Source organism: Paenibacillus endoradicis (genome assembly GCF_024721975.1).
Map to the genome: position 1 here is coordinate 346,029 of NZ_JANQBB010000007.1, position 44,380 is coordinate 390,408.

Genomic DNA, 44,380 nt, shown 5'->3' on the forward strand with positions numbered 1-44,380 from the left:
TGATGCAAGATACTCGTCTGTTAATTATTGTGCTTAATACATTCGTTATTGCGCTATTGTCAGCAGCGATATCAACAATTATTGGTGTATTTGGTGCCATTGCGATTCATTTTATGCGTAGCAAATCTAAGCAAACTTTGCTTACACTTAACAATGTCTTGATTGTTAGTCCGGATGTTATTATTGGTGCATCGTTTTTAATTCTGTTTACTATTGTGGGCGTGAAACTTGGATTTGTATCGGTATTGCTATCTCATATTGCATTCAGCATTCCGATTGTTGTTATTATGGTATTGCCTAAGCTTCAAGAGATGAACAATTCATTGATTGATGCTGCGCGTGACCTAGGAGCGAGTACATGGCATGTTATCGCACGTGTTGTAATGCCGTTCATTAAGTCAGGTATTTTTGCAGGATTCTTTATGGCATTAACTTATTCCTTGGATGATTTTGCAGTTACATTCTTCGTAACGGGTAATGGCTATTCTACATTAGCAGTAGAAATCTATTCTCGCGCTAGACAAGGGGTATCTCTTTCCATTAACGCTCTTTCAACACTTATATTCTTATTTACGGTATTACTGGTTATTGGATATTACTTCATTAACCAACGTAATAGTCGATTAGAAGATAAGGGGGCAAAACAATGAAACAAATAACAAGAATGTTTATTCTCGTTTTTGTTGTCTGCTTCGGCTTAATTTATCTCGTTGATTATATGAATAAGAGTGAAGGATACTCTGGAGATAATACATTAACGATATATAATTGGGGAGATTACATCGATCCTGAGTTGATTAAACGCTTTGAATCAGAAACAGGCATTAAAGTTATCTACCAAACCTTCGATTCGAATGAAGCAATGATGACGAAAATCAAGCAAGGTGGTACAACCTTTGATATAAGTATTCCATCGGAATATGCCATTGATAAGATGAAGGCAGAAGGATTATTACTGCCAATTGATCATAATAAATTACCTAATTTGAAAAATATAGATCCTAATTTTCTCGGTCTAGCCTTTGACCCTGATAATAAATATTCTATTCCTTATTTCTGGGGGACCGTAGGTATCGTCTATAATCCAGATTTAGTAGGTGATCTTACATTCGAAAGCTGGAATGATCTTTGGGATGAGCAGTTAAAAAACAATGTGTTTCTGCTTGATGGCGCCCGTGAAGTTATTGGTATGGGCTTGAATTCGTTAGGTTATTCCTTGAATGACACCAATGAAGAACATTTACAAGAAGCACTTAAGAAGTTATCGCTACTTACGCCTAATGTAAAAGCGATTGTCGGTGATGAGATCAAGATGTTAATGGCTAATGAAGAAGCCGCAGCAGCATTAGTATGGTCTGGAGATGCTCGAGAAATAATGGATGAAAATGAAGATCTCGATTATATTGTTCCGAGTGAGGGTTCTAACCTATGGTTCGATAACATCGTTATTCCTTCAACTGCCCGTAATATTGAAGGTGCACATCAATTCATTAATTTCATGCTTGATCCAGAAGTAGCGGCGCAAAATGCAGATTATGTAGGGTATTCTACTCCAAACGATGCCGCACTTGAGTTATTAGATGAGGAAGTTTCAGGTGATGAGCGCTTCTATCCAGATGAAGAACTGACTTCTCGATTGGAGGTCTATAAAAATCTTGGACCGAGAATGTTGAGTCATTATAATGAGTTGTTCCTGGAGTTCAAGATGCACCGCAAGTAGAGCGGTAGTTCAAAACAATCACTTGTGATCGCGATGAGTAGCTTCGTAGCAAAGTCGACGTCGAAGTTGCCATTCATCGGTTGTTTCAGTGCTCACGTACCAATAACGTACGTTGTGCGCTTCACTTCCCTAGCTTCATGGCATCTTCTTGGCGCTGACAAGCAACTGTTATGAACTTTTATTGGAAGAGGTAGTTCAAAACAGTCACTTGTGATCGCGATGAGTAGCTTCGTAGCATAGTCGATGTCGAAGTTGCCATTCATCGGTTGTTTCAGTGCTCACGTACCAATAAGGTACGTTGTGCGCTTCACTTCCCTAGCTTCATGGCATCTACTTGGCGCTGACAAGCAACTGTTATGAACTTTTATAGGAAGAGGTAGTTCAAAACAGTCACTTGTGATCGCGATGAGTAGCTTCGTAGCAAAGTCGACGTCGAAGTTGCCATTCATCGGTTGTTTCAGTGCTCACGTACCAATAACGTACGTTGTGCGCTTCACTTCCCTAGCTTCATGGCATCTACTTGGCGCTGACAAGCAACTGTTTTGAACTTTTATTTAAGTAGAAAAATGCAAATTTGAAAAGAGTGCTTTTCCAACATTAGTTAACCGCTAATAAGGAAAGTGCTTTTTTTATATGAAAAATATTGAATTTAATAAATTTGCACTTTTTGTACAGTGCTTTTTGATGGCTCTTGAATGTGAATAAATTGTGAACAATATGATCGTAAGTCGAGATGTAAATGGCACTATTGTATATAAAGTATCGATAGGTTTAGCATGAAAGGTAGTCCAACAATCTAAAAACTAACGTTAGTTGATATTTAATTTTATAAATACCTGCCATTAATTCAAATGAAAAAGTAATAATAATGAAAGTTTAATATGAAAACCATTACTTAATTGGCTTATGTGAAGTAATCTGTTGTAAGTCATAAACTTTAATTACACCATAATGTAAGGTAAGTTAACAATGTAATATTATCAAAAAAGTTTGCACTATATGCACACATTATTCTTCCCAAAATATAAATATAGGAGTATGATGTAACAAACGACACAATCAGGTGGTCGAATTCTATTATAAGGGGCAGATCTATTATGACAGTATCAGTTATTCAGGAAACTCTAAATCCATATGAGATTGCACAACAACAAGTTGATGCAGCGGCAGCATTACTTAATTTGCCGGAGCATATTTCGAATGTATTGAAACGCCCTATGCGTGTTCTTACAGTTAACTTCCCAATTAAAATGGATGATGGTTCTGTTCGTGTGTTTGAAGGATACCGTTCTCAACATAATGATGCAATTGGTCCTACTAAAGGTGGAATTCGCTTCCATCCAGATGTGACTTTGGACGAAGTAAAAGCACTTTCTATGTGGATGAGCTTTAAATGTGGTGTAGTTGGCCTTCCTTACGGTGGTGGTAAAGGTGGAGTTATTTGTAACCCACGTGAGCATAGTAAAGGTGAACTAGAAAGAATTAGCCGTGGTTTCATGGAAGCAATTGCTGCTTTCGTTGGCCCACATAAAGATATCCCTGCTCCAGACGTTTACACTAACGCTCAAACTATGGGCTGGATGATGGATACTTACAGCAAACTTGCTGGTGTAAACTCTCCTGGTGTAATTACTGGTAAACCGCTTATTCTTGGTGGTTCTAAAGGTCGTAATGAAGCAACTGCTCAAGGTTGTGTATATACAATTCTTGCATCTCTTGAAGATATGGGTAAAACTGCTAGTGAAGCTACAGTTGCTATTCAAGGTTTCGGTAATGCTGGTCGTATTGCAGCTCGTCTTCTTGATGAAGCTGGTTGTAAAGTAGTAGCAGTAAGTGACTCTAAAGGTGGTATCTACGATCCTAATGGACTAGATCTTGCTAAAGTTGGAGAACTTAAAGATAATGCTTCTATTCTAGATTATGGTAAAGAATTCCATATTTCTAATGAAGCTTTGCTTGAACTTGATGTAACTGTTCTTATCCCTGCAGCTCTTGAAAATGTAATTACTTCTGCAAATGCAGCAGCTATTAAAGCAACAATTGTAGCTGAAGCAGCTAATGGACCTACTACTCCTGAAGCAGACCGTGTTCTTACAGAAAAAGGAATTATTGTTATTCCTGACGTGCTTGCTAATGCAGGTGGCGTAACTGTTTCTTACTTCGAGTGGGTACAAAACTTGATGAATTATTACTGGAGCGAAGAAGAAGTACTTGAAAAACTAGAAGTAATTATGATTAACTCATATAAGGAAGTACGCGATCTAGCGAAAGAGTACAATGTAAACCTTCGTAAAGCTGCATACATGATCGCAATTAAACGCATCTCTGCTGCAATGGAAGCAAGAGGCTGGGTTTAAGCTTCTAGAATCAAACTTTAAATTAAGAAAGGTGAGTTTTCAATATGACTAAGCGGATTCGCGTTGGAATCGTAGGATACGGCAATCTTGGCCGTGGAGTTGAATTATCCATCGCGCAAAATCCGGATATGCAAGTGGATGCAATTTTCACTCGAAGAGATCCTGCAACTATTTCTTCTAACACAAAAGCATATTCGATCGAGGATGCAACAAACTTTGTAAATGACATTGATGTCATGATTCTATGTGGAGGTTCTGCTACAGATCTTCCTGAACAAGGACCGCAATTTGCGAAAATGTTCAACGTAGTTGACAGCTTTGACACTCATGCTAAAATTCCAGCTTACTTCGATGAAGTAAATGCTTCTGCTATTGAAGGTGGTAAAGTAGCCGTTATTTCAACAGGCTGGGACCCAGGTCTATTCTCTTTGAACAGATTATTGTTTGAATCCATCTTACCTGTAGGTAATGGATATACTTTCTGGGGTAAAGGGGTAAGCCAAGGTCACTCTGATGCGATTCGTCGTGTTGCTGGCGTGAAAAACGGTAAACAATACACTATTCCAGTTGAAGATGCGGTACAACGTGTACGTAACGGGGAAAACCCTGAGTTTTCCACTCGTGAAAAACATCTTCGTGAATGCTATGTAGTGGCTGAAGAAGGTGCGGATCTTGAGCGCATCAGAGAAGAAATAGTTTCTATGCCTAACTACTTCTCAGATTATGATACAATCGTTAACTTTATCTCTGAAGAAGAATTAGAAGCTAATCACTCTGCTATGCCTCATGGTGGACTTGTACTGAGAAGTGGTACAACTGGTGAAAATACTACGCAAATTATGGAGTTTGGTTTGAATTTGGAGAGTAATCCAGAATTCACTTCAAGCGTTCTAGTTGCTTACGCACGTGCAGCTTACAAGCTTGCAAATGAAGGACAAAAAGGTGCTAAGACAGTATTCGATATTCCTTTCGGTTACTTGTCTCCGAAATCAGCTGCCGAACTTCGTAAAGAATTATTGTAATGAGACTGGTCATGATACTGCAGGGTAATCATGACCATGTTTTTACAGAGGGTTTGTACTATCTGTATAGTTATTTGCATTCGCTTATGTCGTATTGAGAATTAATCTTATAAAGTTATATAAATAATACTTCTGGAATAGCTATTTCATTTCATTAACGTTACAATAATGGCTATGAAATATCGATGACAGGAGTGGCTAACGATGAACGGAAATCAACTAGCATCTTATATTGATCATACATTGCTCAAAGCTGATGCTACTGAGCAAAATATAATTCAATTATGTACAGAAGCGAAACAATATCATTTTGCAACAGTATGTATACATCCCTGCTGGGTAAAGCTTGCAGCAGAGCAATTACAAGATGAACGTGATGTAGGTATTACAACGGTAATAGGATTTCCACTGGGAGCAAATGCATCATCAATTAAGGCGTTAGAAGCACAGCAGGCTGTAGCGGATGGCGCGACTGAAGTTGATATGGTACTCAATGTCGGTTACTTAAAAAGTAGGTTTTTAAGTGCAGTCAAATCGGATATTGAGGCAGTTGTAAATGCCTCGGGTACTTCTGCAATTGTGAAGGTAATTCTAGAAACGAGTTTGCTTACGAATGAAGAAATTGTGATTGCATGTCAGCTTGCTGTAGAAGCAGGTGCGCAATATGTGAAGACTTCTACTGGTTTCAGCTCAGGAGGTGCAACGACGGAGCATATTGCTCTAATGAGGCATACTGTAGGTGAGCGGGTAGGGGTAAAAGCTTCAGGTGGTATTCGTGATTACGATACAACAGTAGCAATGATAAAAGCAGGAGCATCTCGAATTGGTGCTAGTGCAGGCATAACTATTGTGAACAAAGCGGAATCTGCTGCTAGTGATTACTAGTGTAAATGAAAAGGCTAATCCCTTAATTATCTTACGATAACTAAGGGATTAGCCTTTTTTGTGTTTATATTTACTTAGTCCTGATCGATACAGCCCCATTTACACCTGGACTGTACATTTCTTTGTTGATAGCTAGTAATACTGTAATAGTAATCGTCTCATTGTCTAAAGGTAAACGAAGTGGTACTTCCAAATCCATTGACCATGGGAAATCTTGTTTAAGGACAAGTTTTTCATTGATATAGATTTCGGCGTTCCCACAGATAGAATGGAACCATAAATAAGGATCTTGCTCATGTTGAACAAAGGACATTGGAATACGATTGCGATAAATAACATAGCCGTCTATTCCTTTTAATGTTTCTCTTGCCCCGAAGCTTACATCAACCTTTTCCCAGCTGTTCATATCAGTACTCTCTATTTCCATGTTAGGGTCAGGACGGTGCGCATATGGTGTTTGAGAGACGGTCCATTCGTTAATATATCGTTCACTTACGGATGGTATATGAGAATACTCATCAGTAGCAACGATAGGAATAGGAAGCAGTAATGTTTCTAATCCATCACTTTCAAATTGTAATGAAATTGGTGTAGTGCCAGCTGTGCTTTGAACAATTAATTGCATACAACCGTTAAACAGATAACGCTCATTACTAATATCGGATTCGTGACTGTTTGGATTACCATTACCTGAGCCTAATATTTTGCCATCACCTTGAATAGAGAAGGAGAGTAGACGATTGTCAGTTGGAACGAAATTATTGTCTTTATCTACCGCATAAATATTAACGACTGTAGCGTCTTTACCATTGCTAAGGAGCTCTTGCTTTTGTAGCTCGGCTTTAAGAGTTACAGCTTCCCCTGTAGTTTTCACTTCAGTTACTTTAACAACCTGCTGATTGCGATATCCCTCGGCCCTTAGAACGCCTGGTTCATAAGGAACTTCCCACATCAATTGTTCGTAAATATCTACCGCTTGACGGCTTACTAATTTACCATTGATATATAGAGCAACCTCATCGCAATTAGTATGAGCCATTACTTCTATCGGTTGTCCTTCTTTACCTTGCCAGTTCCAATGAGGGAGAATATGCAAAATTGGCTCGTCTAACCAAAATGCTTGATACAAGTAATAGGCATCTTTAGGGAAGCCGCAAGTATCCATAATACCAAAGTGTGTACTTACGCTTGGCCATTCATAAGGAGTTGGTTCTCCGCGATAATCGAAGCCAGTCCAGACGAAAGTACCCATAACGTAATCTCTGGTATTGATCGTTTTCCAAGATTCGCGGACAGTGTTACCCCAGTTTGCTCGTTCACGATCATAGCTGTCAAACTCTTGCTTTGAAGTATCACTTTCATAGCAGTTACGAGTTGAAAAGGCACTAACCGTTTCTGAACCGATCATTGGTTGCTTCGGATGCTTCTCTTTGAATTTATCGTAAGCGCCATTCATATAGTTAAAGCCTGTAATATCTGAAATATCTGCTACGCCATGATCCTCCATTACACCGCCATGCATAGCTCCTAGTACAGGACGAGTTGGATCTAATTGTTGTACAGCTTTCTTCATGCGCTGGAACATTTTTCTACCGATAGGTGTTCCTTGAAGCGGCTCCTCATTAAATAAACTATAGAAAATAACGGATGGATGGTTACGATCTCTAGTAACCATATTTTCGACTTGTAGTATTCCTTCACGAGAACTATCAAAATTTCTATTCTCATCCATTACGAGCATTCCTAAGCGGTCACAAACCTCTAATAATTCTGGAGTTGGATTGTGATGTGCACAACGATATGCATTACTACCCATATCCTTTAAGCGCTTAATACGATACTCCTGAAGAGCATCTGGTAAAGCTACTCCAACCCCAGCATGATCCTGATGATTGCAAGTTCCTTTTAACTTTAGCTGGCGTTCATTGAGATAGAAGCCCTTATCTGGACAAATGCGAATCGTACGATAACCAAAAGTCGTCTTTACACGATCGATAATCTGACCATTATATTCGATAATTGAGTGTAGTTCGTATAAATGTGGAGCATCTACATCCCAAAGTGCAGGAACTTGAACAGGGATTTGTGTATTAATAGATTTTGCTTCTCCAGCTTCTAGTATATCTGAATAGCTATCCTCAGCTACTAACAGCTTTTTATCATTATAGATTTGAGAAATAAGCTTGTATTCTTTACGCCCCGTAGCCTCGTTACTGAGCTTTGTCTCAATATGTGTATGCCACTGCTTTTCGTCTTGTTTTTCTGGGCGAACCCATACACCACGATGATCAATATGTAATGGAGCTGTTTTCGTTAGCCACACATGGCGATAAATACCTGCACCCTCATACCACCAGCCTTCTGAAATAGAAGCATCCACTTTCACAACTAGTAGGTTCGGACGATCACCATAGAAAGCTCGATCAGTAATATCTACCGCGAAACTTGTATATCCACAGTAGTTTCTTTCTAATATACTACCATTCAAGTAAATCGTAGCATGAGTAGCAATACCATCAAATTCGAGTAAAAGCTGTTTTCCTTCATCTTCAGTTGAAAGTTTGAATTTTTTACGATACCAGCCTGTACCTCTTTGCTTATATCCAAAGTCAGCAATACCGTGCTCACGGTCAAAGGGCAATTGATAGGACCAATCATGAGGTAGTTGCACAGTATCCCATGCATTATCATTCCATTCAATGCTAGCTGCACCTTTTAATCCACCTGCTTTTGCATTTCCATATATCGCATCATGAGATGTTTCATCATCACGTTGTAGTTCTCCTAAATGGAAAAGCCAATCCTTATCCATACTTAATCTTTCACGCATAACAATCATCCTCTCAAAAAAATATAGTTTCATTGTAAGAAAAATAAAGTGTTAATCGTTAGCACAAAAGCGGATATAAAATAGTACAAAATGAATATGGTGAGTAAAAATGAGTTGCGATGAAGCAGTATATCAACAATATTAATAATAATTCCTATTATTATTAGGCTGTTCAATAGATGACTCAATGTATATGCTATAAATATAAATAAGTATAATCATATAAAATGAAGATTTAAGGAGAATAGCTATGCTTCCTTTTCGTTTGTTTCAGAATCATTCCAATCAGAGTTATCCTTTATCTTTATACAGTTGTGGGTTACATGAGCAAACTTATCAGAATCGTCCTATTGGTTATCCGACGCTACAATGCTTTATAAATTATGAAGGAGCAGGTGTATTTCATTTTGCTGGACAACAAAGTGTTGTTTTGGAGGCGGGGCAAGCTTTACTTGTTCCAGGAAAGCTAGCTCATGAGTATTACCCTGAGCAGGATAGCACATGGATAGTAGGGTATATGGGTATAAATGGATATTTAGTGGAGTCAATAATTAGTTCTAGTGGGATTCCGATACTATCACCAATACTAATGGACAATAATCAATTACAAGAATCAAGTAATATACTTTACAAAATGTGGCATAGTCATTATGATGATGAACAGAATGCTAATCGTTATATTTCTGTACAGCTGTACGAATATCTCATTGTACTGTCTAATATTGTTGCAAAGAAAGAGAACTCCTCTTCTATCGTTCATTCAACACCATCAACACATGCCTTACAACGAGCAGTTCATCTAATGCAGCAGCATTACAATGAAAACATAAGAATTGCAAATATTGCTTATGCTGTTGGGTATTCAGTGCAACACTTTCAACGTCTCTTTAGAGAAATGTATGGTGTAAATCCACTTACTTATTTGCAAAGATTACGATTGGAGCAGGCCATATTATTACTCGAATCGAAGGAGAATAATCATTTAACGATTCAAGAAATTTCAAATCTAGTAGGTATGGATACTAATTATTTTATACGTTTATTCAAGAGAGAGCACGGGATTACTCCAGCTCAATACAGACTGCGGTACCATCAATATAGCTAGATGATACAAATGTTAAGTGATAAGATGCTAATAACTTAGGTGAGGGTGCAGCAGGATGAGGCAAAAGTTTGGGCTGAATAGTATCATCGTGAAGATGATTGTTATTTATTCAATTCCTTTTATTCTATTTTCATTAGTATTAATTCGACTGAATCATAATTCGACGGAACGAATACAGAATGAATTTATTACACAGATGGAGTTTACCTTTAATCAGGCTAGCGATGAATTAGAAACCAAGTTAGCTGTTCCTTATGACTTGAATGATGTGGTCGTGAAAAATATTAAGTTACTAGAATTTATGGATGATCCGTACCTTGACGATCAATCTGAATTTTTAAGTTATTATTTGGACGGGATCGTACCTATTGTAAAATATGCTACAGCATTTACCGAATCGGATGACTACACGATAAGAGTGTTTATGAAAAATGAAAATATACCTGAGTCATGGCCTTACTTTCTTCATCTTAGGCAGCAGGAACAACATCCTAGTATACAAAGTTTTTTGAACGATGAGACAAAGTCTTACATATGGCTAGCTCCAGATGAAGTTCCCAATTCACCAAGTCAGTTGAGCATGAATCGTAATGTCTACACGCTAGTTAGCAAATTATATTCATCTACCAGAAACCTATTAGGAATTGTGACGATAATGATTGCGGAAGATTATTTACTTCAATCTAATGATCATGTGAATGAAAATGAAAACGTTCAGTTTTTATTAAACGATACAGGCATCATTCATGCAACGACAAGCGTGAATAATGAAGAGCAATTTTCTATTATAGCGCCGCATCTGAAAGATGAACAAGGACATTTTATTGATGATCAGCATCTATATTTTTATAAGCAATTGAAAGAGCTCGATCAATATTTTGTGTTAAAGTCATCACTTCATCAGTTGAACACTTCGACTAAAAATAGTGTTGTGAATCAAGTACTGATTATGCTCGCAAGCTTAATATTGTTAATTATAACTTGCTTAGTTATGGTTAAGATGATTTTCTTAAGACTTAATCGGATGATCTCTGTTATGAAAAAGGTAATGTCTGGAGATATTAATAGGCGCATTCCCGATACAAATCGTGATGAATTAGGTCAGATCGCACAAGATTTTAATAACTTAATCGATATGAATAATGAACTTATACATAATGTAGTTATGAAGGAACGTCTAAGAAAAGAAGCGCAAATTCAAGCATTGCAGTATCAAATCAATCCTCATTTTATATACAATACACTTGATATTTTTCGAATGCGCTTTATTAAAGAGAAAATGTTCGACATTGCTGATTCGCTTGCAGATTTCGGGAAAATATTGAGATATAACTTAAGTGAGCAAACGCATCAATCTACATTAGGTGAAGAGATTGAGCTTATTAAAAAATATATGAGTTTGCAAAAAATTAGTACAAGCCAACGTATTTCACTGCAGGTAAAGATGGACGATACATTGAAGACCTACCCAGTAATCAAGTTTCTATTACAGCCAATTGTTGAGAATAGTATTAAGTATGGCAAGCTTAAGGCTCAAGAACAATTGGAAGTAAATATTACAATAGAGATTCAAAAACATGAGTTATGGATTCAAGTTGAGGATAATGGTAATGGGATGTCAGAGCAAAAACTAGAGGCGCTGAACCAACAATTCCAATTACCACTTCAGCCAGAAGGTGTTAAGAGAAGTAGTTCTATTGGATTGCAAAATATTAATAGTCGCCTACGTCTTTATTATGGGGATGTCTATTATTTGACAGTACAGAGCAAACAGCATGAGTATACGAAGATATTAATAAAAATTCCCTACGAGTGAAAGGAATTACAACAATGTATAAACTATTAATCGTAGATGACGAGGAAGTTGTTAGAGAGGGACTTAAAGATATTATATTGTACCTGAATTTGGAGCAGATTAGTGAAATTGAAACTGCAAATGATGGAATCGATGCAATAGAGATACTGCAAAGTTATGAGCCTCACATTATTTTAACAGATCTTAACATGCCGCATTTGGGTGGGATATCATTTATTGAAAAGCTTATGGCGTTAGAACTAGGCTGTAAATTAGTAGTCATTAGTGGATACGATGAGTTTCATCTTGTTAAAGAAAGCTTTAAGTTAGGGGTTACCGATTATTTATTAAAGCCAGTTCATACGGATGAGCTACGAGAGGCATTATGTAAAATGATGGCTAGTCTTGAGTACGAGCTAGAACAGCAGAATCAAGGATCGACTGAGAAAAATCTTTCTTGGATCGATAAAATTAGTCGAGAAATAAATAGTGTGATAGGCAATGTAGAGGCAACAGCGACAACATATGAAGAAGTATTTGTAAGATTACAACTTCCTCTACCACATAGCCAGACATGTGTAGCCATTATTACCTCAACGGAGGGGCAATCTACAATTTCATCTTGGACTTCGATGCTCGCACAATATTTTCTTGCTGAATACGGAGAGGAAGAGAGTATCAATATCTATCCTTTCTACAATTGGCAAAACGATCTTGCCCTTTGGATTAATGCTGATTCGTCCTATACAACTAGTAAAGTCGATAAGTTATTGGAAGAGACGATAACTATTTTCTCAGATATTCCTATGATTATATCGCGTGGTGAACTTATTTCATCAACTGTGTCGCTTAAAGATGCTTATAGCAGTTCTTATGAATGCTGGAAATATAAACTTACTGTTCGTCCACATACTATGATTGATGAGAGAGTGCTTCAAGGGAAAAAGGAAGCTGTCTTTGAAGCTGATGATGTGAAAAAACTGATTGAAATGATTGATATGTCCAATAAAAATAATGTCATCCCATTTATTCAGCGCTATTTTGGTGATGAGCAGCTCAAACAATATAGTATGGATAGCTTAAAGCAAATTTATGATAGCATACTACAAATTATTAGTTGGCATCCGAATGAAAAAAGAGACTTTTATTTATTTTCTCAAGGTGAAAAGCTTCGGATATATTTAAAAACATGCATGTTTCAAACGATCGATGCTCGGGAACATTTATTTAAGAGTTATAATGTTATCGAGATTGCAAAGCGATATGTACAGGAGCATTTACTAGATGAAATTAATATGGCTATTGTAGCTAACTATTGTAATGTGAGTTATCATTATTTCAGTAAAATGTTTAAAGAAAACACAGGAACTACGTTTCAAGATTATGTAACAAAGACTAGGATGGAATATGCCAAAAATGCGCTAAGTGGTGTCAATGTTAAAATTAATGAGGTAGCAGTAGCGCTAGGGTATAGCAATCCTAAAAACTTCACGCGTGTATTTAAAAATTATTATGGTGTAGGACCGAAAAGTTATCAAACGACAATTTCAACGCCAAAAAATAAATAATGAAAAGCTAAGTGTCCATGATTTGGATACTTAGCTTTTTTTTATAAAAAATGATACCTTTTCACAAACTAGCATCCTGTTGCTATAAATTAAGAGCGTTTACAATTTAATAGTAGCATACAAGAGGGGAGCCTTGATGATGAAGGAAACAGATGTGCCAGTAGCTGCTGGTCGAGGGAAACTGAAAAGTATACTAGGAGATCGTGATCAGTTGTCTTTACAATCTATGATTGTTCCAGGTATTCTTTTTATTTTAATATTCACTTTTATCCCTCTTTACGGGATTTTAGTTGCGTTTAAGGACTACAACATTGTTACAGGAATAAAAGGTATTTTCGAAGCCGAGTGGGTTGGTCTTGCGAATTTTAAAGAGTTCGTGACTGATATGAATTTTTGGAATATGCTCCGTAATACACTAGGCATAAATCTTCTTGGGTTATTGATTACATTTCCAGTTACGATTATTTTTGCAGTGATGTTGAATGAAATTACTTCATCACGCTTCAAAAAACTAACACAAACGGTAACATACTTGCCGCATTTTATTTCATGGAGTATTTTCGGTGGCCTAGTAATCAGTATTTTATCGCCAAGTACAGGTGTAGTGAATCATGTATTAACATCACTTGGTGTAATTGATAGTCCGATCCATTTTCTTGGAGAGAAAGATTACTTTTGGTTGTTAGCAGTACTAACTAATTTATTTAAAGAGCTTGGATGGGGTGCAATCTTATATTTAGCCGCAATCGCAGGTATTGATCAAGAAATGTATGAGGCTGCTTATATGGATGGAGCTTCACGCTTCCAAAGAATTTGGTACATCACGTTGCCTTCCATAACAGGTACGATTGTTATTTTACTAGTATTTGCTATCAGTAATATTTTGAATAGTGGCTTCGATCAGTTCTTTGTTCTACAAAATCCATTGAACATTGATGCTAGTGAAGTTATAGATACTTATGTATATAAAGTTGGCTTAAGAGAGTTCAGAATGGAGTATGCGACAGCGGTTGGTTTAATGAAAACAGTTATTGCCGTCTTCTTATTGTACCTAGCTAATTTTATTGCCAAGAAAATTTCAGGAAAAGGTATCTTCTAGGAGGTTTATCATGGTAAAAGACAACTCATTGCCAGATCGTATATTTAACGTATTTAATGTCGTTTTCATGACTTGTTTAATCATTATTACGCTTTATCCATTTTGGTATTCCATCATTGGATCTTTTAATACTGGGCTAGATTATGCAAAGGGAGGTGTATATTTATGGACCCGATCCTTTACGCTCGATAATTATAAGGCACTATTTAGTGACAATGCTCTAATTCAAGCATTTGGAGTAACCTTTGCGAGAACAATTATTGGTACAGTTACCCATATTCTTTTTACATCATTATTTGCTTATGCATTTTCAAGAAAAACATTAAGATATAAAAATGTTTATGCTACTTTAGGATTAATGAGTATGTACTTAAGCGGAGGCTTAATTCCTTATTTTATTCTCTTAAATTCTTTAGGATTGTATAATAACTTCTTAGTCTATATTATTCCAACGTTATTTAGTTTCTGGAATGTTATTCTCTTCCGTTCTTATTTTGCAGAACTACCTGATGCTTTAGTAGAATCCGCGAAAATAGACGGCGCAGGTGAATATCGTATATTTTTACAAATCATATTACCGTTATCCAAACCAGTAATAGCGGCGGTATCTTTGTTCACTGCTGTAGGTCACTGGAATGCTTATTATGATTCTATGATTTATACGATGGGTAGTGATCTGCAAACGGTACAGCTTTACATATTGAAACTAATCCAAAGTACTGAAGCAGCGTTATTACTAGCGAATATGTCAGGTAATTTGGGTGCAGCTCAAAGCTCTGTAACAACGACGACTTTGCAGCTTGCTGCGATGGTAGCAGCTTCATTACCAATTGTTGCTGTGTATCCATTCGTCCAAAAGTTCTTTATTAAAGGGATGCTAATCGGGTCTGTAAAAGGATAAAACAACTTAAATTATTACAAAAAAACTATACTACAGGGGGATCAACATGAAAAAACTATCTTTTAATCTAACAATTATGATTGTTATGCTGGCATTAATTATCTCAGGCTGTTCTAGTAATAACGGATCAGCAAATGGTAACGCTCAAAAGAATGAGGATACAAATGCAACTAGCGGTACAAATGCTGATGAGCCAGCATGGAAAAGCGATACATCTCCGGTTAGCTTATCTTGGTACACAGGGGTAGCAGGCTACTCTAAAAAATGGGATGCAAAAAATAACTTTGTTGATAAATTAATTACAGATGAGACTGGTGTCTCTGTTGATTTTCTTCATGCTGGTAATGATGTAAATGCTGAATTTAACGTTATGATGGCAACAGGAAATCTACCAGATATTATTACACTTGATCGTTGGAATAGTACTTCTCTAGTTCAAACGTTAATCAATAGTGGCATGGTTGCGCCAATGAATGAATTAATCGAAGAATATGATCCATACTTCTCTACAATATTGCCTCAATCGATGATCGATTGGTACACACAAAGTGACGGTAATTTTTATTCTATTCCGAACTTCTATGTATCTCCTGAAATGTTAGAGCAATATCCAGATGTTAAGCCTGATTTCAATGATCGTTCAAATGGTCAAATTCTAGTAAGAGCAGATATTATGGATCAACTTGGTATTACAGTTGAAGAATTACAGCAAGAAGATACATTGATTGCAGCTTTGAAAAAAGTAAAAGATGCTAATATTCAATATAATGGAATGACAGTAGCACCGATCTACTTCGATGACAAAGATAAGTATATTGCGGATTCTTTAGGTATACTTGCAGGTTCATTTGGTGCAGTATCAGAAGCAGAGGATGGTTCATATGTGGATTCTCGTACAACTTCAGAATATAAACATATGCTACAGTTTGTAAATCGCTTATCAAGAGAGAATTTATTATCGCTTGAGAACTTTACAAGTGCACGAAATCAAATAGAAGAAAAGCTTACGCAAGGCGCAGTATTTATGAAGATTGGTAGTATTGCTGATTATTCGACTCCAGTTACTCAATTAGCTCAAACTGATTCAAATGCTAAGTACATTGCAATTGATGCAATTAAGTCTAATGATGGATCACTTCCTCAATACGGAAGAGCACTTAATAAGGGTTGGACATTAACATTTATTAATAAGAAATCAGTGAACAAGGAACGTGCAATTGAGTTTATTGATTATATGTATAGTGAACATGGTCAAACCGTAAATCAATTCGGTAAAGAAGGCGAAACATTTACAATAACGCCAGAAGGTAAATATAAGCTTAATGACGATGTTCAAGCGGAAATTAATGCAGACTATAATGCTGCAGCGAAAAAATGGGGAATGGACTCCATCTGGTGGTTCACTAATGATGTTTGGTTGAAAAATGTAAAAGAAAAGAACTTTACAGAATTGACTGAATATGTAGACACACTATATTATGGTTCATCTAAATATATGTTTAGCAATGACGAATTGGACTCTGGTAATCTATTTGACGCATATGAGCCAGGATCTAAGGAAGCGAATGCTGAGTCTAAAATAACGGTATTCTGGGCTCAAATTGTACCGAAATTGATGTTCTCCAAAACCGATGATGAATTCGAGAAACATTATAAAGAAGCGATGGATACAATGGACAAGCTAGGCTTAGAGTCTATTGAAGCTGCTAGAAATGTCAGAGTACAAGAGTTTAAGACAGCAACTGGCGTTTCATTGGTATCTCCTAAATATACAGGTCAATATTAATAATTCGTAGTATGAAAATGCCAGCAGGATCATTATGATCTTGCTGGCATTTTTCATGAAGATATAAGTAATATATAATTATTAACGTAAAAAGTTATTTCAGCAATGGTCAGATCAATTTATGTTTATACCATTTATCGCCTTTAAATCTCCAAGTGAATATGAAGCCACGTACCGCCCATTCAGCGACCATTGCTATCCATACCCCCATTAGTCCATATTGAAGTGTTACTCCTAATACGTACCCGAGTATAACACGGAATAACCACATCGTTAGTAGCGAAGTAATCGATGTATACTTGGAGTCTCCAGCAGCTCGTAATGCTGATGGCAGAATAAAACTTAATGACCAGACCAATGGCTGGGCAACAGATAATAGTAGAATAAGTCGGTAAATATCGGGAACGATTGATGCTGGCGGTGTGTAAATATTTACGAGCATCGGGAACAACAGTAAGATAATGATCGTTATAAAGACAAAGAAAATACTAGATAAGCCAAGAAATGATTTAATGAATTTCCGTGCATCAGTAATTTCTTTTCTTCCCATACATTGTCCTACAACAGTGACTACCGCTACACTTAATGCTGTACCACCTATTTGAAACAGCATAGATAGTGAATTACTAATAGCATTAACGGTTATAGCTAAAGTACCGAACTGCACAATAAATGTTTGAGTGAGTAGTTTGCCGCCATTAAAGAACAACTGTTCAGCTGCAAATGGTAAACCAATAAACATTATTTTTTTCAATATTGAAATATGAACCTTAAGCATGCTTCCAAGCTTAATGCGTAGTGTCTCGTTAAATCGAATTAAATAGATTAGTGATACGATGGCACCTAATACACGCGCGACAATTAATGAAATCACAAGTCCAAGTACGCCCATATCAAGTAACGTAATAAGAATGATATTTAGAATAAAGTAGGAAAGATTAAGGATTAATGATAGTGCCAAAGAAGCTTTTGTCTCACCGACGCCTCTTAATACGCCGACAATGGCTTGATAAATTCCGATAAAGGGATAAGAGATACAGCTGCCAATGAAAAATATTTTGGCATTTGCTAATACGTCTACATCTGCACTACCGAAAAGTACATTTAGAATAGGCGAATGAAAAATAATAGCTAAAAGACTGATAACAATAGCAATAACGGTAACTGACGATATCGCCTGAGTAGCAGCACTAGACGCTTGCTTAAGATCCCTATTGCCCTTATATTGCGCAACAATAACTGTACCGCCTGTAGCTATAGCAATAAATACACTAATGATAAACATATTCAATGAATCTACAACACTGACAGCACTAACAGCAGCAACACCAGAAGAACTAATCATCGCCGTATTTAAAATGCTAATTAATACGATGAAGGCTGAATCTACAAATATCGGAATAGTAATGCCAAAGATCTGTTTGTAGTTCATGGAATTTCCTGTGAAATATTTATTCAATAAGAATAAGGCATTTCTTTGTATATATGTATTTATTTTTAACATAATATCATCTCGTTTCGGTCTTGCAGAAGTTATTACGATCAGATAAGTGATCTTTGATCAATTATAGCACTGTAATTTATCGTAAACAGCCTTCTTTGAAACTGTAATGATACTTATTTGGTATCATTATGGCTATAAGCATATTATAACGTGATGAATGCACTAGCTTTAATTTCTATAATGTTTATGTCATATTGCACAATACAAAAAAATGTCAATACCGATGAATAGTTCTCATTAGCACTGACATTTATCTTCTATTTATCAATCAGTAATGATTCTGAAACAGAACTGAAGTAGATCACATTACTTAGAAGTTAATAACTGGATTAGTAAAAGGGTCTACATCCTCATAATAATCTTCCTCATTATAATCAACAATACTCCACACATCAGATCGGAAGATAAGATCATCGATATAAGTACTATAGTCTGTGTAAATTTTATCATTAATTAACTTGATTTCGATTCCTCGCTGTACATCAGAGAATTGAGCTGGAATAGCACTGATATTCTCTGTCTTTAGAATAATAGAATATCCGTAATAGGTTGTCAGGACATCGCTTATTTCATTAATTTCTAATGCAAAAGCTACTTCAGATATTTCTTCATCCATCTTATCGTAGGTGAAGTACCCTAAATCTCCACCGTCTTCGGCACTGTAATCGGTGCTATACTGCTTAGCTAGTTTAATAAAGCTTGCACCGTTATTCAGCTCAGTATGAATTTGATTTGCTAATTCAAGATCATCTACAATAATTTGTGAAGCGCGAACGCGCTGGGGTGATTGACCAATTTTGTGTTTATTTTGTTCGAAGTAAGCAGAAATTTCTTCGTCCGTTATTGAAATCTTATGTTGCAATAGTAAGCGTGTGAGTGTAGGGAGTACTAGTGTCTTTTTATAATCATTTGTAGTCATTTCATAATAATTAAGATAATCTTGAAATTCCTCTTCTGTACCATAATCAACTTTTGAAGCTGCCAACTGATCAAGCAAATCTTGATCGGTGAGAGCAATCCCTTTTGCATTTGCTTCTTGATTAATAACTTCACGTTCAATTAGAAAATCAATTTCATCAATTAATAGATCGGGATAAGAATCAATCAACGAATCTAATAACTGACTTTCAGAAATTTCAACCTGATTTACGATCGCTACAGAAGAATGGTCAGAACCAGATGTGGCCCATGATCTAACAAGTAATAGTATAATCGCAAAAATTGCTAAAATTAGAACGCAAGCTAAAATAATCGTAGCAATGATCCAACCATAAGGTGGAGATTTGGCAGGAGGTTGATAATTGGGTGGACCATTAGAATAGAACGGTTCGTAATTGTTCATCAAACGGTGCTCCTTTCACGGCATATAATGAGTTATATTACCATATCAACCTCATGTTTAGAAGATAATTAGATAGTAATAATATTGAGGGTAATGGAAGAGAGATACTCAGTAGTACTATATCGCCCATTTGATGATGATTCCAGCTTGAGTAAGCCCACCACCGAATCCATAAAGTACTAAATGATCATCTTTTTTTATTCTATCTTCTTTTACAGCGAGATCAATAGCTAAAGGAATTGTAGCAGAAGATGTATTTCCGTAGTTCACAAGACTATATAATGTATGATCAATTGGGAATTTAGTACGCTCACAGATTGATTCTATCATTCTAAGATTGGCACTATGGGGCACGAACCAGTCAATTTGATCAAGTGTCATATTTGCATTTTGAAGTAGAGTATTCAGTCCTTTAGGTACAGAGCTTACTGCCCATTTATATACCTCGCGTCCATTTTGTACAATTTTTTCAGTTGCTAGTAATTGCTCTTCATTCATAGAAGAAGAGAGACCAGAACAATATAAGTTATGACTTTTCTCACCTTCTGAATCTAGATGATATGAAATGAAACTTGGGTGTTGCTCATCATATTCAACAAGCATTGCCCCGCCTCCATCACCGAACAGAATGCATGTGGAGCGGTCAGTGTAATCTGTAACTTTGGATAACGTTTCTGCACCAATCACAAGAACTTTTTTGTGTAGGCCAGATGAGATCAAGGCGTTCGCCATATGCAAACCATAAGTAAAACCGGCACATGCTGCATTAAGATCAATAGCGCCAGATTGTTTAATTCCAAGTTTGGCCTGAATAAGATTAGCGGAACTAGGGGTCTTAAAATCTGGAGTGAATGTGCATGTAATAATCATATCGACATCATCTACTGCTTTGTTATATCGTTGCATAAGATCTAGTACGGCGTTGTAACCAATATCGCTTGTAAATTCATGTTCACTAGCAATTCTACGTTCAACAATACCCGTACGACTAATGATCCATTCATCATTAGTATCTACAAGTTTCTCTAAATATTGATTGGTCATAATATGCTCTGGGACATAAGAGCCAATTGCAGTAATTTTAGCTTTGGATTGATGCATAGGAACACCTCCATAATTTGTTGGGCTTATTGTATCACATAATTAGTACCAAGTACTAGTATCAAGTTCTAATATAATAAAGATGATACTATAGAATACCCATAAATAGACAAATAAACTAGCAAGAGTAAGAAAGAAGTATGTACTTCATTCTTATCTTGCTAGTTTATTGTTAAAGTAAACTATTCAGTTACAGGAGCTTCAGCGTCAGGAGTAACTTCAGGAGTAACTTCAGGACTAGGTGTAGTTTTTGGAGCTAAAGAGTTAGTGATTTTAGCTTTAGCTTTTAGATCTTCTACATAAGTACTGTTGTTAGCATAGATGTCCTCATTGATCAATTTAACTTTGATTGCATCTTTCACAGTTTCAAATGCAATTTCAGTTGCTGGAGTGTAATCTGTTTTCTTAATGATGTGGTAACCATATTCTGTTTGAATAGGTTCGCTTATTTCATCCACTTCAAGCGCGAATGCTGCTTCAGAGAATGCAGGGATCATTGCTTCACGAGTGAAGAAGCCTAGATCGCCACCAGTTGTAGCAGTAGAATCCGGGTTATTAGCTGCAGCAAGTTCTGCAAAGTCTGCACCGTCTTTTAATTGAGCTACAATATCATCAGCAACAGCTTTATCAGTTACAAGGATGTGAGAAGCACGAACTTGTTCTGCAGTACCACCCAAAGTAGCTTTGTTTTCATCGAAGTAAGCTTGTACTTGTTCATCCGTGATTGCTACATCAGATTGAAGTAACAAACGAACAACAACAGAAAGTTTCAACTCATTTTTCAAATCATCTTCAGTCATGCCATATTGAGCAAGGAAGCTTTGGAAGTTTGCATCAGTACCATAATCTAATTTCATAGCTGCAATTTCATCTGCAAGATCTTTATCTGTAATGGAAATGTTTTTAGCTTTAGCTTCTTGATTAACAACTTCTTCAGAGATCATACGATCTAGAATACTTACAACGCTATCACCATAGTATTCCTGTAATGTAGTAAATAAGCTAGCTTCTGTAATTTTAGTTCCATTTACGGAAGCAAGAGTTTTGCTTTTTGCGTTAACTGGGAAAATGATAACGATTACTAATACGATAGCAAGTACAATTGCTGCAATCATCCAGATAGGGTTATTACCGCTTTTTACTGGTGCTACAGAAGTTAGTACTGCGGATGTTGAAGCATTAGATACTGCTCCATTTTCCACAACCTCTTGGTTACTATTTGCTCCTTGAGATTGCGTTTCTTTATTGTCCATTACGTAAAGCCCCTCTCAATATATAAAAGATATGATATTACTATAACAAATTTTCCAATGAAAAACATTAATATAACATTAATTTCATCTGAATCTAAAATGAACAGGTTCAGATAGATATATTGCTTACGATTAATATGATGTATAATTGTGGTAAGAAGCCTACTATGCAACGTTTTCTTTTATAGGTAGAATATTACATTTATGATTCGTAGCCACAGATCAAATGTTATTGTAGGTTATTCAATGAGTTATATGTGGAGGTTTAACGTGGTTGTTTTATTAGGGAGTTATAACGGTTGGATTGTTGCGTTATCTTTTGCGATAGCATTTTTCACCTCCTATCAGGCATTAGGCTTATCCAAGAAAGTAACAAGTACTTCCGGATTTATTAATTGGGGATGGTTACTTGTTTCAGGTTTAGTTATGGGATGTGGAATTTGGACGATGCATTTTGTGGGCATGATCGCATTTCATTTGCCCATGAAAGTTGAATATAATTTCTTTAAATCATCAATATCTGTTATTGCAAGTATATTGGCATCTTTATTAGCTTTTTATGTTACGGGTACTAAAGTTTCTCATGTAAAGTTGATATTATCTAGTTTGTTAATGGCATCGGGAATTGTAACGATGCATTATGTTGGTATGTCTTCGATGAAAACAGATATTATGACGATTTCATACGATCCAATACTATGGACAATTTCGGTACTTATAGCTGCCGTTGCCTCTTACGTATCTCTGCGATTGTTTGTTGAAATGAAGCGAAACTATAACAATATATTAATGAAGAGCGTGTCTGCTATTATGATGGCGGTAGCTGTGACGGGAATGCATTATGTAGGAATGGAAGCAAGTTCTTTTTGGTGCATTGACCCACAATTTATTACGTCTACGTCGATTGAAAATGCACCTACGAACTTATTAATTATAGTTTCAGTTGTTATTGTGTTACTAGTTCTATTAACTTGGCTAGCACAATTTTGGGAGCAGGCCATGTTTCGGAAAATGGCGTATACCGATTCTTTAACAGGATTAAGTAATCGTCATGCAATGAATGAATTTTTCAGAAATACTCCACTTCAGCATCGTCGTATGGCAATTCTCTTTATTGACTTGGATCAATTTAAGTACATAAATGATACGCTAGGACATGATTTTGGAGATGTTTTAATTCAAAATATGGGTGAACGATTACGTAAAAACTCTCTTGATAAAAACTTTGTGTTTCGAATTGGTGGCGACGAATTTATGCTCGTCATTACTTATGTGGATAAAAATGAAGTGATTACATTTGTAGAAGGATTACTAGCAGACATCCGAAAGCCATTCCTTATTAATAATCATAGATTGGAAGTAACGGGAAGTATCGGTATAAGTTATAGCAATGAACATGGCGATACAAAGGATAGCTTATTAAAAGCAGCAGACACAGCGATGTATTATGCGAAAAATTCAGGTAAAAACCAATTTAGAGAATATAACGATGATATGGCGATGAAAATTAGTCGGAGGATGGATATTGAGAAGGGGATGCGTGAAGCACTCATTCATAAAAACTTCGAATTAAATTATCAACCTAAATGGAATACAGCAACGAATCGTCCTATCGGATTTGAAGCGTTGTTACGCTATACTCATCCGCAATTAGGAGTAATCACTCCGAATGAATTTATACCAATTGCCGAAGAAACAGGAATTATTGTCGCGATGAGCGAGTGGGTACTAGAACGAGCTTGTCTAGATTGTGTGGAATGGAATAAAGAGAACCGGGCTGAGTATGTTGTTTCAGTGAATCTCTCCATCAAATTAATAGAGTCTAACATGTTACATGGCATTACAAAACGTGCTCTTGAAATTTCTGGTCTTAATCCTACTTTATTAGAACTTGAAATCACAGAACAAATGATAATGAATTGTGGAGAAGATGTCAATCAACAGATTGCTCCTTTGCAACTTCTAGGTGTTAATCTATCAATGGATAATTTCGGATCAGGTTATTCTTTTCTTGGATCAATAGATCAATTATCATTTCAAACGATTAAGATCGATAAAGAATATATAGAGAACTTTGAACTTCCAACCAAGCGAGCTATTTTAAATACGATGATAAGTCTAGCAAACTCATTAAACATTCAGTTAATAGCTGAAGGTGTTGAAACTAAAAAACAAATAGATTTTTTGACGGAGGCAGGCTGTCATCTAATGCAAGGTTACTATATTAAGAAACCAATGCCTTTTCATGAGGTAGATCCGTGGCTTAAAGAACTATAAACAATAGAGATAGATATAACGGGGATGTGGGAGGAAATGTCGTGCGTTCAAGAAGGATTGTATTATTTACCTTAGGGATGTCAATGGCTATTCCTATACTATTTTATTTTTGGATAAGTCCACTACAACTTACTAATCCATCGTCGGCTATCTCTTCATTAATAGTAGTTATCGCTATAGTAGCAATATTAGCTATCGTTATATCTGTAGCTATAGGGATAGTAGCTCAAAAAGTAAGGAATATAAAATTAATATTTGTGTCGCTGGCTTATGCATCATTGGCAGCAATGGTATTATTACATGGTCTTGCACTACCGGAGTTACTGAATGAGAATCTGCAAAATAGTTATATTTATGCTCAGTTAAGTTTGGTTCTCTCCACGGTGTGGTTATGGCTTAGTGCATTATCAGCAGATCACCGTTTAGTGCGATGGCTTACAACGAAAAAATCATACTTATTGCCGACATGGTGTGCATTATTAGTATTGTTAGGCACACTAATTTGGGTCTTTCCAGACCAGCATTTTCTACATTTTATGTATAGTGAATTAGGTAAACGTCTACTTACATTGACGGTTCTATTATTCAATACTTGGGTGGTATATCGCCATCTGATTACATATATGGCTTCTCGATTTTCTATTCAATTAGCTATTGTCTATAGTACTGGTTGGATGAATACCGCTCAGATCGTATTGATTACAACATCACCGAGTAATTTGGGCTGGTGGGGGTATCATATCTTATTATTCCTTTCCGTAATTGCAGTAACATTGATGATAATTGGTGAATACAAGCATGCAGAATCATTATCGGTATCAGTAAAACGTTTATATCGAGCAGATCCTGATAGTTGGATTCAGACGTATTTAACGCCAAGTGTGAAAGATTTAGTACTGAAAACAGAAACTAAAGACGCTTATACAGCAGGGCACAACTATCGAGTTACAGTATATGCATTAAAACTAGGAGAAGAATTAGGACTTTCTTCCTCGCAATTGAGATCAATTGCACAAGGTGGCCTCGTCCACGACGTAGGAAAATTACATATTCCTGATTATGTGCTGAATAAGCCAGGGAAACTAACAGATTCAGAAAGACAACTTATCGAGAAACATCCAGTGGATGGTTATAATATGTGTAAGCAAGTAGGGTTTATGATTGAAGAACTAGCTATTATCCGATCTCATCATGAAAAATGGAATGGAACGGGATATCCTGATCATCTGGTTGGTGAAGATATCCCATTAGTTGCTAGAGTAACTGCAGTCGCAGACGTATATGACGCATTAACATCTTCTCGTTCTTATCGGAAAGCAATGTCTCATGAAAAGGCAATGGTTATTTTAATAGAAGAAAGCGGAAGTCATTTTGACCCCGAATGTATTGAGGCTTGGAAGAAGGTCGTTGAAGAAGAGAAAGAGTTTTTTGATCAGATGCTCACTAATCCTATGGGGATGAAGAGAGTTTTAAGTTAGATATGCTTCCGAAGCCACTTTTTATTTGGAAGAAGCACATCAAGTAGTTAATAAAAAGTTTTAGGAGGACCAGGAAATGAATCGGTTATCTTTAAAAACTAAAGGTATTATTATTATCGTTATCATTTCACTAGTACCACTAATGATTGCTGGTCTTTATAATTATTATACAGTCAAGCAGGATATGATTCAGACGGAAATTGATAAAGTAATTTTGAAGCAAGAAAGTCGCTCGTTTGTTACGAATGCTTGGATTAATACTCGCATTGCAGAAGTGATGGTCATGAGTCGTAATGCCGCAATGCAATCAGCGAATCTCAATGATATCGTTGAATACTTATCTAACGAGCAACAAAAAAACCAATTCTACTATGATGAGATTGGTTTTTTTGATGTAAAAGGGAATGTTACAAGTGTCAATGACACACCCACATCGCTTCAATACAAATCAACTTTTCTTCCAGTGCTTCGTGGAGAAGTTGTTATTACGGATCCATTACCTTCTGTCTTATCTAATGATCTGCAAAGTTACGTTTCTGTACCGGTATTCTCACAAAGTGGTGAGATTATAGGTGCAATTTATGTTTCTTATAAATTTCAATCTGCAAATTATGTGAAATCATTACTAGTCGACGATGGCAATTTATATTTGTATAACAATGATGGTAATCTGCTAATTGCGAATGATTCAGGTACAATCAATCCAAGCACAATGGAAAAATTACAATTCAAGCTTCAGAATATAACAGTAAGTCAAAAAGCCAATACTTCAGGAAGTATGCATTATAAGCTAGATGGATATTCTTTCATATTATTCTATCAACATATTGAAGGTACAAATTGGATCATTATTGAAGTAACAGACTCTTCAAGATTGCAAGAGATCGCTGCGCCAACATTGTGGAGAATAGTTGTATCTATTGCGTTAGCAGTCATTATTATCGCACTCCTTTTTTATGTTTATTTCGAGTCTATCATTACTCGATTACAAGATATATTGCGCGTGACGAAACTAGCTGCAGAAGGATCATTCGATGGTGAGCATCTTGATGCATATAGTAGTGATGAAATTGGAAACTTAGCTAATTCTGTTAATGGTATGATGGGGCGATTACAAGTAATGTTTAATCGGCTAGATGCTGTTATTAATCAGAACAAAAGTCCAGTACTAGTTATGGATGAGAAGTATTATATTACGTACCTTAATAAGGCTGCGGAAGAAATGCTAGGTTATACAAGTGAAGAAGTAGTAGGGAAAGTTACACCATTATTGTTTATGGATTTGGAAGAAGTGAAAGTAAGAGCGGAGCAAGTTTCTGAGCAATTAGGTAGAAAAATTCAACCAGGGATAGAGCTTTTTATTGAGTTGCGTAAAAACTACCCTAGTTACGATTTTGAACTGTCCTTATTTAGAAAAGATGGAAAAAGAATTCCAGTCTACAATCGTTCTAGTAGTCTTACAGATAGAAAAGGAAAATTAACAGGGATTATTGCTATATTAACTGATTTGTCGGAACAAAGAGCGATTGAAAATGTTAGAAATCGTTTACAACTTATTGTTGAATCTGCGATGGATTTAATTGCTTCCGTAGATCGCCATGCTCATTTAATTTATATTAACGAAGCAGGCAAAAAAATATTAGGGATTGAACATAACGAGTGGGAAATGCAACCTATATCACAATATTTACCAAGCCATCTATATCGGATATTAATTAAAGGTTGCATTAAAGCGAGAAAACACGGTTATTTTGAAACGGATGCACAATTCCAGAACAGTAATGGAAAACATATTAATGTTTCAATTGTCATTGTAGCACATCGAGATTCATACAATGGTGATCTCATGTATTCCTGTATTTCTCGTGATATTACAGAACAAGTAGAAATTCAACAAAAACTTGTACAAGCAACGGAATCTGCAGAAGAAGCTAGTAGAGTTAAAAGTAACTTCCTTGCACTAATGAGTCACGAGATTAGAACACCTTTAAACGGAATAATTGGTTTGTCGCAGTTGCTACAAAAAACAGAACTAGATGCTTTGCAACGTGAATATGCTAATCGGATGAAAGACTCATCGGATATGTTATTAAATATCGTTACTGGTATTCTTGATTTTTCTAAATTAGAAGTAAATATGATTGAGCCCGACTTTACTGAATTCCAAATACGAGTTGTAATGAATCATTTGGCGGATCAATTAAGTGTATTTCTAGGTGGTAAAGATCAGTTTGAATTCAAAATAGATGTGGCACCACAGATTCCGATTCATATGATTGGTGATGCATTACGCTTAGAACAAATTCTATCTAATCTTTGTGTTAATGCCATCAAATTTACAAAGCAAGGAATCGTTGAATTAAATATTGAAATGTTAGAGGAAACGAATGAGCATGTGACACTGAAATTTTCCGTGAAGGATACTGGAATTGGAATGAATGAAGAACAGTTAGAATATTTGTTCAAACCATTCACACAAGCAGATTCCTCTACAACAAGGAAGTATGGTGGTACTGGGTTAGGGTTAGTCATATCACGTGATCTCGTTCAATTATTAGGTGGTCAATTATTAGTAGAAAGCGAATTTAGAGTTGGTAGTAGCTTTACATTTGAACTGCCGTTTGTGAAAGTGCATCAGCAACAAACAAAGGAGCACCTAGTGAATGATCATTCATTAGATCGCTTAGTTTGGATCGTTGAAGACAGTGATATTATGGCAGATTATTGGAATCAGCTGCTAACATCACAACAGTATTCATCGATGCGCATGAAAACATGGAAACAAGCCTATTATAGATTGCTTCGATTAGGTGAGGGAGCTTATCCAACATTTATTTTGCTTGATATGGAAATGAATGATATGTATGGGATGGAAACATGGATAGATTTTTGTAATGAGGCAGCATGTAAAGGTATTTCTATAATCGCTATCACAACAGCCTATGGTCGAGAAGAGTTACTATTGTTAGGAAGAGATCATCAGCCTGAACGAATACTAACGAAACCAGTAACTGCAATGCGTTTTATTGAGGCAATCCATTCAAATATAGATGAGAATGTCGAGCCACAACTAATAAAAACTAGAACTGTACCGGACGAAGCTGAACTTACAATTGGAGCAAATATTAAAGTTTTACTTGCTGAAGACAATAAAGTGAATCAATTAGTTGCAGTTGAAATGCTAAAGCATTGTCATTGTAATGTGACTGTTGCTAGTAACGGTATAGAGGCAATTGCATGCTTGTCAGAAGAAGATTATGATCTTGTACTTATGGATATTCATATGCCTGAAATGGATGGTATGGAAGCTGTACGGCAAATAAGAAATAATCCTAAATATAAAGATTTGCCTATCATTGCACTTACAGCTAACGTTCTAGTTTCTGACCATGAGCAATACTTGCGAATTGGAATGAATACGGTTGTTACGAAACCAATTTCAATGGAGCAACTTCAACAGATTATTGTTACGTATACTCCATTATCCAATATGGTAGCAGTAACTAGTGAAACAGGGCATACTATTTCAGACCAAAAGCATATAATGCAACAATTGTTATTGCTCAATGTCGTACAAGCTGATATAGCTATCGAGCGGTTAAATGGTAAAGTTAATATTTATATTCATATGTTAAAACAATTTATTGAAGATTATATAGACTTTGCCTCCCGCATTAGAACCTACTTAGAGTTAGGACAATTTGATGAAATAAGTAGATCATTGCATACTTTGAAAGGTTCATCGAGCTATTTAGAAGCACAAGCACTTAATGCTCTTTCTATAGTAGGTGAAAAACTATTGAAAGATAAGGATTATAGTAAACTACCTGGTTGTATTGAAATGATAGACTATGAAATACTACTTTTTGAACAACAAGTGAGAAAAGTGTTAAGTAATACTAATAATATTTAACATTTTCCTCATAAAATTCTAACAAATGATTGAGGACAAGCTCAGGATGTTGTATTATTATACTAAATTAACCTATTTACGTTTTATATTGTGCAACAAATTGTGAGGGTGACGTCAATGTATAAGGTTCTTATTATTGAAGATGACGTTATGATGAATAACATGTTGTCCATGTACTTAACCGAAGAAGGGTATGAAGTACAACAAGCTTTCAATGGGACAACAGGTTTACATACGGCATCTCACTTTAGTCCACATATTATTTTATTAGACCTTATTTTGCCAGATATTGATGGTATTTCGATCTGTTCAGAAGTACGATTGACTTCTAACGTACCAATTATGATACTGTCCATGAAAAGTGAAGTTTCTGAACGAGTCCAAGCCTTAAAGGCCGGGGCAGATGATTATTTGTGTAAGCCGTTCAGCATGCATGAATTAACAGCAAGAGTGGAAGCACTTATTCGTCGCTCGATTCAAACCATTGATAAACTAGTTAATAGTAGTCGAATGGAAGTAGCCGTCGATGAAGATACCAATGCAATCCGTCTTGATCATGAGCGTCGTCTCTTAATTGTACGCGAAGAGCCTGTCGAAACAACTTTCTCTGAATATGAAATTATGAGACTGTTTTTGTCTGCACCTAATAAAGTGTTTAGTAGAGAAGAATTAATAAGTACGTTAAGAGGCTTTGATTCATTTGTAACGGATCGTTCTATTGATGTACATATTGTTAATTTGCGAAAAAAGATAGAGAAAAATCCAAGAGAACCAAAGCTTATTAAAACAGTGTGGGGATTTGGTTACAAGTATTCACCTAACGCTTAATGAATGAATAGAACTGCTCCTAAAAAGGGCAGTTTTTTTAATATGCCTATTACAAAAATTGTAAAAATATGCAATAATTAATAGAGTGGGTAAGCTGTAATCTCAATTAGGTGAGGTGTAGTACAATGCTAATGATAACTGTAGAATGGGAGAGTATGTTTGCCAACATCAGTGGAGATCAGCTCATAACATACAATAAGTTAGAGAAGCAGTTATGGCAATTAATTGTGCATCAATTCCCTACTGAAGGTAATATGGAGTGGGCTGCTGTTGAACGCTTACGAGCGGGATACTATCGAATAAAATATTACACCCCTCAACACTTAGAGCCAATCGAGCGTATATTACTAAAGATCAAAAATAATATCGAACAACAAATACAAATCGACGGTGAGCGTTATTATATTCATATATATATGGGAGTGTATCAATACGATTATGATAGTCAAAATAGAATAGAAATTACCCGAAGCGAAATTGCACTGAAATTTGCAAAGACGGATGGCAACCATCGAGTATTTATATACGAACATGAAATGATTGTACAATTAGAGAGAAAATTATTGGTAGAAGGACTCATGAGGGAAGCAATTAATGATGAACATTTCACTTTAGACTTTCAACCAATCTACCAATTACAGGCCAAGCAATTGATTGGTTTTGAAGCTCTCTTGCGTTGGGAACATTCGATATACGGTAAAGTTAGTCCATTAGAATTTATCGCTGTTGCTGAAAAAAGTGGATTAATTAATCCTTTAGGTGCTTGGGTTATTGAGGAAGCATGTAAAGAGATGAGCAGAATTAGTAGTTATCTTCCTAATAACATCTTAAAAATATATATTAATCTATCACCACTACAACTGTATAATCAAGATATTGTAGACAATGCATGTCGTTGTTCAGATAAGTATGGAATTTCTCATCATCTCATTCAGTTTGAATTAACAGAATGTACATTTTCACTAGTAGATAAGAGGATCATTAACACCATTAATGATTTGCAACAAGCGGGTTTCATTATTGCTATTGATGATTTTGGTGTAGGTTATTCAACGCTAGAAAGCTTAAGCATTTTACCAATTCAATGTGTCAAATTAGATCAGTCGTTTGTAAAGCATATGGAACATGATGAAAAACATTACGCGATAGTGAAAAACATCCTTCTTCTTTCTAATGAAATAAAAGTAGACTTAATCGCAGAGGGTGTAGAAAGTATGGCACAACAGCAATTATTAGAAGATCTTGGTTGTCTACTTGCACAAGGCAATTTCTTTAGTAAGCCAATTCCTTCTCATATGATTGATCAAAATAAACTTAGAGATTTGTTAAGTGCCATATAAAAAAAGATTCCTAAGAAGTGAATTCATTCTTCTTAGGAATCTTTTTTATTAAACTAAGAAACTTCTAAGTAAAGCTTCGTGCCATCATTATATTGTAGAATAGCAACATCGCGTACCATTTCTACGGATTGAATAGATTTCCACTTTTTACGGAAAGCAAAATCAAATTCAAGTTCATGTAATTTATTATTAAGTTTTTGATAGTTATAAGATTTTTCAACAGTACAGAAAACAGGCACGGAACGATTTTTATAAGTAATGATTTTAACCATATTACGAAAAGCCTCCTAAATCTTTATGTTTATATTATATGTAAATAGATTTAAGAGGACATGAATATATCGTTTAAAATTTGTTTATTATTCTAATACTAATCTAACAAACTGATATAGTAATGTATGATCGCAATAATGGTGAGATGAAGAGGATAGAAGCTACGCCATATCCAGCTTGGAGCACGCCATTGGCTTAGTTTCCCAATTAAGTTTGGCTTGAAAGCTATAACATAAGTGATGATCATACTGTAAAATTGTATCTGCCATGAATTGTATACCATGAATATGATCTCAGCGATAAAGTGAATAGAAAACATTATTGTTGATGTTAAATAACGATAAATTAACATTAGAACTAATGCATACGCACCATAATCAAAAGGAACAATTTCTAGCAGAGCGATGCTAGCAACAGCGATGATTATCCTGAAAAATAGATTGATTTTCTTTATATCTAGTATTTTCAACGTAAGGAGACAGACTAATAAAGTAGCGATCACATTAAAACGTAACACATCAAATGCCACTGTATATGGAAGTTGAGAAATAAGAGCAAGGAGTCCAATCCGCAATACATATTTTGAATAGTTTCGTGTACGGTGATAGCCAACAACCATGAGATATACGTAGAGAGGAAAAGAAAGACGACCTATTATTCTAAGCAGAAGCTCATTAGGGAAAAAGATAGCTCCTATATGGTCGATTAGCATGGTGAGCATGGCGATCCATTGCATGATGTAATCTCCTTCTATATAGAGGTAGTTCAAAAAACGGACTTTGATAACGATGAATGGCTTCGTAGTATAATCTACATCGAATATGAAGCGAAGTTGGGAAGTCCGTTACGCGTGTACCAATAACGTACACTTGCGTTTCCTCCTTCCGCAAGTAGCGCTCCATCTTCTCGGTTCTTAAAGCCCGTTTTTTGAACCTTTATTGGAAAAGGTAGTTCAAAAAGCGGACTTTAATAACGATGAATGGCTTCGTAGTATAATCTAGATCGAATATGAAGCGAAAGCCCATTTTGAATGTGTATTATTAAAGAAAAAGCTGGAAGTATTATCTTCCAGCTTTTTCTTTGTATTAGAGTGCTTCAATCGTATCGAACACTTGTAAATAGTATTGGTCTTGACGTGGAACAAATTGATCTTTCGTTATTACAGTCGTATGTGATTGTAATGATGAAAGCTGCGACGCTTGTGACGGTATGTAGCCTGAAACTTCTAACTGTTCAATCTGTCCAAGAAATAATCTGCGTAATTGATTAAGTGGTGCTTCGTAGACGGCTAATACTTCTTCAACTTGAAGCTGCCAATTTGGTAAAGGTCTTGGGCATTGTAAAGCGTAAACGTCACTAATTTCTCGATCGATATAACGTTTACCGCGAACTTCACCAACAGCTTCTTCTTTAACTTGCATGATATGATGTAGGTCTTCAAACTGGACGAGAAGTCCAACTTCTTCTGCTATTTCACGAATAGCATCTTGAAGTTGTTCACCTGCAGTTAGATGTCCTGCTACAGTAATATCGTAGCAAAGTGGGTTCGTATCTTTTTCTGCTTGTCGTTGCTGAAAGATAATGTATATTTCATCGTCGTGTTTCTCATAGATCCAACAATGAAAAGTTCGATGCCAATAACCATTAGCATGAGCTTCTCCTCGAGTCGCACGTCCTAGTGATCTTAACTGTTCATCATAGATATCAAACCATTCATCATTACTCATTGATCGTAGAATTTACAAGGTGAGATGTACAGTGTTTGCAACGAGTCGCTTTAATTGGAACTTGTGATAGACAATGTGGACATTCTTTTTCTGTTGGCGCAGTTACGTCTGCTACTTTCTCTTTTTCAGTTATACGACGTAAATGATTAATGCCTTTAACCATAAAGAAAATACAAAGTGCAACAATTAAAAAGTCTAGTATAGTATTAATAAATGATCCGTAGTAAATCGCTGGCTGTACCACGATTGTCCCATCTGTCATATCTGGAGCATCTCCAATTGGAATCTTCAAATCTTTGAAATCAACATTACCAAGAAGAACACCGACTGGTGGCATAATAATATCATTAACGAGAGAAGTAACAATCTTACCGAACGCTCCACCGATAATAACACCGACAGCAAGATCAATAACGTTCCCCTTTACTGCAAATTCCTTAAACTCTTGTAATATCTTCATTATAAATCCTCCTAAAACTTTTTATTATCTAGTTAATATGCTACATGCAAATAAAAAGTTGCATCGAGAGCATGAATCTATCTTTTATCTACTTCAAAAATATTTAAGTCTATCGATATTGGATCTAGCGAAAAGGGACATAAGAAGCTTACTCTTAGGAATAAAATATTTTATTAGTATGTCCTCAATCTAGCATTGATACTCTTAATTTTCAATATTTTTATAGCAATTTCACTGCTTATTAATAAATTTTAACTAGATTTACGTTGTATTGCGCTTTCAATTCATTGAATTCGAAATCATAAGCACACCTAGATACAAGGACTATGAAGAAGTTAATTTCAAGAAAAAATCCGTAAACTATTACAGTAATCTAATTACTGTAATAGTTTACGGATGGAATGCATTGCTATTAAGTTTTTGAATTGTAACGTTGCTCTAGTTTTTTACCACCCAACCAAAGAATGATTATGCCAATGATAGAAGCAACAATACGCCAAGGAGCTTCAAAAAGATTAGCTATATCAAAACTAATTAATCCGATAAATAATATCATCATAGCTTTTCCTAGTGCGAATGACACGAGGAACGTATGGAATGGTAATTTACTAAGCCCTGCAACGATAGTTATTAAAAACGCGGGTGTAAATGGAAAACAAGACAATAGAAATAACGGGGTGAATCCTTTATGTTCTACCCATCCGAAAACTTTTTTCATAGACGGGTATCGACGTTTCAAGCGCTCGCCAAGTTTATTACCATACTTGCGACAAATTAGAAAGATACAAATTGCGCCACCGTTTACTCCAATCCAAGAAAATAACATTCCAAAACCAATGCCGTAAATATTAACATTAGCTGCAATAATTACGATTAGCGGCAAAAAAGGTAAGAATGCTTCAAAGAAAGGGACGAAAATTCCTGGCAAAGGGCCTAAGCTAGAAAGACTTTTTAAAAATTGTTCGATTTGCTCTAAGGTCATGTTGAGTTTCTCCATTCTCACATACGATTAGAATTTGATTTAGATTAGCAGATTGAATAAGACTGGATCTTTGTTGAGCTCAACAAAATGATAACCTTTTGTATGCATCCGCTCGATTAATGAAGCGTAATCTTCACGATGCTTTAATTCGATACCAACAAGTGCTGGGCCATTATCCTTATTAGATTTTTTCGTATATTCAAATCTTGTAATATCATCATTAGGTCCAAGTACTTGATCTAAAAATTCTCTAAGTGCTCCTGCACGTTGAGGGAAATTAAGCATGAAATAGTGTTTGTAACCTTCATATACAAGGGATCGCTCTTTAATCTCTTGCATACGATCGATATCATTATTACCGCCACTCACTACACAAACAACAGTTTTACCTTTAATTTGTTCACTGTATTGCTCTAAAGCAGCAATAGGAAGCGCACCAGCAGGCTCAGCGACAATGGCATTCTCATTGTATAGATCGATAATCGTTGTACATACTTTACCTTCATTCACTGAAATCACATCATCGAGTAATTCCCTGCAGATTGCAAAAGTATGATCGCCTACACGTTTTACAGCAGCGCCATCAACGAATTTATCAACTTGATCTAGTGTTACGACTTCATTACGAGATAATGCTAGCTGTAGAGATGCTGCGCCTTCGGGTTCAACACCAATCATTTGCGTAGAAGGTGAAATGCTCTTTACATATGAGCTCACACCTGCTGCAAGACCGCCACCACCGACTGTTACAAAAACAAAATCAGGGCTATGCTCGATATCATTCAGTATTTCTTGACCAACGGTACCATTACCTGCAATAATCATACGATCATCGAAAGGATGAACAAATGCGTATCCACTACGTTCACATTCGATCATTGCTTCATTATAAGCATCGTCAAATGTGTCGCCTTTTAGTATGATTTCTACATTATTTCCTCCAAAAAATTGTACTTGTTTTACTTTTTGGTTAGGTGTAGTACTAGGCATATAGATTTTTCCTTTTATTCCTAGCGTATGACAAGAATAAGCAACACCTTGTGCATGATTACCAGCGCTAGCGCAGATCACTCCAATTAAGCCTTCTTGTTCTGATAAGGAACGAATAAGGTGATAGGCTCCGCGGATTTTAAATGAACGAATGATTTGCAAATCTTCACGTTTTAAGTAGACCTCACAGTTGTAGCGCTGTGATAACACACGGTTATATTGAAGTGGCGTGTGAGTGATAACATCTTTCAAGTGCATGTGAGCTTGAACAATTTCTTCTAGTTGTATTTTGACGTTGGAATCTTCCCATGAGTTCATCTATGAAAACCTGCCTTTTATGTTAATTAATTTATTGGAATGTATATGATTATATTATTATAGCATTATGCATACCACAGTACAGAGGAGTGGAAAAGTTGAAAAAGAAAATTTTAGTAACGTTTATTTGCTTTATTGTCATTGTTGTAGGTGCTGTTTTTGCTTTGAAGCAATATATTAGTCCAAGTCAGCAGCTTACTATGGATTATACAGCAATAGATATTGAAGAAAAGGTAATGAATATGGTTACTAAACTCAAAAGTGAAGTAGTCTTAACCGAACAAGATATTGATTCATTGCTTAAACAAAATATGGATCGACAACTTAATTCTTATACGTATATTAATGGTGCAAAGTTCTATGTTGAGAATGACATTTTATATGCTGTATTAAATGTAACACTATATAATAAGGTTGAGGCCGAAATTCATGCAACATACAATGTCAATTGGGATGGTTCAGAGTTGAAATTATTACCCAATTCGCTTTCTGTTAAGGATATCTCATTACCTACTTCATGGCTAGAGACAATTGCGATACCGATCTATGATAAAGCTGATTCTATTGTTTCAATATCAAGTCTCACTAATGTTGGAAGAGAAATTGTAATTAAGCTTAAACTAAGTCTATTTTCATGGTAAAGAAACAAGATTAAAAAGAAGAGAATGATAAGCTAGCAATGACGTCTTAGTATAGCGATTGAAGTCAGTAGACAAATAACTAGTCATGCAGTAACATTTGTAAGGCAGACCATAATGTAAGGCACATGCAAGAGGAGAGATTAGTCTGGAATCATCGTTATTACTCACATTTAAGTCACCACCATTTCCATATTTTATTGAATCTAATTCTCATACTTACGAGGTAGGAGAAGAACATCCTAATCGTACTAATATTGGCTTTTTTGATATGTTATATGTTAGAGAAGGTTGTTTGTATATTGCGGAAGATGACCATAGATGGGAACTGCATGCTGGAGAGGTATTAATTCTTCGCCCGGATGCTTGGCATTATTCTTATCAACCATGTACAGCTAGTACAACATTTGATTGGTTACACTTTCAAACGGCTGGACCATGGGAAGAGGTAGAAAACTATGAACAAGGTACGTTGCGTGGAGATTACTATACGTATGCTCTTCGTGTGCCTAAGCACGTGAAGTTACAAGCGACTACTGAGATGCGATTGATGTTGGAAGCTTTACATGAGGCTGCTAGAAATAGTTCTCATGCTGCTTTTTGGGATCGTCAACAACGCTTCTTACATTTATTACAGATGCTAGATGAAGGTTGGCGAAGTGATACAGCTAAAGCATCTGTTGTTGTAGCAGAAAAAGCAGCTGCATATTTGAAACGTCATTATCGTCAGTCGATTAGTAATCAAACATTAAGTGACGCATTAGCGTTACATATTAATTATATTACTCGTAGTATGAGCGATGTATTCGATTGTACGCCACAGCAATATTTGCTCTATTATAGAATTGATCAAGCCAAGCTGCTACTTATTAAGACAGATTGGTCAATCGCACAAATAGCTATCGAATCAGGCTTTAAGCAAACTGCACATTTCTCAAGATTATTTGCTAATCAGGTGAGATTATCACCGTTAAGATATCGCAAGAAGTTTACACATTAGAGCAGTTGGAGTAACGCTGCGAGGACAAATCGCTGCTCCGATCGCCGTTGTCCTCGGATTTATTGTAATGGCAATAGCGGTATAAATCAGAGGACAAAAACGACCGCTATCGCTTCTCCACGAGCAATTAGTCCTCATCGCTATGACTTGGAAGAGGAATTGAAATTTGCGAGCAAGTAGCGCAGCCTACGTAATTGCTCGGAGGATAACATAGCTTGTATCATTTAACTATCAAAGTCGGCTTTTTGAACTAACTTCTCAAAAATGAAAGTTCAAAAAGCGGGCTTTCGCAAATCGAGAAGATGCCCCACAGCGAAAATGAGTAGCACAGTGTACGTACTGTGTACATGAGCACACGCAGGCTTTCGATGCGGGATATATTCGATGCCGAATAAACTACGTAAGTGTAGTCATCGTTATCAGAGTCCGCTTTTTGAACTAACTTATAAAAAATGAATAATTTACCTCCTTTCTACAAACACTTGCTACATCACCCAGAAATGTACAACTTTCACACTTCTGGTGATGTTATTCGGTTTATTCGAATGATATAGCGAAGTGTGAATAGTTCAGGAGGTTTTTTCATGGTTCAACGATTTTCACTAAAGGCAGAAATATATGATGTAATGGAACAATTTAAAGCTACAAAAGTAATGCAAACTCAAGCGCAGCGTTATAATGTAACTCCTACTCAAAATGTGACAATTGTTATGAATGATCGTCATGAGCAGCGTGTTCTTCAGGATGCACGATGGGGCCTTTTCCCATATTGGGCAAGTGATGCAGTAAATACGACGAAACAAGCTGTTCGAGGGAAGTCTTTCCTCTTTGAACTAGTAACGCGTAATCGTTGTGTTGTCCCTTGCACAGGCTTTTATGGTGCGAAGCAAGTTGGATTAGAACGAGATCCAAGAGCTATGCATATTGTACTTCCAGGAAAACCGTTATTCGGAGTAGCGGGGATTTTTGATCGTTTTCGTAATGCTCAAGGAGAAGAAACTCGGGTATTCACGATGTTAACGTCTGAAACTACTGGAACAATGGCAAGCTGGCAACCTAGTTTACCAATTGTATTGGATGAAGAGGGAGTCGAAGCATGGCTCAATCCTAAAGCGCGTAACTACGATTTGCTGCAGATGCACTTGCCGCATCTTGAAAGTTATATGTTAAGATCTTATCCTGTAACGAATGCTGTTTATGACGATCAATATGAATCTCCAGATTGTATACTTGAGCTTGGGATTGATTTTGGTTAATTAATTATAGAATAGACCTTTATGAGAGCTGCTTATTTATAGGTGGCCATAAAGGTCTTTTTTTTTGTTTTCATTTAATAAATTAGTGCCATTAATGATCTATAAGGAAACTATAGAAATAGGTTCAATATTTCTTATAAGTTGAAAGTGACTGTATTCATTGACCCTAGTTTCACTCTGTGGTACTTTTTAATGAGAGAATAATTCATAGTAATATGATAGGAATTAATTCATAGTATCGATGCGAGGTGTATAGATTGCAACTATTAGTAACGAACAGTCCGTTTTCTGAAGCTCAGCTTCAGCATTTGAATGCAGTACTTCCTACTTTAAGCGAAGCACAAATTCAATGGTTAAGTGGTTATTTAGCATTTTATCGTACGGGAAATAGTGATGCTCCAATCAACCTAAATTCTGCTGTAGTAGCTTCAATTCAAGAGATACCAACTGCTCAACCTACAATTATTGCGCCGAAAGAAGCAACCATTGTTTTTGGTTCTCAGACGGGTAATTCCCAACGTTTAGCAGGTAGACTTTCTGAGAAATTGAAATCTATTGGCTTTGAAGTGACGTTGTCGGCAATGAATAAGTTTAAGCCTAATGATTTGAAAAAGGCTACTAATTTATTCGTATTAGTTAGTACCCATGGAGAAGGAGATCCACCTGATAACGCGATCTCATTCTATGATTTCCTAAATAGTAAGCGAGCTCCAAAACTTGATGGTTTGAAATATTCCGTACTAGCACTTGGCGATACATCCTATGAATTTTTCTGTAAAACAGGTCAAGATTTCGATGCCAAATTACAAGAGTTAGGTGCAGAGAGACTTGCTGAACGTGTTGATTGTGATGTGGATTTTGAAGAATCTGCTAGTGGTTGGATAGACGCAGTGGTTTCTAATATTCAAGCTGCAACTACAGTGGTAGCGACTACTGGAAATACAGTCTCTATTGCGTCTTCAGCTTCAGGACAGACGGAATATACTCGTAATCGTCCATTCCAAGCAGAATTACTTGAAAGTATTAATTTGAATGGTCGTGGATCTGATCGAGAAACGCGCCATCTTGAAATATCATTAGAAGGATCAGGAATCACCTATGAACCAGGAGATGCTGTTGGTATTGTTCCTCATAATAATCCAGTACTAGTGCAAGATCTTATTGCAGCATTAAGTTGGTCTAGTAATGATTCCATTACGAATAAAGACGGTATTACTTCAACAATAGAAGAAGCACTAACTACGCAATTTGAGATTACAGTGCTTTCCAAAACTTTACTTGAGAAGCTTGCTCCTTATGCGACAACTAGCAAGTTTAATAGCTTGTTAGCAGATGCGACTGCAGTGAAAGATTACGTTAAAGGTCGTGATCTACTCGATCTAGTTCGTGATTATGGTCCTTTATCATTACAACCAAGTGATGTGCCAGTGGTACTACGTAAAATACCTGCAAGACTATATTCAATCGCAAGTAGTCTTAAATCGCATCCTGAAGAAGTCCATCTAACGATTCGTAAAGTACAATATGAATCACACGGTCGTGCTCGTGATGGTGTGTGCTCTGTCTATGTATCCGAGCGTTTAAAAGTAGGAGATCAGGTTTCAGTATTTGTACAATCTAATCCAAATTTCAAGCTACCAACTAATGCTGAAGCGCCAATTATTATGATTGGACCAGGTACAGGGGTTGCACCTTTCCGTTCCTTCCTAGAAGAAAGAGAAGAGACGGGTATTGTTGGGAAATCATGGTTGTTCTATGGGGACCGTCACTATGTTACAGATTTCCTATATCAGACAGATTGGCAACGAATGCTTGCTGATGGTGTACTTACTAAGCTTGAAGTTGCTTTCTCTCGTGATACGAAAGAGAAAGTTTATGTACAGCATCGTTTACTAGAACATGCTGCGGAATTATATACTTGGCTTGAAGAAGGTGCTTATGTATATATTTGCGGTGATGAAAAATATATGGCTCATGATGTGCATACCGCTTTAGTTAATATCGTTAAACAACAGCGTAATGTTAGTGAAGAAGATGCTAAAGCATATATTACACAGTTACAGGAAGACGGACGTTATTTACGTGATGTATATTAATTAGAATAAATGATTCAAGTTATAAAGTATGTTTGGCATAAGCTATGGGGGAGGACTCTCGCAATGACAAGTAAAAAAAAGGTTGAACCAATTGGCGGTACACCCAGTGATGTAGAGGATTTAAAAGTAGAGAGTAAATATTTGCGTGGTTCATTATCAGAACAATTGCAAAACCGCGTAACAGGTGGATTAACTGAGTTAGATAATCGACTATTGAAATTCCACGGAAGTTATATGCAGGATGATCGTGATCTACGTAATGAACGTGAAAAGCAAAAGTTAGAACCTGCCTTTCAGTTCATGCTTCGCGTCGTTACACCGGGCGGTGTAGCTACTCCAGAACAATGGCTAGTAATGGATGAACTTGCGCAAAAATATGGCAATCATACAATGCGTGTAACTACTCGTCAAGCATTCCAAATGCATGGTGTATTAAAGTGGAATTTGAAATCTACAATTAAAGAGATTAATGATGCGCTACTAACAACATTAGCTGCATGTGGTGATGTAAGCCGTAATGTAATGTGTAATCCTAACCCTCATCAATCTGAAGTTCATGAGGAAATTTTTGCAATGTCAACAGAATTGACAAAGCATCTTGCACCTCGTACACCTGCTTACCATGAGATATGGTTAGATGGTGAAAAACTTGAAAATCCGTATAAGCCCTATAGTGAGCCAGTTGATCCTGTAGAACCAATCTATGGACACGTGTATTTACCACGTAAGTTTAAGATAGGTATTGCAGTTCCTCCGTCTAATGATATTGATGTATACTCTCAAGATTTGGGTTATATCGCAATCGTAGAAAAAGGAAAGCTTATTGGTTTTAATGTAACAGTGGGTGGCGGTATGGGGATGACTCATGGTGATAGCAATACGTATCCGCAACTAGGTAAAATTATTGGTTTTGTTAAGCGTGAACAAGTACTTGATATCGCTGAGAAGGTTGTTACGATCCAACGTGATTACGGTAATCGTTCAGTCCGTAAAAATGCTCGTTTCAAATATACAATTGATCGTCATGGTCTTGATTGGTTTGTTGAAGAATTACAAGAGCGCCTTGGTTGGACTCTTGAGCCAGCACGTGAATTCCATTTTGAAAATAGTGGAGACCGATATGGTTGGTCGAAAAACTATAATGGAACATGGAATGTAACACTTTTTGTTCGTAGCGGTCGTATTGCGGACACGGAAGATTCTGATCTAATGACAGGTCTTCGTGAAATTGCCAAAGTATTAAAGGGTGACTTCAGATTAACTGCCAATCAGAATATTATGATTGGTAATATACCGGCTAAGCAAAAAGCAACGATTACGAAATTGTTGAAACAATATCGTATTTCCATTGGTGAAGAGCTGACTGGTATACGTCGTAATGCATTGTCATGTGTATCTTTGCCAACATGTGGATTAGCAATGGCAGAAGCGGAGCGATATCTACCATCTCTACTTGATAAACTTGATCCTATTTTCGAAAAAAATGGTTTGGGAGATCAAGAGGTAAATATTCGTATGACGGGTTGTCCAAATGGATGTGCACGTCCGGCACTTGGCGAGATCTCCTTTATCGGTAAGGCAGCGGGTAAATACAATATGTATATGGGTGCTGCATTTGCTGGTGAACGCTTGAATAAAATGTATAAAGAGAATATAGGCGAAGAAGAGATTATTTCAACATTGACGCCAATTATTGAACATTATGCAAAAGAGCGTCAAGCTAATGAAAAATTTGGTGATTTCGTTATTCGTACAGGATACATCAAAGCTACTACGGACGGAACGAACTTCCATAGTGCATAATTAAAAGACATAATAAATGGCCTTCTTACAGAGTATTAAAACACTCCGTAAGAAGGCCGAATTATTTTAAAGATATTTAATCTAGCTCTGAATCATTAGACTATGCGAATAATTGAAAGTGAAGCACCTACACCAGCTTGAAGTGTTGCAGCTCCTAGTAAACCGAACAATTGAAGTTCAAGAGTATCACCAGCTGCAAGTGTTGTAATTAAAGTAGCTGAGAACTTAGTTAGTGATGCAACTGGACTAATCACAGATGGTGGTAAAGGTGCACCGTTAAGCAATAGTCTAGATTGTACTAATAGAGCTGCTGTAATATTAATGTCATAACTTAAGAAATAAGTGCCTGCTTGAGTGATCGTAAATATTGTATTTGCCCCATTGACAGTTACATTGTTTAGAACTTGTGAGCTAGGCAAAGGGATAGGTGTTCCGCCTAAAACAACTGCTATAATTGAACCAGCCTGATTGTCTGCGAAGGCGTTCGTTGTTGTAACGGTAGTACCAGTAGCCCCAGTAGCACCGGTAGCCCCAGTAGCCCCAGTAGCCCCAGTCGCGCCAGTCACTCCGGTTGCGCCATCAGCCCCAGTAGCCCCAGTAGCACCGGTAGCCCCAGTAGCCCCAGTCGCGCCAGTCACTCCGGTTGCGCCATCAGCCCCAGTAGCCCCAGTAGCACCGGTAGCCCCAGTAGCCCCAGTCGCGCCAGTCACTCCGGTTGCGCCATCAGCCCCAG

General features: G+C 36.4%; 33 protein-coding genes (1 of these 33 running past the window's edge). 21 read left to right on the plus strand and 12 right to left on the minus strand.

Features of this window, described 5'->3' with window-relative positions; genetic code table 11:
• The 5 genes from NV377_RS21860 to deoC form a co-directional block, all read left to right on the plus strand.
• On the plus strand, positions 1 to 650 hold the 3' portion of the coding sequence (locus tag NV377_RS21860) for an ABC transporter permease (RefSeq protein ID WP_258202919.1). The gene continues 154 nt to the left of window position 1, outside the view; the window shows 650 of its 804 coding nt (coding positions 155-804); its start codon lies beyond the left edge, outside the window; the stop codon is at positions 648 to 650.
• Positions 647 to 1,720 (plus strand): ABC transporter substrate-binding protein, encoded by a 1,074-nt coding sequence (locus NV377_RS21865; RefSeq protein WP_258202920.1) that lies wholly within the window; start codon positions 647 to 649, stop codon positions 1,718 to 1,720. The genes NV377_RS21860 and NV377_RS21865 overlap by 4 nt, the downstream gene beginning before the upstream one ends.
• 1,097 nt (positions 1,721 to 2,817) lie before the next feature.
• The gene (locus tag NV377_RS21870; protein ID WP_258202921.1) at positions 2,818 to 4,077 is read left to right on the plus strand and encodes a Glu/Leu/Phe/Val family dehydrogenase; all 1,260 of its coding nucleotides are present in this window, start codon (positions 2,818 to 2,820) and stop codon (positions 4,075 to 4,077) included.
• A 44-nt stretch (positions 4,078 to 4,121) separates the two neighbouring features.
• Positions 4,122 to 5,099, plus strand: a complete 978-nt coding sequence (locus NV377_RS21875; RefSeq protein WP_258202922.1) for a diaminopimelate dehydrogenase — start codon at positions 4,122 to 4,124, stop codon at positions 5,097 to 5,099.
• A gap of 204 nt (positions 5,100 to 5,303) precedes the next feature.
• Complete coding sequence (gene deoC / locus NV377_RS21880; RefSeq protein ID WP_258202923.1) at positions 5,304 to 5,984, plus strand: deoxyribose-phosphate aldolase; 681 nt, start codon at positions 5,304 to 5,306, stop codon at positions 5,982 to 5,984.
• Between the two features lie 70 nt (positions 5,985 to 6,054).
• Here the strand turns inward: deoC and galA are convergent, their stop codons facing one another.
• Complete coding sequence (gene galA, locus NV377_RS21885; protein WP_258202924.1) at positions 6,055 to 8,814, minus strand: beta-galactosidase GalA; 2,760 nt, start codon at positions 8,812 to 8,814, stop codon at positions 6,055 to 6,057.
• Between the two features lie 250 nt (positions 8,815 to 9,064).
• Here galA and NV377_RS21890 point away from each other — a divergent pair, with 250 nt between their 5' ends.
• The 6 genes from NV377_RS21890 to NV377_RS21915 all read left to right on the plus strand — a co-directional run bounded on the left by NV377_RS21890 (position 9,065) and on the right by NV377_RS21915 (position 17,068).
• Complete coding sequence (locus tag NV377_RS21890) at positions 9,065 to 9,919, plus strand: helix-turn-helix domain-containing protein (RefSeq protein ID WP_258202925.1); 855 nt, start codon at positions 9,065 to 9,067, stop codon at positions 9,917 to 9,919.
• A gap of 55 nt (positions 9,920 to 9,974) precedes the next feature.
• A complete protein-coding gene (locus NV377_RS21895) occupies positions 9,975 to 11,735 on the plus strand; it encodes a sensor histidine kinase (protein WP_258202926.1) in 1,761 nt (586 codons plus the stop codon).
• 14 nt (positions 11,736 to 11,749) lie between these two features.
• Positions 11,750 to 13,282, plus strand: coding sequence for a response regulator transcription factor (locus tag NV377_RS21900; protein ID WP_258202927.1), 1,533 nt, complete (start codon positions 11,750 to 11,752; stop codon positions 13,280 to 13,282).
• Positions 13,283 to 13,418: 136 nt separating this feature from the next.
• Positions 13,419 to 14,381: an ABC transporter permease gene (locus NV377_RS21905; protein WP_258202928.1), complete on the plus strand. Its 963-nt coding sequence runs from the start codon at positions 13,419 to 13,421 to the stop codon at positions 14,379 to 14,381.
• Between the two features lie 10 nt (positions 14,382 to 14,391).
• The gene (locus NV377_RS21910; RefSeq protein WP_258202929.1) at positions 14,392 to 15,282 is read left to right on the plus strand and encodes a carbohydrate ABC transporter permease; all 891 of its coding nucleotides are present in this window, start codon (positions 14,392 to 14,394) and stop codon (positions 15,280 to 15,282) included.
• A 46-nt stretch (positions 15,283 to 15,328) separates the two neighbouring features.
• Positions 15,329 to 17,068 (plus strand): extracellular solute-binding protein, encoded by a 1,740-nt coding sequence (locus NV377_RS21915; protein WP_258202930.1) that lies wholly within the window; start codon positions 15,329 to 15,331, stop codon positions 17,066 to 17,068.
• A gap of 109 nt (positions 17,069 to 17,177) precedes the next feature.
• On the opposite strand, the gene NV377_RS21920 is transcribed toward NV377_RS21915, so the two are convergent.
• The 4 genes from NV377_RS21920 to NV377_RS21935 all read right to left on the minus strand — a co-directional run bounded on the left by NV377_RS21920 (position 17,178) and on the right by NV377_RS21935 (position 22,268).
• Positions 17,178 to 18,500, minus strand: a complete 1,323-nt coding sequence (locus NV377_RS21920) for an MATE family efflux transporter (RefSeq protein ID WP_373425844.1) — start codon at positions 18,498 to 18,500, stop codon at positions 17,178 to 17,180.
• A gap of 382 nt (positions 18,501 to 18,882) precedes the next feature.
• Positions 18,883 to 19,914 (minus strand): peptidylprolyl isomerase, encoded by a 1,032-nt coding sequence (locus tag NV377_RS21925; RefSeq protein ID WP_258202932.1) that lies wholly within the window; start codon positions 19,912 to 19,914, stop codon positions 18,883 to 18,885.
• 117 nt (positions 19,915 to 20,031) lie between these two features.
• The gene (locus NV377_RS21930; RefSeq protein WP_258202933.1) at positions 20,032 to 21,015 is read right to left on the minus strand and encodes a ketoacyl-ACP synthase III; all 984 of its coding nucleotides are present in this window, start codon (positions 21,013 to 21,015) and stop codon (positions 20,032 to 20,034) included.
• Positions 21,016 to 21,197: 182 nt separating this feature from the next.
• Positions 21,198 to 22,268, minus strand: a complete 1,071-nt coding sequence (locus NV377_RS21935; RefSeq protein WP_258202934.1) for a peptidyl-prolyl cis-trans isomerase — start codon at positions 22,266 to 22,268, stop codon at positions 21,198 to 21,200.
• 270 nt (positions 22,269 to 22,538) lie between these two features.
• On the opposite strand from NV377_RS21935, the gene NV377_RS21940 reads away from it, so the two are divergent.
• The 5 genes from NV377_RS21940 to NV377_RS21960 all read left to right on the plus strand — a co-directional run bounded on the left by NV377_RS21940 (position 22,539) and on the right by NV377_RS21960 (position 32,104).
• The gene (locus NV377_RS21940; protein WP_258202935.1) at positions 22,539 to 24,545 is read left to right on the plus strand and encodes a bifunctional diguanylate cyclase/phosphodiesterase; all 2,007 of its coding nucleotides are present in this window, start codon (positions 22,539 to 22,541) and stop codon (positions 24,543 to 24,545) included.
• Between the two features lie 41 nt (positions 24,546 to 24,586).
• A complete protein-coding gene (locus NV377_RS21945; RefSeq protein ID WP_258202936.1) occupies positions 24,587 to 26,023 on the plus strand; it encodes an HD-GYP domain-containing protein in 1,437 nt (478 codons plus the stop codon).
• A 76-nt stretch (positions 26,024 to 26,099) separates the two neighbouring features.
• Positions 26,100 to 29,936, plus strand: coding sequence for a response regulator (locus NV377_RS21950; RefSeq protein WP_258202937.1), 3,837 nt, complete (start codon positions 26,100 to 26,102; stop codon positions 29,934 to 29,936).
• Between the two features lie 117 nt (positions 29,937 to 30,053).
• Positions 30,054 to 30,764 carry a response regulator transcription factor gene (locus tag NV377_RS21955; RefSeq protein WP_258202938.1) on the plus strand — a complete coding sequence of 237 codons (711 nt, stop codon included), beginning with the start codon at positions 30,054 to 30,056 and terminating at the stop codon, positions 30,762 to 30,764.
• A 125-nt stretch (positions 30,765 to 30,889) separates the two neighbouring features.
• Complete coding sequence (locus NV377_RS21960; RefSeq protein WP_258202939.1) at positions 30,890 to 32,104, plus strand: GGDEF domain-containing phosphodiesterase; 1,215 nt, start codon at positions 30,890 to 30,892, stop codon at positions 32,102 to 32,104.
• A gap of 53 nt (positions 32,105 to 32,157) precedes the next feature.
• Here NV377_RS21960 and NV377_RS21965 read toward each other — a convergent pair whose 3' ends face one another.
• The 6 genes from NV377_RS21965 to ilvA all read right to left on the minus strand — a co-directional run bounded on the left by NV377_RS21965 (position 32,158) and on the right by ilvA (position 36,854).
• Positions 32,158 to 32,376 (minus strand): hypothetical protein, encoded by a 219-nt coding sequence (locus tag NV377_RS21965; protein ID WP_258202940.1) that lies wholly within the window; start codon positions 32,374 to 32,376, stop codon positions 32,158 to 32,160.
• A 98-nt stretch (positions 32,377 to 32,474) separates the two neighbouring features.
• Positions 32,475 to 33,113: a TraX family protein gene (locus NV377_RS21970; RefSeq protein WP_258202941.1), complete on the minus strand. Its 639-nt coding sequence runs from the start codon at positions 33,111 to 33,113 to the stop codon at positions 32,475 to 32,477.
• Positions 33,114 to 33,462: 349 nt separating this feature from the next.
• The gene (locus tag NV377_RS21975) at positions 33,463 to 34,104 is read right to left on the minus strand and encodes an NUDIX hydrolase (RefSeq protein ID WP_258202942.1); all 642 of its coding nucleotides are present in this window, start codon (positions 34,102 to 34,104) and stop codon (positions 33,463 to 33,465) included.
• A complete protein-coding gene (gene mscL, locus NV377_RS21980; protein ID WP_258202943.1) occupies positions 34,097 to 34,564 on the minus strand; it encodes a large-conductance mechanosensitive channel protein MscL in 468 nt (155 codons plus the stop codon). The genes NV377_RS21975 and mscL overlap by 8 nt, the downstream gene beginning before the upstream one ends.
• A gap of 412 nt (positions 34,565 to 34,976) precedes the next feature.
• The gene (locus NV377_RS21985) at positions 34,977 to 35,546 is read right to left on the minus strand and encodes a TVP38/TMEM64 family protein (RefSeq protein WP_258202944.1); all 570 of its coding nucleotides are present in this window, start codon (positions 35,544 to 35,546) and stop codon (positions 34,977 to 34,979) included.
• 39 nt (positions 35,547 to 35,585) lie between these two features.
• Entirely contained in the window at positions 35,586 to 36,854 is a 1,269-nt protein-coding gene (gene ilvA, locus NV377_RS21990) for a threonine ammonia-lyase IlvA (RefSeq protein ID WP_258202945.1), read from the minus strand.
• Between the two features lie 98 nt (positions 36,855 to 36,952).
• Here ilvA and NV377_RS21995 point away from each other — a divergent pair, with 98 nt between their 5' ends.
• The 5 genes from NV377_RS21995 to cysI all read left to right on the plus strand — a co-directional run bounded on the left by NV377_RS21995 (position 36,953) and on the right by cysI (position 43,647).
• Complete coding sequence (locus tag NV377_RS21995) at positions 36,953 to 37,495, plus strand: hypothetical protein (protein ID WP_258202946.1); 543 nt, start codon at positions 36,953 to 36,955, stop codon at positions 37,493 to 37,495.
• Between the two features lie 292 nt (positions 37,496 to 37,787).
• A complete protein-coding gene (locus tag NV377_RS22000; RefSeq protein ID WP_373425845.1) occupies positions 37,788 to 38,492 on the plus strand; it encodes a helix-turn-helix transcriptional regulator in 705 nt (234 codons plus the stop codon).
• A 584-nt stretch (positions 38,493 to 39,076) separates the two neighbouring features.
• A complete protein-coding gene (locus NV377_RS22005; protein ID WP_258202947.1) occupies positions 39,077 to 39,748 on the plus strand; it encodes an SOS response-associated peptidase in 672 nt (223 codons plus the stop codon).
• Between the two features lie 257 nt (positions 39,749 to 40,005).
• Positions 40,006 to 41,844, plus strand: a complete 1,839-nt coding sequence (locus NV377_RS22010; RefSeq protein WP_258202948.1) for an assimilatory sulfite reductase (NADPH) flavoprotein subunit — start codon at positions 40,006 to 40,008, stop codon at positions 41,842 to 41,844.
• 63 nt (positions 41,845 to 41,907) lie between these two features.
• Positions 41,908 to 43,647: an assimilatory sulfite reductase (NADPH) hemoprotein subunit gene (cysI, locus tag NV377_RS22015; RefSeq protein WP_258202949.1), complete on the plus strand. Its 1,740-nt coding sequence runs from the start codon at positions 41,908 to 41,910 to the stop codon at positions 43,645 to 43,647.
• A gap of 95 nt (positions 43,648 to 43,742) precedes the next feature.
• On the opposite strand, the gene NV377_RS22020 is transcribed toward cysI, so the two are convergent.
• Positions 43,743 to 44,380: BclA C-terminal domain-containing protein (locus NV377_RS22020; RefSeq protein WP_444850875.1), on the minus strand; the 638-nt coding region annotated here is incomplete at its 5' end.

What these genes read in the sequence shown, in the direction of transcription:
- NV377_RS21865 (WP_258202920.1), top strand. Translation starts at nt 647, where the DNA reads ATGAAACAAATAACAAGAATGTTTATTCTCGTTTTTGTTGTCTGCTTC.
- NV377_RS21870 (WP_258202921.1), top strand. Translation starts at nt 2,818, where the DNA reads ATGACAGTATCAGTTATTCAGGAAACTCTAAATCCATATGAGATTGCA.
- NV377_RS21875 (WP_258202922.1), top strand. Translation starts at nt 4,122, where the DNA reads ATGACTAAGCGGATTCGCGTTGGAATCGTAGGATACGGCAATCTTGGC.
- deoC (WP_258202923.1), top strand. Translation starts at nt 5,304, where the DNA reads ATGAACGGAAATCAACTAGCATCTTATATTGATCATACATTGCTCAAA.
- galA (WP_258202924.1), bottom strand. Translation starts at nt 8,814, where the DNA reads ATGCGTGAAAGATTAAGTATGGATAAGGATTGGCTTTTCCATTTAGGA.
- NV377_RS21890 (WP_258202925.1), top strand. Translation starts at nt 9,065, where the DNA reads ATGCTTCCTTTTCGTTTGTTTCAGAATCATTCCAATCAGAGTTATCCT.
- NV377_RS21895 (WP_258202926.1), top strand. Translation starts at nt 9,975, where the DNA reads ATGAGGCAAAAGTTTGGGCTGAATAGTATCATCGTGAAGATGATTGTT.
- NV377_RS21900 (WP_258202927.1), top strand. Translation starts at nt 11,750, where the DNA reads ATGTATAAACTATTAATCGTAGATGACGAGGAAGTTGTTAGAGAGGGA.
- NV377_RS21905 (WP_258202928.1), top strand. Translation starts at nt 13,419, where the DNA reads ATGATGAAGGAAACAGATGTGCCAGTAGCTGCTGGTCGAGGGAAACTG.
- NV377_RS21910 (WP_258202929.1), top strand. Translation starts at nt 14,392, where the DNA reads ATGGTAAAAGACAACTCATTGCCAGATCGTATATTTAACGTATTTAAT.
- NV377_RS21915 (WP_258202930.1), top strand. Translation starts at nt 15,329, where the DNA reads ATGAAAAAACTATCTTTTAATCTAACAATTATGATTGTTATGCTGGCA.
- NV377_RS21920 (WP_373425844.1), bottom strand. Translation starts at nt 18,500, where the DNA reads ATGAACTACAAACAGATCTTTGGCATTACTATTCCGATATTTGTAGAT.
- NV377_RS21925 (WP_258202932.1), bottom strand. Translation starts at nt 19,914, where the DNA reads ATGAACAATTACGAACCGTTCTATTCTAATGGTCCACCCAATTATCAA.
- NV377_RS21930 (WP_258202933.1), bottom strand. Translation starts at nt 21,015, where the DNA reads ATGCATCAATCCAAAGCTAAAATTACTGCAATTGGCTCTTATGTCCCA.
- NV377_RS21935 (WP_258202934.1), bottom strand. Translation starts at nt 22,268, where the DNA reads ATGGACAATAAAGAAACGCAATCTCAAGGAGCAAATAGTAACCAAGAG.
- NV377_RS21950 (WP_258202937.1), top strand. Translation starts at nt 26,100, where the DNA reads ATGAATCGGTTATCTTTAAAAACTAAAGGTATTATTATTATCGTTATC.
- NV377_RS21955 (WP_258202938.1), top strand. Translation starts at nt 30,054, where the DNA reads ATGTATAAGGTTCTTATTATTGAAGATGACGTTATGATGAATAACATG.
- NV377_RS21960 (WP_258202939.1), top strand. Translation starts at nt 30,890, where the DNA reads ATGCTAATGATAACTGTAGAATGGGAGAGTATGTTTGCCAACATCAGT.
- NV377_RS21965 (WP_258202940.1), bottom strand. Translation starts at nt 32,376, where the DNA reads ATGGTTAAAATCATTACTTATAAAAATCGTTCCGTGCCTGTTTTCTGT.
- NV377_RS21970 (WP_258202941.1), bottom strand. Translation starts at nt 33,113, where the DNA reads ATGCAATGGATCGCCATGCTCACCATGCTAATCGACCATATAGGAGCT.
- NV377_RS21975 (WP_258202942.1), bottom strand. Translation starts at nt 34,104, where the DNA reads ATGAGTAATGATGAATGGTTTGATATCTATGATGAACAGTTAAGATCA.
- mscL (WP_258202943.1), bottom strand. Translation starts at nt 34,564, where the DNA reads ATGAAGATATTACAAGAGTTTAAGGAATTTGCAGTAAAGGGGAACGTT.
- NV377_RS21985 (WP_258202944.1), bottom strand. Translation starts at nt 35,546, where the DNA reads ATGACCTTAGAGCAAATCGAACAATTTTTAAAAAGTCTTTCTAGCTTA.
- ilvA (WP_258202945.1), bottom strand. Translation starts at nt 36,854, where the DNA reads ATGAACTCATGGGAAGATTCCAACGTCAAAATACAACTAGAAGAAATT.
- NV377_RS22005 (WP_258202947.1), top strand. Translation starts at nt 39,077, where the DNA reads ATGGTTCAACGATTTTCACTAAAGGCAGAAATATATGATGTAATGGAA.
- cysI (WP_258202949.1), top strand. Translation starts at nt 41,908, where the DNA reads ATGACAAGTAAAAAAAAGGTTGAACCAATTGGCGGTACACCCAGTGAT.